Raw genomic sequence first — 49,686 nt, 5'->3', positions numbered from 1 at the left:
CCTATTAAGACTCGCTTTCGCTTCGGCTCCGGGGCTAAAGACCCTTAACCTCGCCGGAAAAAGTAACTCGTAGGTTCATTATGCAAAAGGCACGCCGTCACCGTGGAAACACGGCTCCGACCGCTTGTAGGCACATGGTTTCAGGAACTATTTCACTCTTCTGTTCGAAGTGCTTTTCACCTTTCCCTCACGGTACTGGTCCACTATCGGTCTCTCGGGAGTATTTAGCCTTACCGGATGGTCCCGGCAGATTCACGCAGGATTCCTCGTGCCCCGCGCTACTCAGGATACCACTAGGCTGGAAACGGCTTCGTGTACGGGGTTATCACCCTCTATGACCTGCCTTTCCAGGCAGTTCCACTCACCGTCACGCGTGCCACGACGTGGTCCTACAACCCCATGGATGCCGTAACACCCATGGTTTGGGCTATTCCCCGGTCGCTCGCCACTACTGGGGGAATCATTGTTTATTTTCTTTTCCTGCAGGTACTAAGATGTTTCAGTTCCCTGCGTTAGCCTCTGCCATAGGCAGATGCCACCCCTTCAAGGTGGCGGGTTGTCCCATTCGGAAATCCGCGGATCAAAGGTCATTTGCACCTACCCGCGGCTTATCGCAGCTTATCACGTCCTTCATCGCCTCCGAGAGCCAAGGCATCCGCCATGTGCCCTTAATTGCTTTTTTATCTTACCGACACATTTGAAAGGTCGATATATACTTTCAGCTTTAACTTTACTTTTTTCTTGTTCGCATCATGTCAAAGATCGTAATACCCGAAAACACGGGAATATGTGGAGAATAACGGATTCGAACCGTTGACCCCCTGCTTGCAAAGCAGGTGCTCTAGCCAGCTGAGCTAATCCCCCCCAAAAAAAGGGTAGTCCCAGGCAGAGTTGAACTGCCGACCTCTACATTATCAGTGTAGCGCTCTAACCAACTGAGCTATAGGACTGTCAGTCAAACCCCGGCCATGGAAAAAGGCCCGGCTTCTACTTTCTCTTTATTAGGATAAACAAAACAAGCAGCACAAAACAAAAGAACCGGACTCCTATAAATAAATTAAGGACATCACTCCAGAAAGGAGGTGTTCCAGCCGCACCTTCCGGTACGGCTACCTTGTTACGACTTAGCCCCAATCACCGGTTTTACCCTAGGGCGCTCCTGGACGGTTACGCACTTCAGGTACCCCCGGCTTTCATGGCTTGACGGGCGGTGTGTACAAGGCCCGGGAACGTATTCACCGCGCCGTGGCTGATGCGCGATTACTAGCGAATCCAGCTTCGTGGAGTCGGGTTGCAGACTCCAGTCCGAACTGAGAGGGGATTTAGGGATTGGCCGGGCGTCGCCGCCGAGCTGCCTGCTGTACCCCCCATTGTAACACGTGTGTAGCCCCGGACGTAAGGGCCGTGCTGATTTGACGTCATCCCCCCCTTCCTCGCATCTTACGACGGCAGTCTCCACAGAGTCCCCAGCATCACCTGATGGTAACTGTGGATAAGGGTTGCGCTCGTTATGGCACTTAAGCCGACACCTCACGGCACGAGCTGACGACAACCATGCAGCACCTTCACAACCGCCTTGCGGCTTACCCGTTTCCGGATAATTCGGTTGCAATTCAAGCCCGGGTAAGGTTCCTCGCGTATCATCGAATTAAACCACATGTTCCTCCGCTTGTGCGGGCCCCCGTCAATTCCTTTGAGTTTCACCGTTGCCGGCGTACTCCCCAGGTGGAATACTTAACGCTTTCGCTTGGCCGCTTGCCCTATATCGCAAACAGCGAGTATTCATCGTTTACTGTGTGGACTACCAGGGTATCTAATCCTGTTTGATACCCACACTTTCGAGCATCAGCGTCAGTTACACTCCAGCAAGCTGCCTTCGCAATAGGAGTTCTTCGTGATATCTAAGCATTTCACCGCTACACCACGAATTCCGCCTGCCTATACTGCACTCAAGGCACCCAGTATCAACTGCAATTTTAAGGTTGAGCCCCAAACTTTCACAGCTGACTTAAGCGCCCGCCTACGCTCCCTTTAAACCCAATAAATCCGGATAACGCTCGGATCCTCCGTATTACCGCGGCTGCTGGCACGGAGTTAGCCGATCCTTATTCATAAGGTACATGCAAATGGGTACGCGTACCCACAATTATTCCCTTATAAAAGAAGTTTACAACCCATAGGGCAGTCATCCTTCACGCTACTTGGCTGGTTCAGGCTTCCGCCCATTGACCAATATTCCTCACTGCTGCCTCCCGTAGGAGTTTGGACCGTGTCTCAGTTCCAATGTGGGGGACCTTCCTCTCAGAACCCCTATCCATCGTAGGTTTGGTGGGCCGTTACCCCGCCAACTGCCTAATGGAACGCATCCCCATCGGTAACCGGAATCCTTTAATGGAGAAACCATGCGGAATCACCATACTATCCGGGATTAATCTTTCTTTCGAAAGGCTATACCGGAGTTACCGGAAGGTTGGATACGTGTTACTCACCCGTGCGCCGGTCGCCATCGGGCTTAGCAAGCTAAGCCCATGCTGCCCCTCGACTTGCATGTGTTAAGCCTGTAGCTAGCGTTCATCCTGAGCCAGGATCAAACTCTTCATTGTAAAAGTATCGATTGGGATTCACATGACCCGACCCCTTGGTCAGGGGAAGGAAGGAATCCCGTTTGCTCTGTTCAGGACATCCGAAAATTTAAAGAAGTTACCAATGCGGACCCCATACGTATAAAATACATAAGGGACATTGACGGTTCTTCTGTTTTACCCAAGACCGATCCCCGCATTTTACGGGAAACAAGCCTTGCTCTTGTACTACTTGTATTGTTTATGTAAATCTATTCAAAGATCGATGGTGCCGACCCTAACGGGAAAGCGGATGCAAAGGTAAGGACTTTTATCGATATCTTCCAAATTATTGCGGAAGTTTTTTTCTTTTTTATTTCCCGCCGACGCTCTCTGTGCGAAAGGGGAGGAAAATAAAGGGAAACGAAAGCCGCTTGCGGCATCCTGCAAACCATCATGTCAAAGCACCCGTGCCCCCGTTGCCGAAAGCGGATGCAAAAGTAGAACTTAAGGGAAACATCGCAAAATATACAAGGAACTTTTTTTAAAAGAAAATACGGGGAACGGCTTAAAAGGCTGAATGACAAAGGAATCCAAGAGAAGAAAAAGAAAGGGGAGCAAAGGAAGGAAGGGGAAGGGACACATTATAATATATACGTGCGCGAGAAGGAAAGGGGGGAAGGGACGGCTTAAGGACGCTCCCCATGCAGGAGAAGGAAGGAACACGGAGAGGCGACGGGATACGGAGAAGATACGGGGGAAAGCACGGAGAAAAAAAAGGGAAGGTGCGGAGGGGAAAAGGACACATGCACAACATGCGCCCATTTTATTTTACAAAAAACGGAGGAAGAAAGACCGGCTGACGACTGAGGCGGACTCACTCCTTGAACGAAAGGGAATCAGTCGGAGACTGAAACGGTTTCACTCAGGGACTGAAACGGTTTCAGTCGCCGACTGATTGTACCCCCGCCGGAAGTACTTCTGACAGGGGTAAAAGAGGGGATCAAAAAGAGAAAGGAAAAGAAATACAGAAGGTAAAAAAAATCACCAATAGAAACAAGAGCGAAGGAAGGAGGGCGGATATTTCCCCGGACATGCCGGTTTACGGCGGTTAGGCGGAAGGGAGACTTTTACGCCGGCCGCCCTCCCCCTGCCTGACAGAAGCAAGCCTTTCTCGTGACAGGGGCAAGTGTCCAAGCCGACAGACACTTGTGCCCAACGTGACAGACACAAGTATTTGAGCCGTCAGAGGCAAGCCTCTAACAGACCAGGGATAAACGACTGATAACCAATGAATATCCACCTTAAAATACAGGCAGACGGGTGAGGCGATTAACCTGCTGCTTATCCCGAATTCAGGTAATTTTATTCCAAAAAAGCAGTTTTATTGTGATAAAACCAAAAACATTGCGACAGATAGGGTAAATATCAACCTTATTATTTATCTTTGTTAGCTTTTAAAAGTTAGCATACTAAAACGATTAAGTACAATGAAAGATTTTCTAAAATTCACACTTGCCACCATTACCGGTATCATTTTATCAAGTGTTGTATTGTTCTTCATCAGCATTCTGGTGTTTTTCAGTATAGTATCATCTTCGGAGTCAGAAACACAAGTGCGCAAAAATTCCGTCATGATGTTAGATCTGAACGGTACGCTATCCGAACGTAGCCAAGAAAACCCGTTTGACTTTCTTATGCAAGATGATTACAAGACTTACGGATTGGACGACATCCTTGCTTCTATCAAAAAAGCAAAAGAGAACGATGATATTAAAGGGATATACATCGAAGCCACTTCACTAAATGCCGGATTTGCCTCACGCGAAGAAATACGCAATGCGCTGAAAGATTTCAAAGAATCGGGGAAATTCATCGTAGCATATAGCGACAACTACTCACAAGGCCTGTATTACTTGGCAAGCGTGGCAGACAAAGTTCTTATGAACCCTCAAGGCATGATTGAATGGAAAGGTTTAGCTTCTACACCGATGTTCTTCAAGGACTTGTTAGCCAAAATCGGAGTGGAAATGCAGATCTTCAAAGTCGGCACTTATAAATCGGCTGTGGAACCTTTCGTCTCCACAGAAATGAGTCCTGCTAACCGCGAACAGATTGAGGCCTATCTGGCTTCTATCTGGGGAAAGGTGACAAGTGATGTTGCCGAGTCTCGTAAAATATCAGTAGATTCTCTAAATGCCATTGCCAATCGTATGCTTATGTTTTACCCTGCGGAAGAAAGTGTGAAATGCGGATTGGTGGATACACTGATATACAAGAATGATGTGCGCGATTATCTGAAAACACTGGCTGGCATTGACAAAGATGACAGTATGCCCGTGTTGGGATTAGAAGATATGGTGAACATAAAGAAAAACGTCCCCAAAGATAAAAGTGGCAATGTCATTGCCGTATATTATGCATATGGAGAGATTGACGGTGTCTCATCATCTGCCACAGATGGCAAAGGAATCGACTCTAAAAAGGTTATAAAGGACCTGCGTAAGCTAAAAGACGATGAAGATGTGAAAGCAGTTGTGCTACGTGTCAACTCCCCCGGCGGAAGCGCTTTCGGTTCGGAGCAGATATGGTATGCGATAAGCGAATTGAAGAAAAAGAAGCCGGTTATTGTTTCCATGGGCGAATATGCCGCATCGGGAGGTTATTACATCTCCTGCAATGCAGACACAATTGTTGCCGAGCCTACGACGCTAACCGGTTCCATCGGTATCTTCGGGATGTTCCCTAATACCAAAGGACTGGCTGATAAAATCGGTGTAAGCATTGATGTAGTAAAGACCAATCAATATGCTGATTTCGGCACACTCACCCGCCCGATGAACGATGGCGAAAAGAGCCTGATGCAGATGCATGTAAACCAAGGCTACGATCTCTTCCTAACCCGTTGTGCCGATGGCCGTGGTATCAACAAAGAAGATTTGGATAAAATAGCTCAAGGCCGTGTCTGGACAGGCAGCAAAGCCAAAGAATTGGGACTGGTCGATGAACTGGGCGGTTTAGACAAAGCCTTAGAAATAGCCATTGCCAAAGCCAAAGTAGAAGCTTATACCGTGATAAGCTATCCAAAGAAAGAGAGCTTCCTTGAAACGCTGATGAATACAAACCCCGGCAATTACATCAAAGCCCGCATGCTGAAAGGAACGGTAGGAGATATCTATCACCAATTCAACGTATTGGAGCACTTTGACAAATATGACCGCATACAAGCACGCATCCCTTTTGAACTGAATATTCAATGACCGATAACTTTATCAAGATACGCCATTGGCTATATCCTCTCTCGTGGCTCTACGGTATGGGGGTATATTTGCGAAACAAACTCTTTGACTGGGGATGGCTCCGGTCGAAGAGTTTTGACGTTCCCGTGATATGTATAGGCAACCTCGCTGTAGGAGGAACAGGCAAAACGCCCCACACGGAATATCTGATAAAGTTACTACAAAAAGCAGGTGTCAATGTTGCTATGCTGAGTCGTGGCTATAAGCGTAAGACTCGTGGCTACAAGCTGGCAGATGAACAAAGCAGTGTGCAACAGATAGGCGATGAACCGTATCAAATAAAAAATAAATTCCCCGGCATAAGGGTAGCAGTGGATGAAGACCGCTGCCACGGCATCGAGCAACTTCTCAAGCTGAAAGACCCTGCTGTAGGAAGCATCCTATTAGACGATGCCTTTCAACATCGTTATGTAAAGGCCGGACTGAACATTCTGCTGACAGACTACCACCGCTTGCTGTGCGATGACCGTCTGCTCCCTGCCGGAATGCTTCGCGAACCTATAAGCAGCAAGAATAGAGCGCAAATCGTCGTGGTCACCAAATGTCCGGACGACCTTAAGCCAATTGATTTTAATATCATTACCAAACGGTTGCATCTATATCCCTACCAACAATTATTTTTTTCCAGACTCCGCTATGGAGAGTTGACCCCCCTATTTCCGGAAAAAACAAATGGAAAACAAAACTTTTCTTCCTTCACGAAGAATGAAGAAGTGCTTTTGGTTACAGGAATCGCCTCGCCGGCTTCTCTGCAAAAAGAAGTGAGCACCTACACCTCGCACATCAAATTGCTGACATTCGGCGATCATCACAACTTCACCTATAAAGACTTGCATCAGATAAAAAATAACTTTCTCTCTCTGAAAGAAGGGAAACGACTGATCATCACCACCGAGAAAGACGCCGCAAGGCTGAAATCTCATCCGGCACTTGATGAAACGCTGAAACCATACATCTACGTGCTGCCAATAGAAATCGTTTTTTTACAAAATCAACAATATATATTTAACCAAAACGTTATCAGCTATGTTAGAACGTATTCAAGAAACAGCAAACTTTCTGAAAGGAAAGATGCACACTCATCCTGAGACAGCAATCATCCTTGGCACCGGACTTGGCAGCCTCGCCGGCGAAATCACCGAGAAGTATGAAATAAAATACGAAGAAATCCCTAACTTCCCTATCTCCACTGTAGAAGGGCACAGCGGGAAACTAATCTTTGGCAAGCTGGGCAATAAGGATATCATGGCTATGCAAGGACGTTTTCACTTCTACGAAGGCTACTCCATGAAAGAAGTGACATTCCCCATCCGTGTGATGCGTGAATTGGGCATCAAGACTTTGTTCGTCTCCAATGCCAGCGGTGGTACAAATCCCGATTTTGAAATCGGCGACCTGATGATCATCACCGATCATATCAACCATTTTCCCGAACATCCGCTACGCGGCAAGAACATTCCCTATGGTCCTCGATTCCCAGACATGAGCGAAGCATACAACAAGGAACTGATTCGTAAAGCCGATGCCATTGCGGCCGAAAAGGGCATAAAAGTTCAGCATGGCGTTTACCTTGGCACCCAAGGTCCTACATTCGAAACTCCCTCGGAATATAAGATGTTCCACATTCTGGGTGCCGATGCAGTCGGTATGTCTACCGTACCGGAAGTAATCGTAGCAAACCATTGTGGCATCAAAGTATTCGGTGTATCTGTCATCACCGACCTTGGCGTAGAAGGCAAGATTGTAGAAGTTTCCCATGAGGAAGTGCAGAAAGCTGCTGATGAAGCACAACCCAGGATGACAGAAATTATGCGAGAACTTATTAACAGAGCCTGAAAATAATGAGAACAGAAATAGCTACCCTCGGTGAGTTTGGCCTTATCCGCCACCTCACCGAAGGCATCGAATTAAAAAACAAATCAAGTTTGTATGGCATCGGTGATGATGCTGCCGTCCTCTCCTACCCGACAGAGAAAGAAATACTCGTAACTACCGACCTGCTATTGGAAGGCGTACACTTCGATTTGATTTACGTTCCACTCAAACATTTAGGCTATAAGTCGGCCGTAGTCAACTTTTCCGATATCTATGCCATGAACGGAACCCCCAAGCAAATCACCGTTTCACTGGGCATTTCCAAACGGTTCAGCATAGAAGATATGGAAGAGCTCTATGCAGGCATCCGTTTGGCTTGCGAGGAATACGATGTGGATATTGTCGGCGGTGACACTTCTACATCCTACACCGGATTGACAATCAGCATCACCTGCATCGGCGAAGGAGAAAAAGGCAAAGTCGTTTATCGCAACGGAGCCCGTGAAACCGACTTGATTTGTGTTACCGGCGACTTGGGAGCTGCCTACATGGGACTACAACTGCTCGAACGCGAGAAAGCTGTACTTAAAGGAGCCGACAAAGACCTACAACCAGACTTTTCCGGTAAAGAATATCTTTTGCAACGGCAACTGAAACCGGAAGCTCGTTGCGACATCATACGAAAGCTGGCAGAAGAAGGGATACAGCCCACAGCAATGATGGACATCTCTGATGGTTTGTCGTCTGAATTGCTGCATATCTGTACTCAGAGTAAAGTCGGGTGTCGCATTTATGAAGAGCATATCCCTATTGACTATCAGACTGCTGTCATGGCAGAGGAGTTCAATATGAACCTGACCACTTGTGCCCTCAACGGTGGCGAAGACTATGAATTACTATTTACTGTCCCTATTGCCGAACACGAAAAAGTTTCCGAGATAGAAGGTGTAAAACTTATTGGGCACATTACTAAACAAGAATTAGGTAATGCTCTCATTACCCGCGATGGCCAAGAGTTTCAATTAAAAGCCCAAGGTTGGAATCCCTTAAAAGGGGAAACAACTATTTCAGAAGAATCAGATAAAACAGAGTAAGAGCGAGAATAAAGTAAAATAAAACTTTTTTATTTACTTTCTAATGCAATCACACTACTGTCCCGTAAAAGTGGATAAATAGTTCTTTGAAATTATTGAAATATAGTCAATTACACGTTTTTTGAAATGAAACGGACTTGATTTTGCAACTTTGCAGTCTAATACAAATGGCTGCTATGTTCCAAGACAAATACGTATTCTCTCAATTAACCGCTTTTCTGAACAGGACTCAGTTCAACAACTATGTTCGCAAGTATGATGGCAACCGATATGTGAAACATTTCACTTGCTGGAATCAGATGCTCGCGATGATGTTTGGACAACTGAGTAACCGTGAGAGCCTGCGAGACTTAATCGTTGCTTTCGAGGCGCATAGGGCCAAGCAATATCATCTTGGGTTAGGTCGTGAACCGATAGCCAAGACAACTCTTGCGACAGCCAACCAGAACCGTGATTACAGAATTTTTGAAGAATTTGCATTCTATATGATGAAAGAAGCCTGCGAGAAGCGGACGACCAACATCCTTGACATTTCCGGAAAGAAATATGCGTTTGATTCAAAAACGATTCCGTTATGTCTTGCAACATTCCCATGGGCAAAGTTCCGAAGCAAGAAAGGAGGAGTGAAAGCTCATGTCTTATACGACATTGAAGCACAAGTTCCTGCCTTCTATACTGTAACCACTGCATCAAAGCACGATTCTACAGCAATGTCTTCAATCCATTATGAGCCAAATGCTTATTATATATTCGACAGGGCTTATGACTCCTTTAAAGAACTCTATAGGATACATCTTACAGACTCTTTCTTTGTTGTCAGAGCCAAGACGAACTTAAAGTATAAGACAGTCAAATGGAAGCGAAGAATACCAAAGCACATAATGACAAATGCGGAAGTGAAACTGACCGGATATCTCTCCGAGAAGAAATATCCTGAGTCATTCAGACTCGTCCGATATCACGATGAAGAAGATGACCGTGAGTTCACTTTTTTGACGAATGCGAAACAACTTTCTGCACTGGATGTCGCCAATCTTTATAAGAAAAGATGGTTGATCGAGCTGTTCTTCAAATGGCTCAAGCAGCATCTCAAGATAAAGAAATTCTGGGGCACAACAGAGAACCCTGTTCGCATACAAATCAGTGTGGCTATTATCACATACTGTCTTGTGGCTATTGTCCAACATGATATGAAGTTGAAACGCTCAACCTATGAAGTTTTGCAGATTCTCAGCATATCATTGACTGACAAAACCCACTTGCGTGACCTGTTCCACAAGACTAATTTCAATGATGTCAAAGATCTAAATGAACCCCTGATTCCGGGGCTATTTGATTAATTGTTTAACTCGTCCCATTTTAACGGGACACTAATGATGCAATAAACACTGATATTTAAGTCTATATTCAAATATCAGTGTTTTTTATTTCCACCCCCTTGCACAGTTCAAAAGTTTCACTACCTTTGCAACCGCAAAAGAGGAAAACATGGTGCCATAGCTCAGTTGGTAGAGCAAAGGACTGAAAATCCTTGTGTCCCCGGTTCGATTCCTGGTGGCACCACCAAGAAAATCGCTAATAGCTAAATAATCAAGCTGTTAGCGATTTCTCTTTTTATTCATTTCCGCAAAATGTCACCACATTGTCACCACATTTATTTTATGTCACCACGTCTGTAGATGTTTGCCACCACACATAAAGGTACAATGTCACCACAATTTTCAAAATAAGGGAAAGAAAAATGCCCATCTACCGCACCAACGGCAAACAGGCACTCATGCAATTTGAAACAGCAAGCATTAGAACATATCATTCTTTCTCCTCTTGTAGCGGAAAATCGTTTTCTCTTTCACTGCCTCATCAATCTCGGCAGCATCATAGAGAATTCTGCCACCGATTTTCTTTTCGCGGATTTCTCCACGCTTCACCATTTCTATCACAGTAGGATTCGTCACATGCAATATCTCACACAACTCCTTGCGTGTATAATATTTCGGCTTGCTTGAATCCTCTTCCTTTATTCTCGCTACTACCTTGTCGGCAATTGTATCTGCCAAGTTCTCCAGCATAACATTCAACGGAGCCTGAATATCGCCTAATGTTTCCAATCCTTTTATCATATTATCGAGGGTAAAATTTATACTTTGCTTTTTAATCACACCGCAAAGTTATATCGCATTTTACCCTTTGCATAATAAACGCAGTGGCATGTGTCGGCTGACCGACATTTACCATAAAATGCAGTGAAAATCAAAAATATAGTATGATTTTAAAGTATGATTTTGAAAATAATTTTAATTTTTCATGGGTTTTAGGCGTTAATTTGTGTCAATTTGAATTTGTTTGTAAAATCCATTATAACTTTGAGTTGCAGCAATGCCAAAATCAGAGGAATTTTAATATGGAGAATATGATTATTGACGAAAAGACAATCAACAAAAACATTCAGTATGCACTTTCGGTTATAGCCGATAATGTTGATAAAGATGGCAACCTGATAGTAACCGAGTCTACTTCTACGAATGAAGTTGCAGACCTTTTTACTAAAATGGTCGGTAATCCACGGAAATCATTTGCTGATATGGCGAAGTCCCCAAAAGCAGCGAAGACAATGAACAACCTAATCATTCAAGGGGTGCAGTTGTTTCAGAAAGTGCAAGAGCAGACAAAAGTCGAGGATATGTCATCTGAATTCGTGTCGGAGATAAAAGAATTGATTGCAGAACTCGATGATGACATACTATGTAAGCCCCAAAACAAAACGCCTAAAGCAGAACCTGAGTTCTCAACCTACATTATAGATCAATCTTGCACTAAAGAAATAACGATGGTTATGCGTGACGCCATTGCAGACAGACGAGGCAGAGATGCTATCCTTGTTATCGTTTGTGCTATGGAGCTTGGCATTATAACCCGCTTGCCATACCTTGCCGCTAAAAAGGAGTTCCCTTTTGTGGGTGGACGCTCCAATTATAACAAATATCTCTCTGATGGTTTCCTTGACTCAGAGAAAGAACCTATAAAGCAACTGTTCAAAAAGCGTTTACCACAACTCTTTTCGTAGATTCTTTATTTCATAGAATGGTATTTAACGGCATGCCAATACATACCAATCGGATTTTTACCTCTTCTAACTGTGACTGTATAATTTTGCAGCATCAACAGATTTAGAAGAGGTAAAATTATATGAACTACATCAATATCATAGAAGGATTTTGGAAGATGAATGCCTATGACAGGTTTTCATCGTCCGAGATAATCCTATACCTCTATCTAGTACACATCTGCAATCAGAACTATTGGAATATGCCCATCGCTTGTAAGACTGCAACTCTGCAAAGCGAGCTTGGGCTGAACAAAAGTACAATTATTCGTGCCAGGGCAAAATTGCGCGAACGAGGGCTGATTGACTTCACAGAAGGTGTTCAAAACTCCTGTTCGCCCAAATATCGATTGCTTGATATTCATAGTTGCAGAAATGCAACCGCTTCTGCAACTGCTCATGCTACTGATAATGCAACCGCTGGTGCGACCATAGATAAAGACATAGACAGAGATAAATATAATTATTCATTTGCCCATCAAAAGAAAAATAGAGGTTATGGAATTGATAAACAAAAAGACAAGAATCAACGCAGAAGCATTGATGTCGGCTCTACACCACAAGAAGGGTACGATGCCCCGTTTTAATCTTCCGCTCAGTGAAGAGGATGCCTTTGTCAGCCTAATGTCCGCAATTAAGGTTGAAGTCGGATATCGCCACAGGGATTTTGTGGCAACCGAAGAACTGAATGCCCAAGTAAGGCGATTATCGACCTTTTTAACACAAGATAATAGCAAATTCGGCATCTTGCTTGCCGGTGGATGCGGAAACGGAAAAACAACGATTATAAAAGCCTTGCAGAGCCTTGTAAATGTTTTGCACATTCCCAACCCATATGCCGATAAAGAGTATGCCATGAGAATCATCGATGCAAAGTCATTGGTTGCAATCTGTAAGTCTAATTACGAGGATTGGAAGCGACTTATGTATCAAGATCTGCTGGCGATAGATGATTTAGGAACAGAACCGCGTGACGTGATGGACTACGGCAATATCATCAACCCAACCGTGGATGTTCTCACAAGACGCTATGAGAACCAGCTTTTCACCATCATATCAACCAATCTAATACCACCCCAAATCAGCCAAGTATATGGTGAACGCATCGCAGACCGTATGAGAGAAATGATGGAGATAATCCCATTTACCAATTGCTCCTATCGAGTGCTAAAGTAATCCAATGCCCCAATCGTACATTTGCTGTATCGGCAACTTCGGTTGGGGCTCTTTTTATCCTTGGCTTGCCAAGTGTACAATGTTTAGGCTTTAGGGGAGCCTAATACCCAAATTCCTGCAATTATCGGAAAAGAAGTCAAACAAATGAAAATAAAAGTTACTGACGACCAACATAGTAGCGTTTTGTGTTGTTTTGTCTCTATTTCATAATAATCCACAAATGTGTCACAAAACGTGTCACATTTGTGGATTATTATGAAATAGTTTCAATACCTTTGCATCACAAATTAAAGCACTTCATATATGGCAAAGGCAACACTTTCATTGTCCGCAAAGGCAAATAATGAGGGCGAACACATCATCAAGGTTCGCCTGGACATCACACGTACCAATCGTCCGCAATTCAAATCACCTATCACTATCAAGCCCGAACATTTTGTTGATGGTCAGATTAAGATCCCATCACGGAGCAAACTTAATGCAAGCTACCGTGACTGTGTTATCAAGAAAAAAGCAGATCTTGAAGCTTTCATTGCCCATCTCAATGCTATTGCCATGGCATTGCCACAAGAGGCAAGAAACCGTCAGGACATTATGGAAGTTTATGAAACTGTCAAGACACTCAGCCCATCGGAGATAACAAAGACCACCATTGTAGCCAAGAAACGAGAACAAGCCGAAGCAAACATCCGTCTTGTTGCGGAGATACAGGAATCTCGCAGACCAGACATATTGAATTATGTTCGTACACGTGTTCAAGGTATGATAGATGGAACCATCAAGCGTAAGGGCAATAATTATTCCACACAAACAATCCATACTTATAAGAGTTTTGCCGTAGTGCTTGAATCTTTTATGAAAGAACATCCTTTCTCTTGGCAGGATTTGGATGAACGTGTGATAGACGAGTTCGTTCTGTATATGGAAACCTATGGTTACATGAAGAAAACCATCAACAAGAACCTGGCCGTTTTCAGTGCTATGCTCAATTATGCCTTCAAGGATGATTACAAGTTCAAGTCTGCCGTACTTAACCAATTCCCGAAATTGCAAGTCAAGAAAGAGGATATGGCAACGGAAATATATCTGACAGAAGACGAGTTGCAAGCACTTTTTGAAATGGAACTTGCTGGAGAAGAAGAGATTGTGCGTGATGTTTTTCTTGCAGGATGCTACACAAGCCAGCGTTTTTCCGACTACTCCTGCATCAACGAATCCAATTTCAGCACCCATGATGGCATCAACATCATTACGCTTACCCAAAAGAAAACAGGTACTGAGGTTTCCATTCCTATCATCAACAACAACCTTCTGACAATCCTTCGAAAGTATGACCTTAATCTTCCAGATGTAGAGAACAATACTTTGAATGAGATCATCAAGGTCATCATGAAGCGACTTTCCGAAACAGTACCAAGCCTAAGGAAAGAAATGGTTACTAAACTGACGCTGCAACAGAGAGCCATGGAAGAAGATGGACGCAAAAGGTACAAACGTAATGCTAATGGTGACGTTGTGATGCCTCGTTATGACCTTGTAGTATCGCATACTGCAAGACGAACTGGAATAACCCTTATGTATCTCAGCAGAATACTTGACACGCATGAAATGATGTCAATCAGCGGACACAAGACTGAATCCGTATTCAATGAGTATATCAAGCTAAGTGGTGTTGAACTTGCGACCAATATCGCCAAAAAGGTAGCCAACGCCAAGAAGGAATCGGAAGTCAAGGCAATGCTGATAAAGAAGTTGGAATCCTTATCTGTAGAACAACTTACTTCTCTTTTGGAACATGCCAATGTCACCGAATTAGCATGACAGAGCCAAGGAAGAATAAGCAACAACATAACTTTATATACGATGAAAGAAAACATTGATGACATATATGCCGATATTGCCACCCAATACGGTAACACTCAGTTGCAAGACAACATCACATTTATACTATCCCTCTATGAAGCAAGGCTTAAAGATGATGGGACAATAGATGATAAAATTCAAGTCCCCAGTGTAGAGGCTGCCGTCAAGACCATCATTCTTTTGGTGGAACGTCCAGAAATACCATGGGAGACAATCTGCAAGGAACGACGTGTGAAGCATGTAATGGAATACCTGTTCATCCGTGCGAAAAATCACTATGACGAGGTATATGAATTTGTGAAGAAGATACTGAAAGAGAACAGCTCAGGACGGGAACAGAGCCAACGAAGTGATTTAAACTTTTCTTTTTCTCAAATATTTCCTTAGCAGAATTACCATAAATGCAATATAGTTCCATGATTCCCAATTCCTAACCGTTGTTTCAAATCGATTTAAAATAGTCCTGTAACTGTCCATCCATGCATTGGTCCTCTCAATGGCATAGCGTTCAGCATACAATAGTTCGTCCACAACGGTATTATTGGGAGTCCCGTTTCTTTTATTGATGCAGATATTGGAGACTACTCCATGACAGCCAAGTACACTTCGAAGAGCTTTACAGTCAAATCCGGCATCCGCATTCAAGAAAAGACCATCTGTTCTGACTTTTGCAATCCCAAGGTCATGCATCATGGAGCGGATTACGTTTTTTATGTCATGAGTATCATGATGTTCGCCGCTTTTAGGAGAAGACATGATAACCGGTATGCCTTGCCGGTCTGTAATATAAAGAGCGTTGGTTGTCTTGCGCTTTTTTCTACCCTGATAACCAACCTCCTCTCCACCACGCATAGCTACCGTATGACTTCCGTCAAGGTCTACACTTGACATATCAAACTTTGTACGGTGCTTATTCAAAAGATGAAGCCAAAGAGACTTCCATTCACCTTTTTTACTCCATTTGTTATAATGATGGAATACCGCACCATAGGTCAGAACCTTGTCACTGAACAGGGAATCTACAGGTAAATATTTCCACTGACACCCTGTTTTCAGTTTATAAAGAATGGCATTTACGATTTCAACAAGACTTCTTTGAGTTACGAAACCACGTTTGCCCACACATAAATGAGGCAATATTTCACTTTTTATTGTATCTTTGTCCAACAAAGCGTACATGGGGATGTTGTTATGAATGAGTTTGCTCACCCATAATATAACAATTTTAGCTATTAGTACGCTGTTTATCATTTGATCAATTAGTTTAAATCACTTCATTATATATTACTTGAAGGTGCGAGAACTGTATTTGATTAAAATTAAGACATTTACATCCTGATTTCTCGCAAACTTCTCGCAATTTTCTCGCAATTTAATCTTCGTGCGAGAACTCTATTCGCCACCGATATACTCCCACATTTTCTTTTCTCCAAGGTGGATTTCTCCAGCTTTCTTTAATGCAGAAAGGAGATGGCCGATTTTGGTTATCTTTTGTTTCTCGGTTAAGGCCTCTGGAAGTTTGGTAAGCAATAATTCATCTACATCTTTGCGACTTATTTTCTTATGCTGTTTAATAAACTTAGATAGGAGATCTTTGTAATACTTATCATCCAATCCTTTGTTTTTAGTATAATCTGCTTTTTTCCCTATATTGCTAGCGACCGTTTTTGCAACATACAATGCATTTTTACGTCCTTCTACTAATTTCCTTTTGCGGAGGTAAGCTATTTCGTAATCCGTCAAGTTTCGATGCATTTGAATTCGACTCAAAAGTTCCATTTCCATCAAGTTTAGTGAGTGATCCTTTGCCAACAGTGCAGCATAATCCATATCAAGTACTTTACTAACAATCGTCAACTTAACTTTATTATCAGTGAAATCATAGTCAGGCATTGGGAAAAAGCGCTGCCTCTGAAGGTTAAACATTCTGCGAATACCACTTCCAATTGTATCAACCATTTTCAGTTCTACCATTGCACCTACAAGGAATGGGTTTCTATATCGTTCTTCTGGAGCATCATTCTGCAATACATTATGTATGTTGTCTGGAATAAAGCCGCCTACATTAGAAAATATTAACCGGTCCTCATGTTCTATTACATTAATCATCCCATGATATGAATAGTCCTGATGCGCTATAGCATTATTTAATGCCTCACGAATCGTAAATGGATCGTATGTTTCAAGTTCATCAGGCACTAATTCCAATAAAGCGGGATTCATGTATCTATATTTTAAATTGCGAATCTTGGAAAAGATACGACTTACAGCCAGTACAAAAGGACATGTCTCAATACTATAATCACGTTCGTTTCCATTAGAATCCTTTAATATCCAACGAATGCGAGCTATGGCTGGTGATATTAAGTGTTCACTTTCAGGTTTTCCTAGCAACAGAATGGCCGTATTGGTTATTTTCCCCTTTTTGGTTATTCTTGCTTTATTCAAGAATGTTACATCGTCCCAAGTTTTCATTTCCTCACGCAGATGCTCATGCTTGTTTGCATACCATTCACGAGCTTTGGCTATCGCTTCTTGATCAAGGTCTTCAAAAGTAGCTTCTTCTATAATCTCACCACTCCAATCGTTTTGAGAATGGTATATTTTTCGTATATAGTCAGGAAAATCTTTTAGCTTAGTTAAATTGCTTCCTATACGAAGAAAGGCTTCGCCTTTAAAGTTAACAGGCTCAGAATTGGTCGCAGGGATGATAAACATTACAATGTGATTGCCATTATTATAATCAAAATCCTCTATTTCAAAAGAAATCATTGGAGAGAGATTCTTTCTCAACCATAGTTCATAATCCTGGTTGCTAATCTTCGCTTCTGCCATACGGAGGTTTGTACCAACAACATCCCAAGTGCCGTCTTGAACACCCAATACCAAATATCCATACGCTTTATCTTTTAAACAAGCGACATTGGATATTCCTGATATGTATTTACCAACACCTTCGTAAGTGATGCTACTATGTGACTCGCTAATATTTGTCTTAAACTCTAACCATTCTGTTTCACCCGCTTCTTTACGTTTGCGAGCGATATCAAGGAGATGTTCTAGCAATGCTATTTGTTCTTCTCGTGTGCGCATATCTATAAAATCTTAAAACAAATAAGTCCTAAAACGCTATTATTTGTCTTGTGACATCAAATATTGTTTATACTCTCTAACGATTAACTCTTTTATATCAACCCCAAGTAAATCTGAAATTTTGAGCAGGCTATTAAGGTCTGGTTGAGAAGAGTTGGTACACCATTTTGAAACGGTTGATGGATTAACTCCAAGTTGTTCGGCCAACCATTTGTTGGTGCGTTTTTTCTCGACCAAAACTACTTTTATACGGTTTATATCTTCCATAATTGCATCTATTTATAGCAAAAGTAGTGAATTTATTTCATTTTAAGCGTAATAAGCGAATGTTTTTTGTTATTTGGATATGTTTAGCATCTTAATACCCCGTATGCCAAATCTTCCTACCTTGTACTTTGCCAAACATTTGTCCTTCTTTCATGAAAATTAGTTGCATGTCATTCAACAATTCTCTCACATTATTCACATATAGAAGTTCCCTTGTATAAGGGAAATTTGCATGTTTAGCTAAAATCTCAATATATAAGTTATCCAACATTATTTCTAAAATACACACAAATAAATCTTGATTCAAACTTAAAGAGCCGTCTTTGTATAAATTCATCTGTTGATGCAAAACTATTGGAGAAATTTGAGCTGCATATACGACTGTTGCCAATTTCTCACCTTGACTAATATCTTCATATGTTATACTCAACCTAACAAATAATGGTGTTCTTTGAGATAAGTCAACAATGGCCATAGCAGACACATTTCCATAAAGATTTTTCGCTTGCGAACTATCTTATTGAGTAATAGAGTGTTACCTTTGAGAGATAGATGAATAGGTAACGATTTAGAAATGAGCGGAGTGCTTTGAGGCACACTGTTTTGAATAACCAAAGAACGCTCACTATTATCACTTGCAAAGGTACAGATTTGCGAGCGAAAGTGAGCGTTCTTACGTGATTTTCTTCTTAAAAAGTTTTGTCGCAACTGAAATACAACGATGAAAGAGAAGGAGGTCTTTCGGTTTTATAGCCGTTGCGAGCGATTACGATTGATAAGCTGTTTCCATTTCTGTTCGCACCAATCGGTAACGGGAAGTCCGTTGATAGTCAGTAGCGGTCGCTTCTTCTCATCCTTAGCGATGCGGATTTCACAACCCTCTTCCGTAAACTCTCTCTTGTATAGTCCCGAATAGGCTTTAGCCGTACCTCGCTGGGGAGCTTCCGTGCGATACATTTCTGCAATTCTGTCATCAGAGAAATTCATCTTTCGGAGCATCAGACGGATATTTAAGAGTTGGTAGAAACCATTGAAGAAGCGTTTTATCCAATTCCGCTCTTCCTCGTAAACCTGCATGGTCTCTTTCAGTTCGGCAATGGCTCTGTCTCTTCCCTTAACCGTGTCCTGCAAGAGAACAATCTCCTTTCGGATTTCATTCTTCTCCTTTTCCGAAAGATACCGCTGTCGTTCGGCTTCCTGTTCCAAGTCTGCGATGCGTTTTTCTGCCTTGTCGAGTTCAGAGTTGCCAAATATAGAATAAAACGTACCTTTCATTCGGAGTTTGCCTGCCTGCTTCTCCAACTCTTTTATCTTGGCAGTGAGTTCTGCTTCTTGCGCCTCTTTCTCTTTCGTGGATTTTAGGACTTCCTTGTAATACTCCATCGTGGTGCGGTGCTTGGCTTCCGAACCGTGTACGCCCCGTTCCAATCCGAACCGTTGCATTCGCTTGGCATAACTCGTCTGATAGTCTTCCAACTTTTTGGGCGTGAGCACATCATCTGCACAAAGTCGTACCTTATTCTTCTTTGTCTTGTACTTCCGCTTGCCGTTCTTGGCTTCCTCTTTGGCTTTCCGTCTTTCACCCGTGACAATCGGGACAACTGTGGCGTGAATATGAGGTGTGTCCTCATCTGCGTGCAGTGTGGCTGCGACCACATTGTCCGCCCCGAAAGTGGTGCGAAGCCAATCCATCGTTTCATTGCACCATTCGTACAGGCGTCCTTCTTGCTCTATGCGAGCCATATCCTCCGGTGAACTTGACAGGATAAAGCGTAAGGCTTTGACTTGGTTCTGTGCCACCTTTCGGTAGATACCTGCCGTGGCGATGCGATGCTCTATCGCTTCGGTACGGTTAGTTACATTTGCAGGGAATTGCACCAGCTCTCGATTGAGGTGTGTGCGGGAGGAATCGACGTTACTCGGCATGAATGTACGCGCTATGTGTGCGGTCATTGCCGAGTCGTTTCCTCTCGCCTTGTCTATATGTAAAACGGCGTAGCCCATTGCTTGAAGATTGATTTAGGGGTATCCAAAGGGGCACCGCCCCTTGGCTCAGGAGGGTATTTTTAGCGATAACGGAGTGCAGCGTAAAGAAAATACCCTAATGAGCTATGGCATTTTTCGAAATGTCCGCTCCGCCCTGCTCGTGCTTCTTTCTTGTTGCGTTGCATCCTGTGAATGCCTGCACGCTTTGTTTCTAAGTTTTGCTCTGCAAACTTGCTGTTCTGAGGAACTGCCGTAGCTATCGAAACAAAGCCGTTTATTCGCATACATTTTATTTTCTGCATCTTTGAATACCTGATGATAGAATAATGTTGTTTGCTCTCTTTTGCCTTATCGTCTAAGTCCTCGTTTGCGAGGTGGTATCACCTGCTTTAGTTCTGTTCTTTGGGCAACGTGGTACTCATTGAGGTCTTTGTATCGGGCATAGTATTGGCTCATATCCTCTACCTTGATGCCTGAAGATTGGATACCCTGAAGAGCTTGCCGTCCTGCTTCATCGTTGTCGAAGAATGCACGGACGGAGAGAATGCCATTCTCGCAGAGATAGGCGATGGCTCGTGGTAGATTGCTGACGGAGTTCAGAACTATGGAAGGCGAAATGCTTTCTTTCCCTTTCATTGTGAGATAGGAAAGGAAGTCCATAAAGCCCTCGAAGATGCAGAGAGGGGAGTTGTTCGTTTCTCCCGCAACTACGGATATATCCTTTGGTGCGATTGTTCCTTTGAATGTCTTGTCGTCCCGAAGCTCATACCCTCCTGCACGGTTGACAAAGCCGATGGCAGAATACTCTCGTCCTCCTACCTCATAGCGAACGTGACGGAGATAAGGGCTTGCCATGGCAAGGTCTATCCTGCGTACCTCTCGGAGATAGCTTTGCAGATGTAGGGGTAACTCTTCGCTGATGGAAAGAATGTGCCTTGTACTTGTGGAATTGCTCGTAGTAATGGTTGTTTCACGATGAAAGGAAGAAGGGGCGAGGGTTGTCGCTTTCCCTTCAGCAAGATGTGCCATTGCTTCGTAGGCACTGCATCCACGCATCCGCATCACAAGGTCGATGATGCTTCCGCCTTGGCTTGTGCCGTAGTCGTGCCACAGGTTTTGCCGAAAGTCCACTTTCAAACTGGCGTTGGAGTCTTCTCGGTAGGGTACGTGATAAAGGGCATAGCCATTGTAACGCTTGGCAGGCTCGATACCGCAGGCGTGCAGATAGTCCGCTATCGGTATCGCCTTGATGTATTGTAGGTCGTAATATTCGTTGTTCATTGCTGTTATCGTTGGATTTGGATTATTCATATTCATTTGTTCGTTATTTCATTGTTCGCTCTGTTTTCTCTTTTTGGAATTTTCCCCTTTTCATCTTACTACCCTTCGACACTCGGATAAGTATTTGACTGTGAAAGAGAAAAGTGTAACACTTCATTCGGATTTATCCTTCTACATCTCCTGTCTACACCTATCCTCTTTCATTCTGCCGTAGAAGCGTAGAAAGATGGTAGTAAGCTGTGTCGCAAGATGGACACCTCCTGCAATCCTTTCTCTTTCACCGTATTATCCTTGGTTGTAGTAACGTAGTAAGGAGGATAGGAAATAAAAGAGAAAGGGGTATTGCAAAGGGATTGCAACAACAGAGTGCTATGGCGGTTGCTCGGGGTAAACCTTACGGACGGCATAGACATACACGGGATTGCCGTTTATCCTGCGACACTCCCTCGTATAGCCTGCCTTTCGCAAGGCTTCGCCCATCCGTTTGCTGGAGAGCGGTTGTCGAGTATAGCAGGAGAGATAGCCCACTATCTCCGAATTGGTCATATAGAAGCGTTTCGTTGCCGTCTCCGCTTCCGTGGGAAAGGTGAAATAGCGGAGCAACAGTTCTATCTCTGTCGTATAGACTTGGAAGGCTTCGCTGTTTCTATGCAATTCAATAATCTCTTCATCATTGAACCAATAGCGAAACCCTTCATTCAATCGTGTCTTGGCTTCGCTGTAAACGGCATCCATCGGAATGCTCTTGGCTTGGTCTATATCTATTGCCTGCACTTCAAAGGGCAGGAAGCGTCTGCTCCCTGTCGGGTCAGTGAGGAAGTCGTTGCCATTGACCGAAGCCACGAAACTTGCCAAGTGGGGTCGCTCCTCAATGTGTTTCTCATAAGGCATACGGTACTTCACCTGCGGACAGGTGATAAGGTTCTTCAGTTCATTCTCGTCCCGTTTGTTAAGGGCTTTGAGTTGGTCGTCAATGTTGATGATGAGGTTTTGCCCGATAAGACTCAGCACGTCCTTCTCCTGTGGGTATATCTTCCCTGTATAGCGGTAATCGGAGAGAGACGGAGGGCAGAGCAAATCAAGGAACGTGGTTTTGAATTTTCCCTGATCGCCTGTCAGTACAAGGCAGGTATGGTTACGACATTGCTTGTCGTCCATCGCATTGGCAACTACTGCCACCAGCCACTTGGTGAGGTATTCCCTCCACTTCTCGGGATGGGTTACGCTCACGCAGTCGGCAAGGGTGGTGATAGTTTCCGTATTTCCTTTCGTCTGCGGTAAGGCTTGGAAATAGGCTTGCACGGGATTGATGCGTGGGGAGAAATCGCTTTCGATGATACAGTACAGGTTCTCGGGCGAGGTCTGTATATCGGCTTCCTTGTCCAAGGCTCGTTTGAGGGTATTGATGCAGTAGCGGTCTATGGCTGTGTAGTCGTCCGTTCCTCGTGGACGGTACTCCGCTCGGTGCAACACGGTGTTGTATCGAAACTCGTAGCGAGCCGAAAGGAACTCTTCTATTTGGGCGTTCTTGGAGGGGCTCTCCTTCTCTTCTTTTTTCATTGTTCGTACTTCTTCTGTTTGCTTGGTTTTGAACTTTCACCCGAAATGGGATGCTGAAACCAAGTTACAGAGGCGAACAGGTGAAGCCAAGCCTTGTGGCGTTGTTGCATCGAGGTGCTGCATATTTCTTCGGCAAAAGGAAAGGATACCTCATATTTTCTCCTCAAAAATCAGAAAACGACAAATGGAAGAAAGGGAAACGCTACCCGAATGGCTGTATCGGATTACATGCAGATGCATGCCTTTGCCTTTTCGATGAAAGCAGAGGGAAAAGCCTAAAAAGACAGGTAGGAAGATTCTCTCTAACAGAGCCATTTCATACCATTTCGACGCCAGAAGTATCCACTTAACAGGAATGGGGTAAACAGTATATGTCGGTTCGTTATTTTCGCATCGAAACAGGATTTTTTCCCTCGGAAGGAATTCGGGGAAACAGAGAGAAAAGGCAGGGAATCCCTTCTAAAAATAGATAGATTTTACTTATACATTTGCCTGCAAGTTCCTGTTATTTCCCTTGATTTCATCAGGTCAGAGAACAAGGATTTCGGCTGCATATATTTGCGCCAAAAAGAGAAAATAACAACAATTAAAACGATATTGATATGAGATTTACAGCCATCGACTCCTCCGCTTGGGAGGAACTGAAAAAGAGCATCGAAGAGTTGGCTCTTTGTATGAGAGAACATTTCGGGCTTCGTCCCGAAATGCCCGACTTATTGCACAACGGAGACGTGTGCCGAATCCTGAACATCAGCAAACGGACGCTCCAGCACTATCGGGACACGTCCGTGTTACCCTTTATCCAAATCGGGCATAAATGTTATTACAAACGCGAGGATGTGGAAGCACTCCTTGCCAAGTCCAATCGCCAATAACCACGACTATGGAACACGAAATTGTAAACAGAGAAACACCCGAAATGAAACAGCTCATTTCGGGCATTCAAGAAGTAAGCAAGCGTATTCGGGAGATTGCCCAAACGCACCGTCCGTTGTTCGGGGGGGAAATCTATCTCACAGGGAGAGAGGTATGCGAACGCCTTTTCGTCAGTCCTCGCACCTTGCAGGATTATCGGGACAAGGGCATTATTCCCTACACCCAAATCGCAGGGAAGATACTCTACCGTCTCTCCGACTTGGAGAAGCTTTTGGAAGAAAACTATAAGCAAAGATCTTTTTAGAAGCCCTCTGTTTGTGTATATGTTAGCAAGGTATGTTATTTATAATTTTCTTGTCAAAAAAAACGGAATTTGGAGTTATGTTATAAAAGATTATAGTGTATAACAGAGAGATAGAAGAATATGCCCAGGCAATCGTCTGTATAAGATAGTTGATTGGACTGTCGGGGTGAGGATTTCTTTCATCCATTCATTATCTTTAAGATGGAACACGTTCTCTCCCTGAAGTTTGATGTCTAACTTGTTTAATTTATATTTCATAGAGAAGTCTAAATCCCTAAAATAACGCTTGGCTTCGGCATCTTCAATTCTATTCGACTTGCCAGAAACAGAAAAAACAAAATTTCCTATATTTACATGAGTTGTTGCGAAACCTCCAAATTCTTGATTCCAAGAGTGGATATTGCTGTACGTAAATTTCTGGTCAAGACGACTAAAACGTACTCCTATCTCAAAATTAACCGGAGATTGGTACAGCCGTGAAATAAGATCCAATTTCGCATCTACTCTTTTGTTAATTAATTCGTCTTCTTTATCTACACGCATCAGGTTGTGTTTGCTGAGCGTATATTTACCTGATAATTTTATGTCCAATGGAAGGGTGCCGATTCCCTTACTCAAATAGGCGTTTGTTCTTAATGTATTGCTCCATCCTCCATCTTGATAAAAATTACTGATCAATAGTCCCTTTGAGGTTGTGACGGTAATATGCGTATCTCTATCCTTGATATAACTTAAATTGCCATACATCGAAAGCCGGTTAAACAAGCTGAAATAGGCATAGGATAAGTTTCCCTTAAACCTTTTTGCAAAAGGGTTCGATAATTTTGAGGGTAATTGGAGGTTATTGTATCCTTTAGCCAAAATCTGCTGAGAAAAGTAATCGATGGTTGAAGGAGAAACAGCTTCAGAGACAGACAGCATTAACCGATGCTGGTTACTCATTACTAATTCGATTGAAGCATGTGGCTCAATATAAAAAAGAGATTTCTCTCTCAATAGTTCCGGAGATGTTTTTTGTCTATAGGAGGAAAAATAAGAGCCTATGTTAAACCGGAATACCCCCTTGTTTTTCATCAGACTAATGTAAGGCCTGAATACTCTTAAATCGGCTGTTTCCTCGTTTATACTCGTAGGATAAGCCATCTTAAGTTCATTCCAATTCATCGACATGGAAAACTCACCTCGCAGATATATATTATTCAATACAGGATACATTCCACCTACGTAGGCGTTGAATCCTTTTTCCATGTCTTTTTTTATGTGTTCATGAAAATAAGGATAAATAGAATTTCCATTTATATGGGGTAATGGAAGCAGTAAGACATCGGTATATATATCACTATTGATCTTTCCTTTGTTGAAAACAAAACTTCCTCCACCGAAAAGAAGCCCTTTGCTCAAAAGCCATTTCATCTCAATATCCTGTTTGATACCGGAAAAGTGATTTTTCGGCTTTTCTAATGCATGGATATGATTATCATTGAATGTATTAGCATAGATATTATCGGCATTATGGTTTCGTATGTCTATCTTTGTCTTAGCACTGACAGAGAAAAAACGAGAAGGAATCCATTTCTGAGACAAATATTGAGATACAAGTTGGGTCTCTTTATCGGCAGTACCTGTTGATATATTTGTAAAATAATTCTCCGGCAAAGTATATGTATCCGTCTTTGTATGCGCCCCTTCTGATTTACCTTTGTTGAACAGTGTACTTGCTCTGAGTTTGTAGCTTGAGTGAGGGGTCCATGATATATTTATGTTTGCTAATCCTGCCGTACGTGCATGTTCATTCGTCGGAGGCAGTAAGAGTTGTTGTTCTTCAGGAGATAAACTTAAAGATGTCTGCGTTGAAGCTCCACTTCGGATCGATTCAAAGTCTATGATATTCGACATATAATCTTGAATCGAAAAAACAGCCTCACCTGTATTATTGGCGTTAATGATGGTACTGGCAGATATTTTTGGTAAGACTGTAATCAAAGATGCTTTGCTGATAAATTTGTCTTTCAGGCCGCCTCCGCCTTCAAAAGAACCGCTTAAAGCAACTTTTTTATTGGACTTCAGATTGAGGGCTAATTGTTCTTCTGCCTTGAAAGCATGGGCAATATCACCATCCGTATAATTCGAAAGCAATTCTATCGAATTGGCAAAATCAGGAGGAAGCGTATTCATGGCAACACCGGAAGAAGAGGATAAAATATCCTGCCCGTCAACCAAGACCTTTCCAATTTTCTTTCCTTGATATGAGATATTTCCTGTCTGGTCAACTTCCATACCAGGCATCTTTTTTACTACATCCCCAAGATTACGTTCATTCCCCAGTGTGTAATTCTTGCTGTTAAAAACAATTGTATCTCCTTTAGCATAAGCATCACGTGCTCTTGCCACAACAACAACCTCTTCCAGCTCTTTTGTGTCTTCTGTAAGAGTTATATCGAGAGGTGACTTAACTGCCCTAAGAGAAATTTGTTTATGAAATCCCAAGTAGCCAATTGAACGAACATGAATCCATCTCTTGTCAGGAATAGCCGAAAGTTGTCCTATCCTAAATTGCCCATGCTCATCCGTTACAGCATAGGAAATGTCTTTTTTAGATAAACTATCCGTTGAGATAACAACACTTGCATATGAGACAGGTTGTTTTTTTTCATCAAGCACTTGTCCTTTTATCGTAATTGTCTGTGCATATGAAACCTCATATCCGAATATCAATCCGAATAAAACAAAAAGAACATTTCGTGCAACATATCCAAAGATGTGCATGAGAACGATTTTTTCTTTACATTTTTATGATTTGAATACCTCCCGGCTGATGTTTGGGATCCACTCCTATTTCTTTCATTTTTTTCTCTCTCAGTTTTATGAACTCTTCCCGACTCAAAACTTCCCCTTTTGAAGGCGGTGTAATCTTTAAAATTGAAGCTGTGTACTCAACTTTCCGTGCCGAGTAAACAAAACTACCGCTTTCTATCTCCATGATTAAACCTGGTAAACCACAGTACCCAGCCGGGCCTATTTGTATAGGAATCTCTTCACAAAACCATGCAGTAATAGGCATCTTATCAATATGAGTAATAGCTTTCAAACAAGTTTTACCTAAAATAACCTTTGTCTCCTTACCAATCGTCCACGTTAAAGTTGCAAAGGGTTCTTTTACGATGAATTTTTTATCCATAATACCCTCTTGGGACACACGTTCTCGCTTCTTCATGTCTAAAAAAACACTTCGTTCTCCTCCGACAATAAAGTTTTTTCCTTGAAAAGCCTCCGAAAGAGCAGAGAATCCATAAAGTCCATCATGGAAATACATCGTGTATTCCTGACTTTTTTCTTGCATTTTTTGTATTGCAAGTTTTCGAATTTGTTCATTCTCGATTTGTTTTATTTTTTCAGGAATCTTCATTTCAAAAGAATAAGAAACCGTCACAGCTTTAGACTGCGAGAAACTTGGCAAAGCGCTCATCATTAAAAATATTGCAAAAAATAATCTGGCCATAACACAACTTTTTACCAACCAAAGCGAGAGTATTGCCTCCCGCTTTGATTATATTATAGGACAAGTTATCCAAAAGCCTATAGTCAAAAAACAGACTTAGTTCTTTTCGATAATAATAATAACTACTGTACCATCATCATAGATGATGATCCAAACCTCAACCTCTTGTTGCAACTGAGTTTGAGCCTCTGTTACAACGTTTTCAACTGCTACTTCCTGGGGAAGTGATACCATCTCAGTTGCACCTGCTGTCGGGGCAAAGCACATAGCAGCTAATGCTACGGCTAACGATGCGAAAAACTTTTTCATAGTCTTCTCTGTTTTTTTGTTTGTGAAAAATAAATTGTAGAAAGCACTCTTTTGCTTTCTCTCGCTGGGCAAGGTAGAAAAAAAATATCGACTGCAAAACTTTTTGTGTGTTTTTCCGCGCAAACGAATGAAAAATACCCAATAATAGGGATGCGAAAATACGCCTCATTAAACACTACCATATAAACCTAACCTTGTTTTATCAACCTCTCCATATCGTTTGCAATCTTTTGGTCTGTGATTTGAGCGTAAATTTGTGTGCTGGCAATGGATGAATGCCCCATCATCTTGGCAATGCTCTCCATCGGAATACCTGCCTCCAAAGTCAGCGTACCGAAGCTATGGCGGCCGACATGCCAAGTTAGCGGAGTTCGAATGCCACACGCCAAACCTACGGATTTAAGGTAAGTGAATAGTTTGCCTTTGCTTATCGTGTCGGGGAATATCTTCGTGTCGGGGAGTGTCTTGCAATTGCTCTCGTTGTCGTTCTTATAATCCCTCTTGCTTTTTTCTTTTGTGTAAAGGGAGAGTATCTGCTCCGCTATCGGATGCAGGGGTATCAAACTCTCCACTTCTGTTTTCTGTCTTGCCTTGCGGATATATCGCCTCCCTTCGCTATTCGTTTCGATTTGCGAAGCTCGGAGGCTCTGCAAGTCGGCAAATGCCAAACCCGTAAAGACAGAGAAAAGAAACATCCTTCGGCTTAGTTCCGCCCCTTCCTCCTGCAACGGGAATGCCAAGAGCTTTGCCACATCGCCTTTGCTCAGGAAACGAGGCTTGCACTCCACGGCTTCATACTTCACCTCCTCAAACGGATTGAGGCGGATTGTCCCCTGGCTGACGGCTCGATACATCAGCCGACTCAACCAACACAAATGCCCGTTTATCGTTGCAGGGGCATAGCCCTCCTTCTTCAAATGGAAGCGGTAATCATCAAAGAAATCTATCGTAAGAGCCGTTAGGGGAATATCCTCCTCGCCACGACTTCGCACAAAGGCGTTAAGCTGTCTGTCGGAACACCGATTGTTGCTATACATTCCCTCGCTCTTGCTTTCTCGTTGGGCTTTAAGTTCTTCCGTACTAAGGGCAAGAAGTGCCGTTGGAGTTCTCCCGATGCCTTGCAGGTAGTTCTTCAGAAGCTGGGCACTGACCGCTCCATATTTGTAGAGTAAAGCATTGTATCCCTGTTCGATTTCTTCCCGAAAGTTTTGCAGGTGTTGATTGGTATTCTTGTCCGTTGTTTCCCCTCGCTTCACACTCCAATCATGGGGAACGACACTTTCTCCTGTGATTATCACTACGCTTGCTCCGTCAATGGTGATACGGCAAAGGATTGCCGTTGTGCCGTCCGCTTTGGTCTTGTTCTTATTGATATAGAATAGAATTTTGAATGTACTGCGCATAATCTTTTTCGTGTGCTGTATGAATGATAAAAACTTTGTCTTCTAAAGCTCCTAAGCTTTCGGGCAAAAGCTTTATTGCTTTCTTCCAAAAGCTTAGGTGCTTTTGAGGGCATATTCTTGAATGTCACAAAGAGAGTTGCAAATCTTCGGTGAAAGAGAGAAATCGCTCGAACTCGTCGAAGAGCTTCTTCGGGGTAACGTGGGCGTATCGCTCAGTCGTTTGGATGTTGCTATGTCCCAGCATTCGACTCACCGTTTCAATAGGAACGCCTCGCTCCAAAGTAATCAAGGTGGCAAAGGTATGCCTCCCAACGTGAGCCGAAAGAGGTATAGAGATACCAGCCCGAAGTTGGAGGGCTTTGAGTTGGGTGAGGTAAGCCGAGTAGACAATAGGCGCAAAGAGCATGCTGCGTTCCTCTGATTTATACCGCTCTATCAAACGCACCGCTTCGGATAGAAGCTTCACACGGCAAAGGGTGTCAGTCTTTTGTCGGCGGAACTTCAACCACAACGCCCCCTCATCATCCGTAAATAGATGCTCACGACCAAGGGCAACCATATCACAATAGGCTACCCCCGTAAAGCAAGAAAAGAGGAAGAGATTACGAGCTGTTTCCAACTCCACTTCATACGGCTCAAAAGTCAAGGCTTGCAACTTATCCAATGAAGCTCTGTCCAATGCACGAGGTTGTTTGTTCTCTCCTCGTTCAATCTGTATGTGAGCGAACATTTGTCGCTCTGTCAAGCCCTCACGATACGCCAAACGGCAGACTTTCTTCACCACTAAAGCCATCTTACGATAATAACCTTGCGAATATCCCAACTTCCCGACAGAATAGTGTTGCAAGCATTCCAAAAAGTCTTCCTCTATCTGTCCGAAAGAAATATCTGTCGTGTGATACTTCTCTCGGATAAAGGCTTGCAAGTGCTTGCGAACAGTGTGGTAACTACTCATAGTCGTAGCCTTTATTTCGATGCCCACCTTTTGCTCCATCTCTTCGACCATTCGGTCGTATCGCTCCAAGAAGGTGGTCTGGCTCTGCATACTTCCTTGAAACTGCTCCTTAATGCCTGTTGCCGTAAACACCGCACCTCGTTCGCAAAGAAGTCGATAAGCCGACTGTACCGAGAGAAGCAAGCGTTCCAACTTGCCATTCGTTGCCACTGCTTCACGGCTTTTGCCGTTCAGTCTGCTCTCACGAGCGTTCCATAACTTGGGGTCGCACGATAGCTTACAACTAAATTGGGCTATAGTTCGCTCGTAGGTTATCCGCCCCATGATCGGAGCTTTCCCCGACTTGTCCAATCCGCTCTTTTTCAGGTAGAGCAAAACCTTCATTTTGTCTTTTTTCATACACTTCTTTTTTATGGGCAAAGTTACCCGATTTTGAAGCGTTTTCAGCTACGCAAAACATTGTGGTACAAAGCATAAGCACCGTAATAGCAGAAAAATGAGTTACCGAATACTCTTCTGTCGGTTACCTTCTCCCGCCTCTTCGTTACCAATCGGAGAATGAACTAACGATTTGGTAACGGAACTTCTGCACAAATCCACATCTTCTGCACTTTACCTCATTATGCAAACCACCGAGATATGGTGCAAATCCCTCTCATTTCCATTCACTTACCTTCAATCCTCTCCCTAATGCCCTTTCCGCTGATAGTTCCAAGTACGCTTTGCAAATTATCTGCCTGAGTAAAACAAATAGATTCCAAATCTCTTTTTAAAATATCCGTTGCAGTTATTTTAGGGTCTATAAATTCAATCGAATTTGTAGGTTTTCGCTCAACTCGTAGCTTCTCAATAGGAGCTTTCTCCTTTTTATCCGATGCTTCTCTTTTTGAATTAGACAAATCAAGCCACACGTGAGGATTGCGTTCTTCTGTAGTATCATATGAGTCCCATTCCCAATTTCCAGTGAGGCCTAACACCTTAAATGCTTCTGTAGGAATACACCTCGTATAATTTTCATGAAAAACCATTCTATCATTAACATGAGGAAGCACATACAAGAATGCCAAATCAAAAATGCGAAAAACACATAAATGCAAAGGGGTAGTGTCTGTATCACGCCTGTCTTTACGACTACAGATGTATACCATTGGTTCTTTTACTTCATACAAACCGTGCATTTGAGCTATTTGAGGATAATGAGAAGATTTCGGCCGTCCAAACCGAATCCATTTGATAGTTGTCTTTAGTTGATCGAGAAATTCATTATCTATCAAGTCTATCGCAATCTTACAAAGTGCACGATAAATTCCCTGAAGTGTAATAGTTCCAGAGCCTACAAGTTTTATTTCTTCAGTTATATCTTTGTCAAGAAAAAGACTGACTTTCTTGTCCTCAATAACATAATTGCGACCGTAGGCCTTAGGGATTCCGCCGGATTTTTTCTTTACTTGATGTGTGCTACGTCTAAAATCAAACCATTCGCAAAGGTTCCTTTCTATACCTTCACCAAAAGCCTCATTACATTTATCACACTCTTCATAGCAGATTAAATTCTTATGGCCACCAATACTTTCAGGAACAGCATGAGCTATTTTATCAAACTTAACAGCCGGTATAGATTCCCCACAAAAGCGACAGCCTCTTTTGCTTCTTTCAAGTTCTCCTACTTTTGCATGGCCATAGTATCTCACATCATATTCATTGAAAAAAGTTGCAGCATATTTGTCAAACCACTCATCTGCATCCTCTTTACTTTTCCCTTTATTTATATAAAAAAGTTCGTTTAATATTTTATACAATAGCCTTTGAGATGGGAAAGTATAAACTACGCGATATATAAAGAACAATTCATCATCTTCTACAGACAACAATGTTTTATAAAAAGAACTTATAAGGCTTTTGTGACAATCTTTGTCGCCAGTACAAATTTCATCTCGTAATGATTTAGCCTCATTTTTAATATGCATATCCATTTTTACCACCTTTCCTGTCGGGTGTTTGTACTCACGATCATTCCAACCTCGCACAAATGACCAACCACATATAGTGTTCAACATTTGCATTTGTAGTTTGTGGTTAGGCTCGTCCCACTCAAAGAAATAAGTCCCAATTGACGTGCGTGTTATCAAAAAGAAACAAAAAGTTCTATCTTGGTCTAATGTATTAATTTTCCCCATAAATATTATCTTCTTAATTTTATTAAATATTGTTTTTAGAACAACCCCTCATTACCCGCCTCTTCGCTTTGGCGGAGCTTGGCCATAATCTTGTCGGCAATTTCGTCGGACGAGAGCTTGATATATTCAAGGAATGTGCGTTGGTCTTTGTGTCCGCTGATTGACATCATCTGTACAATATCGAACAAGCCTGTAAGATAGAGGTTGGTGATACCGCTTCTGCGGGCGATGTGCGATGTTACAAGGTCGTAGCGATATTTGATAACCTCGCCATCTTCGTTGCGCATAAATTCAACATCGCCACGCTCCTCCATATTGCGTTCACGCATGGTAAGCTTGGTTACCTCGGTATTCAGTTATGATGGAACAGTTTCTGAAAGGCGTTTGAGTATATCCTTTATATCACTGCTGGGCACTTAATCCCATCTGATTTTCAATTGTTTATAATTTAGTTCTTTGACATTTTTGTAATCGCAATCGGTAAGTATCTCTCTTACAGACGTTTTATCCAGTAGAGAAAAGCTCAAAATTTGTAGAATTTCGTAGATTGGACGGTTAACTTTCAATCTGTAAGCGACAATGGCAACCAGACAGTATGTTATGATGGCACAGTACACTTGTATCTTGACTGCATTCATCGTGGTGCCCCAAAAAGATTTTACTTTCAGGTGTTGCTTTATCCATTTGAAAAATAGTTCCACCTGCCAACGGTTCTTGTATAGCAAAGCAATTTCCTCTGCTGATAGTTCCATGTTGTTGGTGATGAACACAAATTCTCTGTCCAGTTCTTCATCGTAGTATTTAACCCGCCGGAGTTTGTCCGGATATGCTTTGAGCGATTTATACGTTTCAAGCATTCCAATCTGATCACATTTTATTCCGGTTGTTTTATCGACTTCACGGGAATACATTCTACGGAATCTCATATTATCTTTTGCACGTGTAACGAAGTAAGCACCACTGGTGTGAAGCTTATGCAAACGGGTGAAGTCAACATATCCTTTATCCATGATATAGAAACTTCCCTTTTCATAACTCAACTCATCCAGCATGTTTACGTCATGTACTTTAGCATTGGTTACCAGTACGATTGTCGGTATGGAAGTCTTTACATCATACAAGGTATGAAGTTTGATGCCTCCTTTGTGTTTCTTAAATTCCGCCCACCAAAAAACATTCAGACAAAGGTCTATGGTGGAGGAATCAAAGGCATAAACATTACCGTCAACTTTCACCTCGAAGTCATTTTTGTTGTAGCTATTACGGGCTTCCGCAATCAGGGTATAAGCAAATTCTTCGTAGATACGATAATCTCTATTCCGGTTTGCTTTCCCCAGATTGGTACGGCTAACTGTTGGACCGAATCCCAAGTGATAATACTTGTTCTTGTGTGCCTCAAGGCTGAGCATAAGGTCACGCATACTGTCTCGGGCGGTCAGTTGTCCGAAGATCATGCACAGCATCTGATTCCAACAGGTGAATGTTCTGATTTTCTTATTCCCGGAATACTTCTCTACCAAACGGTCAAAGACACGACGGGGAAGAAAATCTGTAAGTTGAGCGAAGATATATTTGCCTTGATTCATTGTTTTGAGCTTTTGGACAAAGCTAAAACAACTTTTCAATTCAAATCGTCACGCTACAAAAAGATACATAACTATGCGATTATCAAAGATTTCAAAGAACGATGTTTAATTTAAAGTGCCCACTAGTGATGACGTATCTTTATTTCTAAATCCTGCAAAAAGGATAAAAGAAATAATTCAAGGGATATCCACGCATGCCGTGTAGAATTGAATACAACATTCTGCTCCGAGGACAAACGAGTCTGTCCGTAAAGTAGGATGTGTAGTCTTTAGAAATATCCTGGAGGGGGATGGAGTTTACAAGATTGCTTTCAACTGTTCGGCCATTTGTTCCTGTACCTCTTGTGCGGCCTTTCGCGAGGCAGCGGCGAAATTTTCCGTCTTATCCGCATAAATAATGCCGCGACTGGAGTTGACTATCAGTCCGCACATGCGGTTCATTCCATATTTACAGACTTCTTCCAGCGAGCCACCTTGTGCACCGACTCCGGGAACCAGCAGGAAATGTTCGGGAACAATCTTGCGGATACCTTCGAAAGCACGGCCTTGCGTTGCGCCTACCACATACATCATTTGTTCGTCGCCTGTCCACTCTTGCGACTTGCGTAGAACTTTCTCGAAGAGGCGTTCGCCATTGGCATCGGCCGTCAGTTGGAAGTCGTGCGAACCTTTGTTGCTGGTGAGTGCAAGCAGGATGACCCATTTGCCGGCGTAAGTCAGGAAAGGAGTGACGCTGTCTTCGCCCATGTAGGGGGCTACGGTTACGGAGTCAATGTCTAACTCTTCAAAAAAAGTGCGGGCATACATGGCCGAAGTATTCCCGATGTCGCCGCGTTTTGCATCGGCGATGATGAATTGGTCGGGGTGGTTTTGCTTGATATAATTCACTGTTTTCTCAAAAGCAATCCAGCCTTTCACGCCCATGCTTTCGTAGAAAGCAAGATTCGGCTTGTAAGCGATACAAAGGTCGGCGGTGGCATCGATGATGGCTTTGTTGAAAGCGAATATAGGGTCTTCTTCTTTCAGAAGGTGTTCCGGTATCTTCTTGATGTCTGTGTCCAGACCAACGCAAAGGAATGATTTCTTGCGCTTTATGTTTTCAAACAATTCTTGCTTATTCATTTTTGTATCTTTTATGTTATATGATTCACGGTTGGTTTCTCTTTCAGCAATTACAATTCGCTTTCTTTCAGCCTTTCCGCATTTTCGGCAACAATCAGGTGGTCGATGCAGTCTTGTATGTCGCCGTCCATAAAGGCGGCAAGGTTGTAGATGGTATAGTTGATGCGGTGGTCAGTGATGCGTCCCTGCGGATAGTTGTAGGTGCGAATCTTTGCGGAACGGTCGCCGGTGCTGACCATTGTCTTACGCTTGGAGGCGATGTCGTCGATATACTTCTGGTGTTCTTTGTCGTAGATGAACGTGCGCAAGCGGGAAAGGGCGCGTTCCTTGTTCTTGGGTTGGTCGCGCGTTTCGGTACATTCGATAAGAATTTCCTCGACGATGCCTGTATTGGGATTCTTCCAGTTATAGCGCAAGCGTACGCCGGATTCTACTTTATTGACGTTCTGACCGCCTGCGCCACCGCTTCGGAAGGTATCCCATTTGATTTCGCCTTCATTGATGACGACATCGAACTCTTCCGCTTCGGGCAATACGGCCACCGATGCGGCAGAGGTGTGCACACGTCCTTGCGTCTCGGTGGCAGGTACGCGTTGCACCCGATGTACCCCCGACTCATATTTAAGCGTGCCATATACGTTGTCGCCCGTCACTGAACAGATGATTTCCTTGAAGCCGCCTGCGGCGCCTTCGTTGGCGCTCGACACTTCGAGCTTCCAGCCTTTGATGTCGCAGTATTTGCTGTACATGCGGAAGAGGTCGCCGGCAAAAATGGCAGCTTCGTCACCGCCCGTACCGCCACGTATTTCGAGGATGGCGTTGCGGCTGTCCTGCGGGTCGGCAGGAACGAGCAGCAGCTTTATCTGTTCTTCCAGTTCGGGCAGTCGTGTTTGGCAGGAGTCCAGTTCTTCCCGTGCCATTTCCCGCATTTCAGGGTCTGTTTCGTTGGCGATGATTTCTTTGGCTTCGTCAATGCCGTCAAGTACTTGTATGTATTCTTTGCGGGCACTCATCAGGTCGCCCAGTTCTTTGTATTCTTTGGTGAGCTTTACGTAGCGTTTCTGGTCGGCAATCACTGCCGGGTCCGTAATCAGTGTGGATACTTCCTCGAAACGGGCTACGAGGCCGTCGAGTTTCTCCAGTAAGGTGTTGTTGTCTGCCATTTATTTTACAGTCTTTTAATCCATTTATATTTGAATGTGAGCATGTCGCGGGTGATGGAAATCCAGCCCAGCAGTGCAAACACTCTTGCTATATTCCTGAATACGGGAGTTTCCTCCCAAGTTTGAAATATCTCAATGCCTATGTATAGAATGATGCTTATTCCTGTCAAAGCGCATACACAAAACACTGAACGGGGCGGTTTCCCCGTAGTGCAAAAGGATGCTTATTCCTGTCAAAGCGCATACACAAAACACTATTTTCTTTTTCATCTGCTACACCATTTGTTTCAACTTAATGGCTTTTCATCCACCATGTCACTAATCCGGCCAACAGAAAAATGAGAATGAAAACCAATGCCCATCTCCATTTAGGTGTTTTTTTGTTTTTATCGCTGAAATATTTTTCGCCTATGTAGGGAGCTACGAGGGCAGGTGTCAGATACATCAGATTCCTTAAAAACGGCCACTCCAACCTCAGAGCAATGTATATCCCTACTGAGGCCATGGCTGTGAAGCCGATGAGCAACAGACATCCTTTTTGTCCTTTTTCCATAGCCTGTAGGCTTTGCCGGGTTAATATTTGAACTCTCCGAACTCGCTCTTTATAATCAGCTCTTTCCGGTCGCTTTCTTCAATGCGTCCCACAACGCGTGCATCGATATTGAAACTCCGGCTGATGGCAATCACCTCTTCGGCATGTTCGGGCGAGAGGTAGACTTCCAAGCGATGTCCCATATTGAAGACTTTGTACATCTCGCTCCAGTCCGTGTCGCTTTGTTCCTTGATGGTCTTGAACAGAGGGGGGACGGGGAAGAGATTGTCTTTCACCACCCGGATGTTTTCGCCTACAAAATGCAGTACTTTGGTCTGTGCGCCACCCGAACAGTGCACCATGCCGTGAATTTCGGGACGGAGGGCGTCGAGCAACTTCTTTACTACCGGAGCGTAGGTGCGGGTGGGCGAGAGCACTAATTTTCCGGCATCTATCGGGCTTCCTTCCACCGTGTCCGTCAGTTTCAGTCCGCCGCTGTACACCAATTCGTCGGGCACGGCTTTATCATAGCTTTCGGGATATTTCTCTGCCAGATAGTTGGCGAATACATCGTGACGGGCCGAGGTCAGTCCGTTGCTGCCCATGCCGCCGTTGTATTCTTTCTCGTAAGTGGCTTGCCCGTAAGAGGCAAGTCCCACAATCACGTCTCCCGGACGGATGTTGGCATTGTCGATGACGTCTGCGCGTTTCATGCGGCAAGTCACTGTGGAGTCCACGATGATGGTGCGCACAAGGTCGCCCACATCGGCCGTTTCGCCACCGGTGGCATATACTCCCACGCCCATATCGCGCAGTTCGGCAAGCAGTTCGTCCGTACCGTTGATGATGGCGGAGATTACCTCGCCCGGAATCAGCAGTTTGTTGCGCCCGATGGTGGAGGATACCAAGATGTTGTCTACCGCACCCACGCAGAGCAGGTCGTCGATATTCATAATCAGGGCATCTTGCGCTATGCCTTTCCAAACGGAAAGGTCGCCGGTTTCTTTCCAGTACATGTATGCCAAAGACGATTTTGTGCCTGCCCCGTCGGCATGCATGATGTTGCAATATGCCGGGTCGCCGCCCAGTATGTCGGGGATGATTTTGCAGAAGGCTTGCGGGAAAATTCCTTTGTCGATGTTCTTGATGGCGTTGTGCACATCTTCTTTCGAAGCGCTGACGCCTCGCATCATGTATCGTTGGTTACTCATGAGATATGTATGTTTGTTATCAATTGATAGTGCAAAGATAGTGCAAAATGAAAGCAGTGCAAAATAAGTTTGCTTATTTTGCACTGCCGGAGCATTGTCTGCTTTGCACTGCTTCCTGCGATTGAAAAAAGGTGTGGCGATATTTCTGTTGCCTCATCCGGAAACAGGCCCGATAATAGGGAATAATTGGCTGTTTTGTAAATTTTTCAGATTCGGCACTCGGCTTATACTAAAATCTTCTTTCCGTTTTTAGTAAAAATCGGATGGATTTTTACTAAAAATTCCCCAGAAAATTACTAAAAATTCCCTCGATTTTTAGTGCTTTTTTATTGGTCTGATTTATAATGAGTTATAAGAATGACTCTCCGGAGCCGTTTGTCCGCATTTTTCTTTTCGTATAAAATATGAAGAACGAGCCTTTGTCCCCCCCCCTCTGTTCAGCACGAATTCAATCTGAAGCCCGATGTTTAAATAAAACCGGATGCCGGAAACTGTGGTTGGAAGCGTCATCGTTGATGTTGCTCGTACATCTTTCGATGTTTCATAATCGATTGCATGTTTTGTAGTGCCCAGTCCGTCAGCGATTGGATGATGGGAACCAGCGATCGCCCGGTATTCGTCAGTGTGTATTCCACACGAATGGGTACTTCGGGAAACACTGTTCGTTTCACCAGATTGTCGACTTCCAGATTTTGCAGTGTGTTGGCAAGAACCTTGGACGAAATATCGGGTATCATCTTTCCTAATTGATTGAAACGGAGGTTTTCATTCTCACTCAGAATGAGAATAACCAACAATGCCCATTTGTTTCCGAAGCGTGCTACTATGTTTCGTATGGGACAAATCTCAATGATAGATTTTTTTTCTTCTTTTTTTGCCATGATAACTCTTTGTTTTTCACCAAAAGTGAGTCTTAAGTAACTTGCTTACTGTTATGTAACTTCTTGTTTTATCGCATGTTAATGCGTAATTTTGCTGCTGTATAAAAGAAAGCTGTTTTCTGATGCGAAGTTAGTGAATAGTGATATAAGTTGCAAAAAGAAATGTACTAAAACAGTTTCTTCTGATCGCCTGATGGTGTATGCGAATGAAACTGCTTCCAAACAACAATTTAATAAAAGAATAAGATGAAAGAGATTAAGAAAATTGCGACAGCAGAGAATTTCAGTGCCATAAACATTGGCAAACTGAGTGAGGTGGGAGAGTATGTATTGGAGCTTACTCCCGAAGTGAAAATTCCCGGCAAGGTATTTGGCGGTACAGCTTTGCAAGCCACAGGCGGAGAGTTTTCCTTTCAAGTGTTCCCTCCGGGAACGGAAACCGGCTTTCTGCATATCCATAAACATCACGAAGAACTTTACTTCTTCCTGAACGGAACCGGCGAGTTTCAAGTAGATGGAAAAGTTTTTCCTATATCAGAAGGAAGCGTGGTGAGAGTGGCGCCTGCCGGCAAGCGTTCCGTCAGGAATAATGGAAACACGCCACTGGTGATGCTATGCGTTCAGTATAAGAGTGGAACTTTTACTGTGGAAGATGCAGCAGATGGAGTGATTTTGAACGAGGCAGTGAATTGGTAGGGCTGTTTGCACCTAAATCGGGAGGCAGCCTGATAAAAGTCCGGCTTTCGGCCGGACGACAGGTGTCTTATAATATACGAAAGCACGGATTACGCTGATTATCATGTTCTTTTTGAATCAAATAGATAAAATAGTGTAACCCGTGCTTTTCTGGATACAAAAATGTTTTAATCCGGTCTTCGGCCTTTTAGTAGATTAAAACTCCACTTTCGGTGCTTGTTCGGCACCTTCGGCTGCTTCGAAATAAGCACGTTTTTTAAAGCCGAACAATCTGGCCAGAATGCTCTTGGGAAAACGTCTGATGGCTGTGTTGAACTCTTTGGCCGTATTGTTGAAGTTGGTACGGGCCACGTTGATGCGGTTCTCCGTTCCTTCCAGTTGCGCTTGCAGTTCAAGGAAATTCTGGTTGGCTTTCAAATCAGGATAATTTTCAGTGATGGCCAGCAATTTGCCGAGGGCTGAAGTTACGGCACCTTGTGCTTTCTGGAATTCGGCCAGCTTTTCCTCTGTCAGGTCGTTGACATCTACTTTAATCTGAGTGGCTGCACTGCGTGCCTGTATCACCCCTTCAAGTGTTTCTTGTTCGTGCGAGGCATATCCTTTTACGGTGCTTACCAGATTAGGAATTAGGTCTGCCCGGCGTTGGTACTGTGTTTCTACGTTCGACCATTGTCCGTTGACGTCTTCTTCCATGGTGACTAACCCGTTGTAGACGCTGATGCCCCAAATGGCAACGAGGGCTATGACCCCGATGATAATCATGTTTGACTTCTTCATACTTCTTTCTTTTTATTGGATTGTTATACTATTCATTGATTAAAACCGTGAGCCGGCACCACCGCCTCCACCTCTTCCACCGCCGAAGCTTCCTCCACTGAAGCCCCCTCCACGGCCTCCGCCGAGCATACTTCCTCCACCGAAGATTACCGGACCGCTACCTCCTCCACCACGATAATTCTCGTCATACGACTGTCGGCGGCGCACCACTTTATGCCCGCAGTTGAGGCAGGTCAGTGTCACGTCTTCCGTCTTTACTCCCTTGTGTCTGGAAATGAGTACGCTGTTGCTTCGTTGTAGTTTGTGTTGCCCGCAGTTGGGGCATTTGGTGGCTTTGCGGTGAGCATAGATGCCTGCCGCCGATGCAACGCCCAAGAGACCGAGAAGCCCCAGCAGGAGATTTACGCCCGAAGAATTATTCTCTTGGTCTGCATCATTTGTCATGCTGCCGTCAAGACGTGCACACACAGCCCGCACACCCGCCATCATGCCGGCATCCCAGTTTGTGTCTTTCAGGTAAGGAATCATCTCCTTGGATTGGATGCGTTTGCAGATGGCATCAGGCAAATCGCCTTCCAGACCATAGCCGGTATAGAATTGGATGCAACGCTGGTCGGTGACCAGCAAAATGATGAGTCCGTTGTCTTTTCCTTTCTTTCCCACTCCCCATTCGTTGAGTAAACGATGAGAGAATTCGAAACAATCGTCATTGCCGATAGACGGAACCACAGCCACTACCGTTTCAATGCCGGTCGTTTGCTCTAAGGCATACAGCATGCGGTCTATGCTGTCGCATGCGGCTGCCGAGAGAATGTCGGCAGGATTGCATACGTAGCGTGTCTTGTCTTGAAGATGAACTTTGGGAATATTGTTTGTGGTATATATCGTCTCCGCCTGCATGGCAACAAACGAGCACAAAAGAAGTGTTATGGAAATGAATCGTTTCATACATCAGCTGTTTGTTGCAGCGAAGATAAGAAAAAACAATTCAATGTATATGTTTTCCCAGAAAATTCTTTACTTGCTTCGTATATTCCTGCGGATAGTTTTTGTAAGATTCGGCATGTGCGGTGCCCGGAACAATCCATAATTCTTTGTCACCACGTCTTGCCTCATAGAGCGAATGAACCATCCTTGTAGGCACGTATGTATCGGCCTCTCCGTGGATAAAGAGCATGGGCTGGTTGGCATGCGGACTTTGCATTTGCTTCAAAGCGGAAGCTTCGCTGAAAGTCCAGCCGTATTTTATCTTGCATAGCATGCTTGTGGTGTGCAATAGCGGAAATGCCGGCAAGCCGAATTGTTGCTTCAGCTCGTATGCAAACTCGTCCCACACGCTGGTGTAGCCGCAGTCTGCCACATAGCACATAATGTTACTATTGTCATCCCGACTGTATCCCGACGTCATCATGGTGGTGGCGGCTCCCATAGAGATGCCGTGCAGCACTATCTGCAAACTGTGCCTATTCCCTGCGATAGTCTGCCACGGACTACCTTTAACATAGGTGCCTCCCCATGTATAAGGTTTCTTGAAGAGAGCCGAAGCCACATCCCTCCACCTTATTATATCCCGGCTGTCTTTCCAGCCCATTTGGATGGCATCGCCTTCGCTCAAACCATGGTTTTGCAAGTCGGGTAGCAGTATGTTGTATTTCAACTCTTTGTTGTACATATATCCTATCATCAGCATGCGGACGGCATTGTCCGTATAACCGTGTACAATGATGGCTGTTTTGTCAGTCGGCTCGGGTGCCTCGGCAAAGAGGGCATGCAACTTCTTCCCTTCGTCATTAACAATGAATGTATCGCGCAAGGCACCGATGGCTTGCAGGCTATCGACCCATGGCTTGATGAAAGGATATTCGTTGAACATATACTCATAGGAACCGGCAATGTCTTTACCGGTGTTGTGTGTCGGAGTCAATGAATAACTGAGCATATAAAAGCTTCCTCCGATAAGGGCGATGATAATCGATGCCGATATCCCCACCAAACAGTATTTGACACTTTTACTCATCCGGTTTGTCTTTTCGTTATCTTTTCCAGATTTCCCATGCGGCAAAGGCTTGCAACAACAGCATTTCCAGTCCGTTTTTAGTGATGGCTCCTTGTGCCTGTCCCTTTTTCATGAAAAGCGTTTCGTTCGGATTGTACAACAAATCGTAGAGCAAGTGGTCGGAGGTAAGTTGCTCGTAAGGAATATTGGGACAAAAGTCCACTTTTGGGAACATCCCTACGGGGGTGGTGTTCACTATGACAGTGTGCGAAGCCATCACTTCCGGTGTCAGCTCTTCGTAAGTCAGAAACTTGTTGTTTTTCTTGGTGCGCGACACGAACGTACTTTCTATCCCAAGATTGTTCAAACCATGATATACGGCTTTTGAAGCTCCTCCCGTGCCGAGAATCAACGCTTTCTTGTGGTGGGATTGCAACAGAGGCTCAATAGATTGGGTGAAGCCGATAATATCCGAATTATATCCGACCAGTTTTACTTTTCCTTTGGGCAGGCGGACAATCTTGATGACATTGACCGCGCCGATTTTTGCGGTATCCTTATCCAATTCGTCAAGAAAAGGAATCACCTGTTCCTTATAGGGGATAGTAACGTTGAGGCCGCAAAGGTTGGGGTTTTCCTCTATTACCTGCATAAAATCGTTAATAGTGGGAATCTCGAAATTCACATATTCGGCATCAATGTTTTCTGCTTTGAACTTTTCATTGAAGTAACCGATGGAAAACGAATGTTTCAACGGATAACCTATTAAACCGTATTTCTGCATGATGTCCTTATTTTATTGTTACACAGTTTTCTGATATATGAAGTGCTTCTTGTCTTATCTTTTATCGCCTTTGTCATTTTTCAGCCATGTACAGTGTACATATCCCGAAAGTCAACCGTTTGAAGTGTACTTTGCTGAATCCTGCCCGTCGGATGACTTCTTGCATCACCTCTCCCTGCGGAAAAGCGCGGATGCTTTGCGGCAGGTAGGTATAAGCATTGTTGTCTTTCGATATACATTTGCCGAGAAAAGGGATAACCACTTTTGAATAAATGGAGAATAGTTGTTTCATTGGAAAACGCTCCGGAACGGAGAGTTCGAGAATGACAAGGTGTCCGCCGGCTTTAAGCACACGGCATATTTCGGATAGTCCCTTGTCCAGACTTTCAAAGTTGCGAATACCGAAAGCCACAGTTACGGCATCGAAACTCGTATCTGCAAAGGAAAGCGCGAGGCAATCCTCCCGGACAAAGGAAATCTTGTCCGAGAGGTGAACCCTGCTTACTTTTTCACGTCCCACATTCATCATACCTTCTGATATGTCAATGCCGATCAGTGCATCGGGTTGAAGTTCGCGGCATGCAAGAATGGCAAAGTCTCCCGTACCGGTTGCCACATCCATGATGCGGCGCGGACGAAAGGGCCGGAGAGCCTTGATTGCTTTTTTACGCCAACTGCGGTCTATACCCATGGACAGAGTATGATTGAGTTTGTCGTAAAAAGGAGCAATGTTGTCGAACATCTCTTTCACCTGTTCGCTCTTCTTGCCGTCTTTACCGTAAGGCTTGATGTGTTCCTGCGGGTAGTTCATTATCTCAAATATTCCGTTACGTTCTTTTCAATTCTCTCGGCAATGTTACCGGTATCTTCCTTGACGAACTTTTCTCCGGTGATGTGCTCGTACAATTCAATGTAGCGTTCGCTGATAGAGGCTACGATTTCATCCGTCATTTCCGGAACTTCTTGTCCGGCTTTTCCTTGGAATCCGTTATCCATCAACCATTCGCGCACAAACTCCTTGGACAGTTGTTTTTGCGCTTCACCTTTGACGAAACGTTCTTCATAACCTTCGGAATAGAAATAACGGCTGGAGTCGGGTGTGTGAATTTCATCCATTAGGTATATTTTCCCATTGTGCTTTCCAAATTCGTATTTGGTGTCGACCAAAATCAAACCGCGTGCTGCCGCAATCTCTGTTCCGCGTTTAAAGAGTGCCAGCGTGTATTTCTCTAAAATGGCATATTCTTCAGGAGTAGCCAATCCTTTGGCCAGTATCTCTTCCTTGGAGATATCGGCATCGTGTTCGCCGATTTCCGCTTTAGTGGTCGGAGTGATGATGGGTTCGGGAAACTTCTGGTTTTCCTTCATTCCTTCGGGCAACTTCATCCCACAAATCTCACGAACGCCGCTCTTGTAAGCACGCCATGCGCTACCACACAGATAACCGCGTACAATCATTTCGATAGGGAATCCTTCGCACATCACACCTACCGTCACCATCGGATCCGGTGTAGCCATCTTCCAGTTGGGACAGATGTCGGTTGTGGCATCCAGAAATTTCGCTGCAATCTGGTTCAGCATCTGTCCTTTGAAAGGAATGCCTTTCGGCAATACTACGTCGAAGGCAGAAATACGGTCGGTAGCCACCATGACCAGCTTCTCACCATTGATGTTGTATACATCGCGCACTTTTCCGTGGTACACGCTCTTTTGTCCCGGAAAATTGAAATCTGTTTTAGTTAATGCTTTCATCTTTGTAATATTTACGGTTTGAAAATTTGCAATTTTATGCGGGGAGCTGCTTCTCTATGTTTTCTGCTTTCCGTTTCTCCCGTTCTGCTTTAGCTTCCTTGTCAAAACGTTCGTAGGCCTCTACTATCTGTGTCACTAATTTGTGGCGGACAATGTCTTTTTTGTTCAGTTCGATGAAGCTGATGCCTTTTACGCCTTTTAAAATTTTCAAGGCTTGCACAAGACCCGAAGTTTGCGATTGCGGCAAGTCAATCTGTGTCATATCACCCGTAACAATCATCTTGGTGTTCATGCCCATACGGGTGAGGAACATCTTGATTTGTTGTGTGGTGGTGTTCTGCGCTTCATCCAGAATCACGACTGCATCGTTCAGTGTACGTCCGCGCATAAAAGCAAGAGGAGCTATTTGGATGATGTTCAGTTCCATATATTCTTTCAGCTTGGCGGCGGGTATCATGTCTTGCAGGGCATCATAGAGTGGCTGCAAGTATGGGTCTATCTTATCTTTCATGTCTCCCGGGAGGAATCCGAGCTTTTCTCCGGCTTCTACGGCAGGGCGGCTGAGGATGATTTTCTTGATTTCCTTATTTTTCAGTGCCCGTACGGCAAGTGCAATGGCTGTGTAAGTTTTTCCCGAACCGGCAGGACCGATGGCGAACACCATGTCGTTTTTGGCAAAGGCCTCCACCAGTTTCAACTGGTTTTCGCTGCGCGGAATGATTGGTTTACCGGTGACACTGAACACAATGACATTCCCTGATTTCTCGGCTTGTGGAGCATTGCCCTTAATAATATCTATAATGACTTCTTCCTTCAGCGAATTATATTCTGCACAATATTTCTCCAGCTTCGTGATGTTTTCTTCAAATGCGCACATTTCCTCTTCATCGCCCAGCACTTTGATGACATTGCCGCGTGCAACGATGCGAAGTTTGGGATATAGGGCTTTTATCAATTGCATATTGGCATTGTTTACGCCATAAAAGATGACGGGATCAATGTCCTCAAGAACAATCAGTTTTTCTATCATTGATATGTTTTAATCTTCAATTCGTTGTTAAAATGAAACGTTTTGCAAATGTAGTGAAACGTTCGGATAGTCATGCTGTTCCAATTGCTATTTTTTTCGCATTGGTTTTACTGTGATGCTGTTCCCGTTTTTAGTGCAACGGATGCATTCGCGGCGTAGTGCCCGCTCTTGTAAGTCGAAAATGATGTTCGGATTGAAGTGCTGCCCGTTGATGCGGGTTTCGAAATGCAGATGCTCCGTGCTGGCACGTCCCGTGCGCCCGGTCAGGCCAATGGGTTGTCCGGCTTTTACTATGTCGCCGCTCTTTACGAAGTTTTTGAATTGGTGGCTGTAAACCGTCTCTAACCCGGTGCTGTGGCGTATGACGATTACATTTCCATAGGCGCTATATGGCTTGGACATACGCACTACACCTGCGAATGCGGCGCGAATGGTGTCCTTGGCATGAGTCTTGATGTCCACACCGGCATGTCTGCTTCTGTTGCGGCCATAAGGCGAAATTACTTTTCCGTTGAGTAGCGGAAACGAATAGTCTTCATCGGACAAGCTGTCCAGATGAATTTCATGGTATTTGCCGTGAGAGAACAGGCCGGGCGTTGCAACACGTATATGATTGATTTCCATTTGGCTGAATGCCGGCTTTTGTTCTTGTGGCGGAACAATGAAGAGGGAGGACAATATGATAAGGACTGGAAATAATTGCATGATCGGAATCTTTCTTCTTACAAAAAATATCGTATGCTGCCTCCATTGGAAGCTGCATACTTTCGTAGCAAATCTTGTGTCATTTCTGCGGCTTCCAGCAGGCCGTCAGAACCACTGTAACCATTGATGATGGCAAGTATGTGGCGAGTTCCCAAGTCCATTTTTGTACGCTCATGGTCACTGGTCGGTGTGCCGATACCTCCAATCAAGTCTCTGTATACGGGCAATCCTTCGATATTCAAGGTTCCGCGTCCGATACCTTCAAACGGTTCGTCGGCATGACCGATTCCGAGTTCAAGTTCGGTGCCTTGTATTTTATCGGCATCGAAACCACCGATGGAATAGCCGGTGCGGAGAGATACAAGATTGATTAAATCTACCAGCGTATCAATCTGATAAAGGTCCAAGCCACGCAGCAGACGCCGGCGCAAAGCCTCGGCCGAAGGACGATAGCGACTGGGATCTTTGCCACAACGTTTGTAGGCTTCACGGGTAGCGGCAATGACAGGTTGGGATTTGATACTGTCTGCCGTTTCATTCTTTCTCAATTCCTGAGTGAAGGCGTCGATTTCCTTCCACAGCCCTTCGCTGAATGCAGTATTGGTTACTTCCGCATATACGGCTGCACCTCTGAAAATGGGGCAGCCACGTCTTATTTCTTCTGATACGGTAATCTTATACATAAGTCATTTTTTTATCATGATTCCCGACAATATACGTCCGGACTTGATGCCCAGCCGTCGTGCCGAGAAAAAATCTTCATGTCGGGTAAAGGTACAAATGCCGGCAGTTTCCACTTGTGCGGAAGGTATGCCGAGGTCAAGCAGTTGCAGATGGTTGGCAGCCCACAGGTCGATATGATATTTATGTGTTTCGGGCTTCCACTCCGAGATATAGTCCATGGGGAAATCATTCTCCCTGAATGCTTCATATACCTCATCACCTACCTCGAACGCAGGGAGTGAGATGCCGGGACCTATGCAGGCAATGATGTCTTTTCCGTCAGTATGGAAAAGGGTCTGCATTTTATCAAAGGTGCGGTGCAGGATATGGTTCGCTGTTCCTCTCCAGCCGGCATGGACAGCTGCCACTATCTTGTGTTTCCGATCGTAGAGCAGGATAGGGATGCAGTCTGCTGTGGAAATGCAGATGCAGCAACCCGCTTCGCCGGTAATCAATGCGTCAATACCTTGCAATGCGGCATGGCGTTCTTCGGCGGTAGATTTCAAGAAAGCTTTGTCTATCACAAGCGATGCTGTTCCATGTGTTTGATAAGGGATAATAAGTTCTTTCGGGCGTTGAGGTAATCCTTCACACAGTATTTCTTGATTCTTGCGGACACATGCGGCATCGTCGCCGGTATAAGGCGTACAGTTGAAAGAGGCATAATTCCCACGGCTGCATCCTCCGTGACGGGTGGTTACAAAACAAGAAATGTCGGGATAGGAGGCAAGCACCTCATATCCCAACATTTTTCTATCTTCGGTGAGAGGAATCATTTGTCCTCTTCCTCCCAATCTTCTTCATATTCAAAGTCTTCGAGGTCTTCTATCTCCTCTGCATCTTCGATATATTCGATGTCGATGTCTTCTCCCTCTTCTTTCAGTTCTTCCTTCAGGTGGCTGAGGTCTTTTGCACGGTGGGCGATGCTTTCTATTTTGCCTCCTATCCGGTTGCTCTCCTTGTTCAGTTCTTCCCAAAGGATATCTTTCAGCACAGAGATGCCCATGCCCGATATGGCGGAGATGAATATATGCGGAATGTTTTCAGGAAGCGTGGGTTCTATCTCGTCCATCAGTTCCTGATCCAGCATGTCGCATTTTGTGATGGCCAGCACCCGTTGCTTGTCTAACATTTCGGGATTGAAATTTTTCAATTCGTTCAGCAGAATCTCATACTCTTTGCGGATGTCGTCGCTGTCGGCCGGCACCATGAAGAGCAACAATGAGTTACGTTCGATGTGGCGCAGGAAACGTAATCCCAATCCACGACCTTGACTGGCTCCTTCGATGATACCCGGAATATCAGCCATGACGAAAGACTTTCCTTCGCGATAGGACACGATACCCAGATTGGGCTCCATTGTGGTGAAAGGGTAATTGGCTATCTTGGGCTTTGCTGAAGACAATGCGGCAAGCAAGGTGGATTTTCCGGCATTGGGGAAACCTACCAGACCGACATCGGCCAGCAGCTTCAATTCCATGATAACTGTCATTTCCTGCATCGGTTCGCCCGGCTGTGCGAAGCGGGGAGCTTGCCGTGTGGCGGTTTTGAAGTGGTTGTTGCCTTGTCCGCCGCGTCCGCCTTTCAGCAGAATGACTTCTTGCCCATGTTCGGTCACATCGCAGAGGTATTCTCCTGTTTCAGCGTTATAGACAACGGTTCCGCAGGGCACTTCAATCACCTTGTCTGCGCCGTCCTTGCCGGTACTGCAATTCTTGGAACCCGATTCACCATGTCCGGCCATGATGTGACGGTCGTAGCGCAGGTGAAGCAGCGTCCAGTAATTGCGGTTGCCACGAAGAATGATATGACCTCCTCGTCCTCCGTCACCTCCGTCAGGCCCTCCGTTAGGCACGTATTTTGCGCGCCGCATGTGTGTGGAGCCTCTCCCGCCTTTGCCGGAACGACAGTATATCTTTACGTAGTCAACAAAATTTGATTCAGCCATATTATTATTAAAGAAATTAGGAAAATAATTAGTTTGTCGGAAGATTGCTTGAATCCCGGATTGTTACTTACCGGCCACGGCGTCAATCTCCTTGCAGATATCGGCAAAGATGTCTTCCATAGTGCCCAACCCCTTGATGTGCCGGTATTGGCCTTCCGC

Annotated in this window: 46 protein-coding genes, 3 tRNA genes and 2 rRNA genes (2 of these 51 running past the window's edge); 14 read left to right on the top strand and 37 right to left on the bottom strand. The window is 44.2% G+C overall.

Annotation, left to right across the window (positions count from 1 at the left end):
* The 4 genes from C3V43_RS14215 to C3V43_RS14200 all read right to left on the bottom strand — a co-directional run.
* A 23S ribosomal RNA gene (locus tag C3V43_RS14215) occupies positions 1 to 682 on the bottom strand; it reaches 2,208 nt to the left of the window's first position.
* 108 nt (positions 683 to 790) lie between these two features.
* Positions 791 to 864, bottom strand: a tRNA-Ala gene (locus C3V43_RS14210).
* Between the two features lie 12 nt (positions 865 to 876).
* Positions 877 to 950 (bottom strand) — tRNA-Ile (locus C3V43_RS14205).
* A 125-nt stretch (positions 951 to 1,075) separates the two neighbouring features.
* Positions 1,076 to 2,603, bottom strand: a 16S ribosomal RNA gene (locus tag C3V43_RS14200).
* Together the 16S and 23S rRNA genes with 2 tRNA genes alongside form the textbook arrangement of a ribosomal RNA operon.
* A 1,448-nt stretch (positions 2,604 to 4,051) precedes the next feature.
* Here C3V43_RS14200 and sppA point away from each other — a divergent pair.
* From sppA to C3V43_RS14165, 6 genes are all read left to right on the top strand, one after another.
* Positions 4,052 to 5,821, top strand: coding sequence for a signal peptide peptidase SppA (gene sppA, locus C3V43_RS14190; protein ID WP_106070301.1), 1,770 nt, complete (start codon positions 4,052 to 4,054; stop codon positions 5,819 to 5,821).
* The gene (lpxK, locus tag C3V43_RS14185; RefSeq protein ID WP_106070300.1) at positions 5,818 to 6,948 is read left to right on the top strand and encodes a tetraacyldisaccharide 4'-kinase; all 1,131 of its coding nucleotides are present in this window, start codon (positions 5,818 to 5,820) and stop codon (positions 6,946 to 6,948) included. Before sppA ends, lpxK begins: the two co-directional genes overlap by 4 nt.
* On the top strand, positions 6,887 to 7,696 hold the full coding sequence (locus C3V43_RS14180; protein WP_106070299.1) for a purine-nucleoside phosphorylase: 810 nt from the start codon (positions 6,887 to 6,889) through the stop codon (positions 7,694 to 7,696). The genes lpxK and C3V43_RS14180 overlap by 62 nt, the downstream gene beginning before the upstream one ends.
* Positions 7,697 to 7,701: 5 nt before the next feature.
* Positions 7,702 to 8,769 (top strand): thiamine-phosphate kinase, encoded by a 1,068-nt coding sequence (gene thiL, locus C3V43_RS14175; RefSeq protein ID WP_106070298.1) that lies wholly within the window; start codon positions 7,702 to 7,704, stop codon positions 8,767 to 8,769.
* A gap of 176 nt (positions 8,770 to 8,945) precedes the next feature.
* Positions 8,946 to 10,109: an IS4 family transposase gene (locus tag C3V43_RS14170; protein WP_106070623.1), complete on the top strand. Its 1,164-nt coding sequence runs from the start codon at positions 8,946 to 8,948 to the stop codon at positions 10,107 to 10,109.
* A gap of 150 nt (positions 10,110 to 10,259) precedes the next feature.
* Positions 10,260 to 10,335, top strand: a tRNA-Phe gene (locus C3V43_RS14165).
* Between the two features lie 233 nt (positions 10,336 to 10,568).
* On the opposite strand, the gene C3V43_RS14160 is transcribed toward C3V43_RS14165, so the two are convergent.
* A complete protein-coding gene (locus C3V43_RS14160) occupies positions 10,569 to 10,889 on the bottom strand; it encodes a helix-turn-helix domain-containing protein (RefSeq protein WP_129588772.1) in 321 nt (106 codons plus the stop codon).
* A 143-nt stretch (positions 10,890 to 11,032) separates the two neighbouring features.
* Here C3V43_RS14160 and C3V43_RS14155 point away from each other — a divergent pair, with 143 nt between their 5' ends.
* The 5 genes from C3V43_RS14155 (at position 11,033) to C3V43_RS14135 (ending at position 15,298) form a co-directional block, all read left to right on the top strand.
* Positions 11,033 to 11,833 (top strand): hypothetical protein, encoded by an 801-nt coding sequence (locus C3V43_RS14155; protein ID WP_106070296.1) that lies wholly within the window; start codon positions 11,033 to 11,035, stop codon positions 11,831 to 11,833.
* 122 nt (positions 11,834 to 11,955) lie between these two features.
* Positions 11,956 to 12,459: a helix-turn-helix domain-containing protein gene (locus C3V43_RS14150; RefSeq protein ID WP_106070295.1), complete on the top strand. Its 504-nt coding sequence runs from the start codon at positions 11,956 to 11,958 to the stop codon at positions 12,457 to 12,459.
* Positions 12,371 to 13,048 (top strand): P-loop NTPase family protein, encoded by a 678-nt coding sequence (locus tag C3V43_RS14145; RefSeq protein ID WP_164996259.1) that lies wholly within the window; start codon positions 12,371 to 12,373, stop codon positions 13,046 to 13,048. The genes C3V43_RS14150 and C3V43_RS14145 overlap by 89 nt, the downstream gene beginning before the upstream one ends.
* Before the next feature lie 303 nt (positions 13,049 to 13,351).
* Entirely contained in the window at positions 13,352 to 14,869 is a 1,518-nt protein-coding gene (locus C3V43_RS14140) for a tyrosine-type recombinase/integrase (RefSeq protein WP_106070293.1), read from the top strand.
* Positions 14,870 to 14,911: 42 nt separating this feature from the next.
* Positions 14,912 to 15,298, top strand: coding sequence for a hypothetical protein (locus tag C3V43_RS14135; RefSeq protein WP_106070292.1), 387 nt, complete (start codon positions 14,912 to 14,914; stop codon positions 15,296 to 15,298).
* Here C3V43_RS14135 and C3V43_RS14130 read toward each other — a convergent pair.
* The 7 genes from C3V43_RS14130 to C3V43_RS14090 all read right to left on the bottom strand — a co-directional run bounded on the left by C3V43_RS14130 (position 15,266) and on the right by C3V43_RS14090 (position 23,098).
* On the bottom strand, positions 15,266 to 16,162 hold the full coding sequence (locus C3V43_RS14130) for an IS5 family transposase (RefSeq protein WP_106070291.1): 897 nt from the start codon (positions 16,160 to 16,162) through the stop codon (positions 15,266 to 15,268). The two genes, C3V43_RS14135 and C3V43_RS14130, sit on opposite strands and share 33 nt — an antisense overlap.
* Before the next feature lie 141 nt (positions 16,163 to 16,303).
* Positions 16,304 to 18,004, bottom strand: a complete 1,701-nt coding sequence (locus tag C3V43_RS14125; RefSeq protein ID WP_106070290.1) for an RNA/DNA-binding domain-containing protein — start codon at positions 18,002 to 18,004, stop codon at positions 16,304 to 16,306.
* Between the two features lie 39 nt (positions 18,005 to 18,043).
* Positions 18,044 to 18,271 carry a helix-turn-helix transcriptional regulator gene (locus C3V43_RS14120; RefSeq protein ID WP_106070289.1) on the bottom strand — a complete coding sequence of 76 codons (228 nt, stop codon included), beginning with the start codon at positions 18,269 to 18,271 and terminating at the stop codon, positions 18,044 to 18,046.
* A 91-nt stretch (positions 18,272 to 18,362) separates the two neighbouring features.
* Positions 18,363 to 18,746, bottom strand: coding sequence for a hypothetical protein (locus tag C3V43_RS14115; protein ID WP_129588771.1), 384 nt, complete (start codon positions 18,744 to 18,746; stop codon positions 18,363 to 18,365).
* A gap of 272 nt (positions 18,747 to 19,018) precedes the next feature.
* Complete coding sequence (gene mobV / locus C3V43_RS14105; protein WP_004585038.1) at positions 19,019 to 20,275, bottom strand: MobV family relaxase; 1,257 nt, start codon at positions 20,273 to 20,275, stop codon at positions 19,019 to 19,021.
* Between the two features lie 330 nt (positions 20,276 to 20,605).
* The gene (locus C3V43_RS14095; protein ID WP_005844603.1) at positions 20,606 to 21,538 is read right to left on the bottom strand and encodes a DUF8464 domain-containing protein; all 933 of its coding nucleotides are present in this window, start codon (positions 21,536 to 21,538) and stop codon (positions 20,606 to 20,608) included.
* A gap of 369 nt (positions 21,539 to 21,907) precedes the next feature.
* Positions 21,908 to 23,098 (bottom strand): VapE domain-containing protein, encoded by a 1,191-nt coding sequence (locus tag C3V43_RS14090; protein WP_004585033.1) that lies wholly within the window; start codon positions 23,096 to 23,098, stop codon positions 21,908 to 21,910.
* Positions 23,099 to 23,700: 602 nt separating this feature from the next.
* Here C3V43_RS14090 and C3V43_RS14080 point away from each other — a divergent pair.
* Positions 23,701 to 23,973 (top strand): helix-turn-helix domain-containing protein, encoded by a 273-nt coding sequence (locus C3V43_RS14080; RefSeq protein ID WP_004585030.1) that lies wholly within the window; start codon positions 23,701 to 23,703, stop codon positions 23,971 to 23,973.
* An 8-nt stretch (positions 23,974 to 23,981) separates the two neighbouring features.
* Positions 23,982 to 24,278 carry a helix-turn-helix domain-containing protein gene (locus tag C3V43_RS14075; RefSeq protein ID WP_004585029.1) on the top strand — a complete coding sequence of 99 codons (297 nt, stop codon included), beginning with the start codon at positions 23,982 to 23,984 and terminating at the stop codon, positions 24,276 to 24,278.
* A gap of 90 nt (positions 24,279 to 24,368) precedes the next feature.
* On the opposite strand, the gene C3V43_RS14070 is transcribed toward C3V43_RS14075, so the two are convergent.
* From C3V43_RS14070 to C3V43_RS14010, 13 genes are all read right to left on the bottom strand, one after another.
* Positions 24,369 to 27,044 carry a carboxypeptidase regulatory-like domain-containing protein gene (locus tag C3V43_RS14070; protein WP_004585028.1) on the bottom strand — a complete coding sequence of 892 codons (2,676 nt, stop codon included), beginning with the start codon at positions 27,042 to 27,044 and terminating at the stop codon, positions 24,369 to 24,371.
* A 16-nt stretch (positions 27,045 to 27,060) separates the two neighbouring features.
* Positions 27,061 to 27,777 (bottom strand): GLPGLI family protein, encoded by a 717-nt coding sequence (locus tag C3V43_RS14065; RefSeq protein WP_004585095.1) that lies wholly within the window; start codon positions 27,775 to 27,777, stop codon positions 27,061 to 27,063.
* Positions 27,778 to 27,873: 96 nt separating this feature from the next.
* Positions 27,874 to 28,086 carry a hypothetical protein gene (locus C3V43_RS14060; RefSeq protein WP_004585094.1) on the bottom strand — a complete coding sequence of 71 codons (213 nt, stop codon included), beginning with the start codon at positions 28,084 to 28,086 and terminating at the stop codon, positions 27,874 to 27,876.
* Between the two features lie 188 nt (positions 28,087 to 28,274).
* On the bottom strand, positions 28,275 to 29,489 hold the full coding sequence (locus C3V43_RS14055; RefSeq protein WP_004585093.1) for a site-specific integrase: 1,215 nt from the start codon (positions 29,487 to 29,489) through the stop codon (positions 28,275 to 28,277).
* A gap of 124 nt (positions 29,490 to 29,613) precedes the next feature.
* Positions 29,614 to 30,843 (bottom strand): site-specific integrase, encoded by a 1,230-nt coding sequence (locus C3V43_RS14050; protein WP_009348524.1) that lies wholly within the window; start codon positions 30,841 to 30,843, stop codon positions 29,614 to 29,616.
* 266 nt (positions 30,844 to 31,109) lie between these two features.
* A complete protein-coding gene (locus tag C3V43_RS14045) occupies positions 31,110 to 32,621 on the bottom strand; it encodes an HNH endonuclease (protein ID WP_106070286.1) in 1,512 nt (503 codons plus the stop codon).
* Between the two features lie 35 nt (positions 32,622 to 32,656).
* Positions 32,657 to 32,950 (bottom strand): site-specific integrase, encoded by a 294-nt coding sequence (locus C3V43_RS14040; protein ID WP_106070285.1) that lies wholly within the window; start codon positions 32,948 to 32,950, stop codon positions 32,657 to 32,659.
* Positions 32,951 to 33,037: 87 nt separating this feature from the next.
* Entirely contained in the window at positions 33,038 to 34,207 is a 1,170-nt protein-coding gene (locus tag C3V43_RS14035) for an IS4 family transposase (protein ID WP_106068085.1), read from the bottom strand.
* A gap of 297 nt (positions 34,208 to 34,504) precedes the next feature.
* Entirely contained in the window at positions 34,505 to 35,329 is an 825-nt protein-coding gene (gene pyrF, locus C3V43_RS14030) for an orotidine-5'-phosphate decarboxylase (RefSeq protein ID WP_106070284.1), read from the bottom strand.
* Positions 35,330 to 35,379: 50 nt separating this feature from the next.
* Positions 35,380 to 36,492 (bottom strand): peptide chain release factor 1, encoded by a 1,113-nt coding sequence (prfA, locus tag C3V43_RS14025; protein WP_106070283.1) that lies wholly within the window; start codon positions 36,490 to 36,492, stop codon positions 35,380 to 35,382.
* 292 nt (positions 36,493 to 36,784) lie between these two features.
* The gene (locus tag C3V43_RS14020) at positions 36,785 to 37,045 is read right to left on the bottom strand and encodes a hypothetical protein (RefSeq protein ID WP_106070282.1); all 261 of its coding nucleotides are present in this window, start codon (positions 37,043 to 37,045) and stop codon (positions 36,785 to 36,787) included.
* A gap of 20 nt (positions 37,046 to 37,065) precedes the next feature.
* Positions 37,066 to 38,235 carry an AIR synthase-related protein gene (locus C3V43_RS14015; protein WP_106070281.1) on the bottom strand — a complete coding sequence of 390 codons (1,170 nt, stop codon included), beginning with the start codon at positions 38,233 to 38,235 and terminating at the stop codon, positions 37,066 to 37,068.
* A gap of 506 nt (positions 38,236 to 38,741) precedes the next feature.
* Positions 38,742 to 39,116: a winged helix-turn-helix transcriptional regulator gene (locus C3V43_RS14010; protein WP_106070280.1), complete on the bottom strand. Its 375-nt coding sequence runs from the start codon at positions 39,114 to 39,116 to the stop codon at positions 38,742 to 38,744.
* Between the two features lie 246 nt (positions 39,117 to 39,362).
* On the opposite strand from C3V43_RS14010, the gene C3V43_RS14005 reads away from it, so the two are divergent.
* Positions 39,363 to 39,812, top strand: coding sequence for a cupin domain-containing protein (locus C3V43_RS14005; RefSeq protein ID WP_106070279.1), 450 nt, complete (start codon positions 39,363 to 39,365; stop codon positions 39,810 to 39,812).
* Positions 39,813 to 40,007: 195 nt separating this feature from the next.
* On the opposite strand, the gene C3V43_RS14000 is transcribed toward C3V43_RS14005, so the two are convergent.
* From C3V43_RS14000 to C3V43_RS13945, 12 genes are all read right to left on the bottom strand, one after another.
* A complete protein-coding gene (locus C3V43_RS14000) occupies positions 40,008 to 40,589 on the bottom strand; it encodes a LemA family protein (protein WP_106070278.1) in 582 nt (193 codons plus the stop codon).
* 39 nt (positions 40,590 to 40,628) lie between these two features.
* Entirely contained in the window at positions 40,629 to 41,537 is a 909-nt protein-coding gene (locus tag C3V43_RS13995; protein WP_106070277.1) for a TPM domain-containing protein, read from the bottom strand.
* 40 nt (positions 41,538 to 41,577) lie between these two features.
* Positions 41,578 to 42,606: an alpha/beta hydrolase gene (locus C3V43_RS13990; RefSeq protein WP_106070622.1), complete on the bottom strand. Its 1,029-nt coding sequence runs from the start codon at positions 42,604 to 42,606 to the stop codon at positions 41,578 to 41,580.
* A gap of 16 nt (positions 42,607 to 42,622) precedes the next feature.
* Entirely contained in the window at positions 42,623 to 43,369 is a 747-nt protein-coding gene (locus C3V43_RS13985) for a shikimate dehydrogenase family protein (protein ID WP_106070276.1), read from the bottom strand.
* Between the two features lie 73 nt (positions 43,370 to 43,442).
* On the bottom strand, positions 43,443 to 44,180 hold the full coding sequence (gene ubiE / locus C3V43_RS13980; RefSeq protein ID WP_106070275.1) for a bifunctional demethylmenaquinone methyltransferase/2-methoxy-6-polyprenyl-1,4-benzoquinol methylase UbiE: 738 nt from the start codon (positions 44,178 to 44,180) through the stop codon (positions 43,443 to 43,445).
* On the bottom strand, positions 44,180 to 45,121 hold the full coding sequence (locus C3V43_RS13975) for a phosphoribosylaminoimidazolesuccinocarboxamide synthase (protein WP_106070274.1): 942 nt from the start codon (positions 45,119 to 45,121) through the stop codon (positions 44,180 to 44,182). The genes ubiE and C3V43_RS13975 overlap by 1 nt, the downstream gene beginning before the upstream one ends.
* Before the next feature lie 34 nt (positions 45,122 to 45,155).
* The gene (locus C3V43_RS13970) at positions 45,156 to 46,151 is read right to left on the bottom strand and encodes a PhoH family protein (RefSeq protein WP_106070273.1); all 996 of its coding nucleotides are present in this window, start codon (positions 46,149 to 46,151) and stop codon (positions 45,156 to 45,158) included.
* 87 nt (positions 46,152 to 46,238) lie between these two features.
* A complete protein-coding gene (locus tag C3V43_RS13965) occupies positions 46,239 to 46,856 on the bottom strand; it encodes a M23 family metallopeptidase (protein ID WP_106070272.1) in 618 nt (205 codons plus the stop codon).
* 17 nt (positions 46,857 to 46,873) lie between these two features.
* Positions 46,874 to 47,539: a B3/B4 domain-containing protein gene (locus C3V43_RS13960; RefSeq protein WP_106070271.1), complete on the bottom strand. Its 666-nt coding sequence runs from the start codon at positions 47,537 to 47,539 to the stop codon at positions 46,874 to 46,876.
* A gap of 3 nt (positions 47,540 to 47,542) precedes the next feature.
* Positions 47,543 to 48,355, bottom strand: coding sequence for a peptidoglycan editing factor PgeF (pgeF, locus tag C3V43_RS13955; RefSeq protein WP_106070270.1), 813 nt, complete (start codon positions 48,353 to 48,355; stop codon positions 47,543 to 47,545).
* Entirely contained in the window at positions 48,352 to 49,527 is a 1,176-nt protein-coding gene (gene obgE / locus C3V43_RS13950; protein WP_106070269.1) for a GTPase ObgE, read from the bottom strand. Before obgE ends, pgeF begins: the two co-directional genes overlap by 4 nt.
* Positions 49,528 to 49,590: 63 nt before the next feature.
* On the bottom strand, positions 49,591 to 49,686 hold the end of the coding sequence (locus tag C3V43_RS13945) for an adenylate kinase (protein ID WP_106070268.1). It continues 483 nt past the right edge of the window; 96 of the gene's 579 nt are visible here — the last part of the coding sequence; its start codon lies off the right edge, out of view; its stop codon occupies positions 49,591 to 49,593.

This window comes from Prevotella heparinolytica (assembly GCF_002998535.1).
GTDB lineage: Bacteria > Bacteroidota > Bacteroidia > Bacteroidales > Bacteroidaceae > Bacteroides > Bacteroides heparinolyticus.
The sequence above is the reverse complement of the archived record's forward strand: the minus strand, read 5'-3'. Positions and strand labels throughout refer to the sequence as shown.

Coding starts and splice junctions, on each gene's coding strand:
- C3V43_RS13990 (WP_106070622.1), bottom strand. CDS start 42,606: ATGAGTAAAAGTGTCAAATACTGTTTGGTGGGGATATCGGCATCGATT.
- C3V43_RS14095 (WP_005844603.1), bottom strand. CDS start 21,538: ATGAACAACGAATATTACGACCTACAATACATCAAGGCGATACCGATA.
- C3V43_RS14160 (WP_129588772.1), bottom strand. CDS start 10,889: ATGATAAAAGGATTGGAAACATTAGGCGATATTCAGGCTCCGTTGAAT.
- prfA (WP_106070283.1), bottom strand. CDS start 36,492: ATGGCAGACAACAACACCTTACTGGAGAAACTCGACGGCCTCGTAGCC.
- C3V43_RS14000 (WP_106070278.1), bottom strand. CDS start 40,589: ATGAAGAAGTCAAACATGATTATCATCGGGGTCATAGCCCTCGTTGCC.
- C3V43_RS14115 (WP_129588771.1), bottom strand. CDS start 18,746: ATGGCCATTGTTGACTTATCTCAAAGAACACCATTATTTGTTAGGTTG.
- C3V43_RS14050 (WP_009348524.1), bottom strand. CDS start 30,843: ATGAAAAAAGACAAAATGAAGGTTTTGCTCTACCTGAAAAAGAGCGGA.
- C3V43_RS14130 (WP_106070291.1), bottom strand. CDS start 16,162: ATGATAAACAGCGTACTAATAGCTAAAATTGTTATATTATGGGTGAGC.
- C3V43_RS14150 (WP_106070295.1), top strand. CDS start 11,956: ATGAACTACATCAATATCATAGAAGGATTTTGGAAGATGAATGCCTAT.
- C3V43_RS14135 (WP_106070292.1), top strand. CDS start 14,912: ATGAAAGAAAACATTGATGACATATATGCCGATATTGCCACCCAATAC.
- C3V43_RS13965 (WP_106070272.1), bottom strand. CDS start 46,856: ATGCAATTATTTCCAGTCCTTATCATATTGTCCTCCCTCTTCATTGTT.
- C3V43_RS14180 (WP_106070299.1), top strand. CDS start 6,887: ATGTTAGAACGTATTCAAGAAACAGCAAACTTTCTGAAAGGAAAGATG.
- thiL (WP_106070298.1), top strand. CDS start 7,702: ATGAGAACAGAAATAGCTACCCTCGGTGAGTTTGGCCTTATCCGCCAC.
- obgE (WP_106070269.1), bottom strand. CDS start 49,527: ATGGCTGAATCAAATTTTGTTGACTACGTAAAGATATACTGTCGTTCC.
- mobV (WP_004585038.1), bottom strand. CDS start 20,275: ATGGGCTACGCCGTTTTACATATAGACAAGGCGAGAGGAAACGACTCG.
- C3V43_RS14005 (WP_106070279.1), top strand. CDS start 39,363: ATGAAAGAGATTAAGAAAATTGCGACAGCAGAGAATTTCAGTGCCATA.
- ubiE (WP_106070275.1), bottom strand. CDS start 44,180: ATGAACTACCCGCAGGAACACATCAAGCCTTACGGTAAAGACGGCAAG.
- C3V43_RS14055 (WP_004585093.1), bottom strand. CDS start 29,489: ATGCGCAGTACATTCAAAATTCTATTCTATATCAATAAGAACAAGACC.
- pyrF (WP_106070284.1), bottom strand. CDS start 35,329: ATGAATAAGCAAGAATTGTTTGAAAACATAAAGCGCAAGAAATCATTC.
- C3V43_RS14015 (WP_106070281.1), bottom strand. CDS start 38,235: ATGAGTAACCAACGATACATGATGCGAGGCGTCAGCGCTTCGAAAGAA.
- pgeF (WP_106070270.1), bottom strand. CDS start 48,355: ATGATTCCTCTCACCGAAGATAGAAAAATGTTGGGATATGAGGTGCTT.
- C3V43_RS14170 (WP_106070623.1), top strand. CDS start 8,946: ATGTTCCAAGACAAATACGTATTCTCTCAATTAACCGCTTTTCTGAAC.
- C3V43_RS14080 (WP_004585030.1), top strand. CDS start 23,701: ATGAGATTTACAGCCATCGACTCCTCCGCTTGGGAGGAACTGAAAAAG.
- C3V43_RS14070 (WP_004585028.1), bottom strand. CDS start 27,044: ATGCACATCTTTGGATATGTTGCACGAAATGTTCTTTTTGTTTTATTC.
- C3V43_RS14075 (WP_004585029.1), top strand. CDS start 23,982: ATGGAACACGAAATTGTAAACAGAGAAACACCCGAAATGAAACAGCTC.
- C3V43_RS13960 (WP_106070271.1), bottom strand. CDS start 47,539: ATGTATAAGATTACCGTATCAGAAGAAATAAGACGTGGCTGCCCCATT.
- C3V43_RS14125 (WP_106070290.1), bottom strand. CDS start 18,004: ATGCGCACACGAGAAGAACAAATAGCATTGCTAGAACATCTCCTTGAT.
- C3V43_RS14065 (WP_004585095.1), bottom strand. CDS start 27,777: ATGGCCAGATTATTTTTTGCAATATTTTTAATGATGAGCGCTTTGCCA.
- C3V43_RS14090 (WP_004585033.1), bottom strand. CDS start 23,098: ATGAAAAAAGAAGAGAAGGAGAGCCCCTCCAAGAACGCCCAAATAGAA.
- C3V43_RS14060 (WP_004585094.1), bottom strand. CDS start 28,086: ATGAAAAAGTTTTTCGCATCGTTAGCCGTAGCATTAGCTGCTATGTGC.
- C3V43_RS14145 (WP_164996259.1), top strand. CDS start 12,371: ATGGAATTGATAAACAAAAAGACAAGAATCAACGCAGAAGCATTGATG.
- C3V43_RS14120 (WP_106070289.1), bottom strand. CDS start 18,271: ATGGAAGATATAAACCGTATAAAAGTAGTTTTGGTCGAGAAAAAACGC.
- sppA (WP_106070301.1), top strand. CDS start 4,052: ATGAAAGATTTTCTAAAATTCACACTTGCCACCATTACCGGTATCATT.
- C3V43_RS14155 (WP_106070296.1), top strand. CDS start 11,033: ATGATTTTAAAGTATGATTTTGAAAATAATTTTAATTTTTCATGGGTT.
- C3V43_RS13985 (WP_106070276.1), bottom strand. CDS start 43,369: ATGCAGAAATACGGTTTAATAGGTTATCCGTTGAAACATTCGTTTTCC.
- C3V43_RS13995 (WP_106070277.1), bottom strand. CDS start 41,537: ATGAAACGATTCATTTCCATAACACTTCTTTTGTGCTCGTTTGTTGCC.
- C3V43_RS13970 (WP_106070273.1), bottom strand. CDS start 46,151: ATGATAGAAAAACTGATTGTTCTTGAGGACATTGATCCCGTCATCTTT.
- C3V43_RS14045 (WP_106070286.1), bottom strand. CDS start 32,621: ATGGGGAAAATTAATACATTAGACCAAGATAGAACTTTTTGTTTCTTT.
- C3V43_RS14020 (WP_106070282.1), bottom strand. CDS start 37,045: ATGGAAAAAGGACAAAAAGGATGTCTGTTGCTCATCGGCTTCACAGCC.
- lpxK (WP_106070300.1), top strand. CDS start 5,818: ATGACCGATAACTTTATCAAGATACGCCATTGGCTATATCCTCTCTCG.
- C3V43_RS14140 (WP_106070293.1), top strand. CDS start 13,352: ATGGCAAAGGCAACACTTTCATTGTCCGCAAAGGCAAATAATGAGGGC.
- C3V43_RS14035 (WP_106068085.1), bottom strand. CDS start 34,207: ATGAATCAAGGCAAATATATCTTCGCTCAACTTACAGATTTTCTTCCC.
- C3V43_RS14040 (WP_106070285.1), bottom strand. CDS start 32,950: ATGCGTGAACGCAATATGGAGGAGCGTGGCGATGTTGAATTTATGCGC.
- C3V43_RS13975 (WP_106070274.1), bottom strand. CDS start 45,121: ATGAAAGCATTAACTAAAACAGATTTCAATTTTCCGGGACAAAAGAGC.
- C3V43_RS14010 (WP_106070280.1), bottom strand. CDS start 39,116: ATGGCAAAAAAAGAAGAAAAAAAATCTATCATTGAGATTTGTCCCATA.